Genomic DNA, 56481 nt, shown 5'->3' on the forward strand with positions numbered 1-56481 from the left:
GTTCGAACAACTCCCACAACTCATCGGGAACCAGACGCTCCACCATCGACACGGCAGGATCCTACTGATCACCCCAAATGAAACGACGTCTAAGGCGCTGATCAGGGTGCGTCCGCGGGCTTCTTCACGAAGCCGTCCGCAGAGTTGAGGCGACGCGAAGGACGGTGGACCACTCGGTTGGGGTCGGGTCGACCTGGGTGTGCGCGGTGAATAGGGGGTTGAGCGTTACTTCGGCAGATCGGCGGAGCCGGGTCGATAGTCGGCATGCCGGCCGTCGATCAATTCGAAGCCGAGCACGTCCCACTCGCCTTGCACTCGCCACAGCAGCCGGGACGACAGATGTGCGACGTAAGGGTTGATCATCGCTTCCATGTCCTGGTTCCAGCGCCGCGGGTAATCGCGGTGCAGCCCCTTCACGACGGAGCCGGACTCGGTGACCAGTATCGCGGCCACCGCAGAGTTCAGTCCCTCGGAGACAGTCTTCGCCGACCACACCGTGCCGGTGTGCTTCTCGACCGCTGCTCTCGTCTCACCAGGAAGGTCGCCCCAGTGGATGCGTTCGACCGCCATAGGTCCCCCCTTGCTGGCCGTGACGAAGGGCCGTCCCGCGGCATCGTAGAGCTGTCCTGCCTCCGGCGGTGGCCAGTACGGCTGGTCGTAAGTAGCGGTCAACACACTTATGACCAGCGGTAGGTATTACTCCTCGGTGGCGGATTCAAGTTCGCCGGCGTGGACGGCGAGGGTGGCTCGGCGTTTGCGCAGGGTGGCTACGCGTTCGTTGACCGACAAGGTCTTGTGGGGGTCGGCGTTGACGACGGGGATGCCGCGTTCGGCGGCGCTCTGCGCTAGGGTCTCGCCGACCTGGGGCATCGTGCACAGGGCGAGGCTGGAGAAGAGGCCGGCGGCGACGGTCTTCTCCTTGCGGATGCGGCTTCGGTAGACGATCTCGCAGGCCACCCGGTCCGGCAGCTCGCCCTCGGGGGCGTCCTCCATCCGGTCCTCCAGGTCCACGGACATGGCCATGACGATCTGGAGGACCTTGGTGACGGCCCACTTGCGGCCGGGGACCGGGGGGAGCCGGTTGCGCAGGTCGTCGATCGCGAAGTCCCAGATGGCGCCGCTTGCGAGTTCGGCCGCCGTGCGGGTGCGGACCTCCAGGACACGCTCCCACTCGACGTCGTCGCCGTCGAAGCCGATCTCCTTCGGCCCCACCGCGATCGCGCCGAAGCTGTCCAGTGGGGACAGCAGCTTGCCGATCAGGGCGGGTGCCTTCGGGTGCCGGGTGATGAGCGCGCCGATCGACAGGCGCCACTCCTCCGTCAGGGGAAGGACCGGCGGCGGGACGGACCTGAGCTGTTCCATCACCCAGTCGTTGCCGTCCTTGGCTGCCGCGGCGGCGGTGCCGCCGACCTGGGTCGCGCCGCGTCCGGTGGCACGGACCGCGTGTGTCCCGGTGTCGAGTGCCGCCGACGCCGTACGCCGCACGTCGCCCACGCGGTCCCTCAGGCCCATCGGATCCCTCCCGTTCCCCGTCGGTGCGGAGAGCCTACTGGGGCAAACTGCGGGCTTTCGGGCGGCCATGAGCCTCCCCGGCGTAGGCCCTACAGGTCGGCTGCGGCGCGGAGGACGGCGGACCATTCGGTCGGGGTCGGGTCGACCTGGGTGTGGGCGGTGAACAGCGGGTGGAGCTCCACGTCGGGGGCCTTGCCGGTGGCGGGGTCGAGGCGGTGCGCCAGCGCGAGCATGTCGGGCACCGGGTCCTTGCCGAGGCGCTTGGCGATGGCGGCGAGGAGGTCGTCGAGTGCGGCGGAGTCGTCGAGGGGCGGGAAGGTGACCGCTTCGCCGCAGTGGCGGGTCTGTTCCTCGTACCGGTCCGCCCAGAACTCCACCTGCCAGCCGGGCCACAGGTCCGTCAGCTTGGGCAGCAGGCCGGGGACGGGCTCGATCGACCACGCGCCGGCGGTGCGGGAGCGGACGTCGACGTGCAGGCCGCCGTCCGGGATGACGGGCAGGGTCACCTGGGCGAGGCCGTCTGCGGGGAGGCGGTCCAGCAGGCCGGGGCCCTGCCAGGCGCTGTGGTCGTCCGCCCAGTCGAACGGGTACACGAGGAGCCGGCCCGCCTCGTCCCGTACGGTCACCAGGTGCGGCGGCCAGTCCTTCGACGGGTTGGGCTGCAGGTCGTCCGGCATCTCCGGGTCACCGGCGGCTCGGACGATGGCGCGGTCGAGGCCGACGTGGGCGGCGAAGTCGCCCAGGCCGTCGTACGCCCAGCGGACGTCCCAACCCGGCCAGGTGCGCGACAGCAGGCGCGCGAAGACGCGCTTGGCCGGCAGGTCCAGCATCAGTTCGTCGCCGTAGAAGAGGAGCCGGCGGGTGCGATGGTCGACCAGGGCGCCGCCTTCGGCCCAGATGTCGTCGAGCCATTCGTCCTGCGCGGACTGGTGCTGCGCGGTGATGAAGCGGGTGGCCGCCTCGGGGCCGGCGATCAGGACGGAGCAGATCCGGCCGGCGGCCCAGTGGTCGTAGTACAGCCGCCAGCCGGTGTCGTCGACCAGGACGAAGTTCGCGCGCTGCCCCATGGCGTTTCATCCTGGCGCGCGTCGGGCGCCCACGCCACGGGATTACGTGGTCGCGGCCGCCGCGCGGATCGTACGGGGGCTTCGGCGCCTTACCGGCTCCGCCACAGGGCCGCGGTCTCGCTGGTCGACTTGATGGTGACGGGCGCGCCGTGCGGGGCGGGCCATGCCTGGATCAGGTACTCCTCGACCGGGTCGCCGTCCGTACGGGGGTCGCCGTCGTCGCGGTTGCGGCCGTGGACGCGTAGCCGGTAGTCGCCGGGGCCGGGCAGGTCCAGCCGCTCGGCGGGGTCGTCGCCGCTGCCCGTCGTACCGAAGTCCAGGAACGCGGATCGCCAGGCGACCGAGACCTCGGCGATGTCCTGCCAGTCGTCGGCGGCCGGGGGCGGGGCGTCGTCCCAGAGTTCGGCGGTGACGGCGATGTCGCCGATCTCCTGGCCGCAGATGACGCGGGCGCCGTCGCCGTCGGGGTCGGCGTCGACCAGGCCCGTCGTGGACCAGTCCGGTTCGAACTCCGTCACCAGGTCCTCGCCGACCAGGTCGACCGTGGACGCGTCCACCCACACCTCGGCGGAGGTCCGGCGAATCAGAGTCGGCATGGCACCGGGTTCCTTGCTCGTACGGGAGGGGCTCTGGGAAGACCGTTACTGGATGTTCAACCTGATCGGGTGGGAGGCGTCGACCGGGCAGGTGAAGACGCGGAGCTCGCCGAAACGGCCGACGACGATGTCCGGGTCGCCGCCGCTGTCCATGGTCAGGAACACCCGCATGCGCGCGCCGCAGGAGCAGTCGATGACATGGAGGTCGGTGAGGTGCCAGCTGGGCCAGCCACCGACCTTCCACCCGGGGAGGCAGGCCAGGACGCGGTGGAACTCGATGTCGCGCTCCTCCGCCCAGCGGTCGCCCTCGTCGTAGAGGTCTTCGGGGAGTTCGTCGCTGTCCGGGAGGTCGACGACCTCGGTCGGGGCGACGGTACAAGGGTGTGGGAGGTACGACTTGTCGGCTCGGTCCGGTCGGGGCGGGTCGAGCACCGTCTCCACCATGGACGACGACCGGTACCGCAGTTCGACCGTGGGTCCCCAGTAGTACGGCTGGCCCGGGAGGTCGCTGTGGTCGTTCGGGCACCACAGCACCTGCAGCACGTCCGCCCCGGCCGGCCAGTGGTCTCCCGGTACGTCACGGGCGTACAGCTGGAGAACGGGGACCATCGGCACGCCCGGGCCGGAGGTGTCCTGCACCGTCCGGGACCTCTCCCAGTTGGTCAGGTCGAGCATCGACGCGCCCGCCATGATCTCGTCCTGGATCCGGGCCTCCTCTTCCGTGAGCACGTAGCCCTGGCCCGGGTTCTGCCGGCTCCGTTCCTTCACGGCGCGGTCGATCCGCTGCCAGGTGTCGCGTTCCTCATCCGTCAGCTTCTCGCGCACCTCCTTCAGGTGGGGCGCGGGGCAGACCGGCCACGGCTCGTCCGCCGGCCACAGCGGCGGCCCGCCGACGGAGCTGTCACCGGCGCCGGGCGTACCCGCCGTCGGCCGCAGCAGGGTCGCCGGGCGGGCGTGGGCCGCGAACGCGGGGATGTCGGCGATCAGGGACTCGGCGGATACCGACAAGGTCGCGATCCTCTCCGTGGCGGTACGACGAGTCCCTGATCATGGCATACGGCGTGCGGGTCGTCTCCGGCGCCGACGGCCGTCCAGAACCGGTGATAAGCGGTCGCGGCCGGTTCAGAACGGACGGTGGGTGGGCTGGTAGGTGAGGCGGACGAGGCCGTCACCGACGGTGCGGGTGTCGACCAGGCGCATGGGTTTCTGGTCGCTCGTCCTGCCGAAGAGACGCTCACCGTCCCCGACCGCGATCGGGCAGATGATCAGCCGCAGCTCATCGACGAGGTCGTGCTCCATGAGCGTGGGCACGAGCCGGCCGCTGCCGTAGACGACGATGTCTCCGTTCACCTCCTGCTTCAGCCTCGACACCTCGTTCACCACGTCGCCTTCCAGGACCGTCGAGTTGGTCCAGTCGAGGTCTGCGAGGGTCGAGGACACGACGTACTTGGGCAGGCTCCTCAACCGGTCCGCCCACTCGTCGCTCCGGGACGCCCACCCCCGCGCGACGAACCACTCGTAGGTCCGTCGCCCCAGCAGCAGAGCCTCGGTGCTCAGCGCCTCCTCGAACTCGACCTTGGCCCACGCCTCGCGGTCCTTGCTGCTCAGCCGGTCGAACCAGCCGGCGAACCTGGAGCCCTCATCACCGGTCGGGTTCTGCATGACTCCGTCGAGTGAGACGCTCTCGCTGATGACGATCTTTCCCATGTCGGTCTTCCCTTCGTCGTGTCGTCGACTGCCGCTGATCTAGACGCGGCGACGTCGGGAAAAGGGGCGCTCGTCGACCGCCTCCTTCGTCCCTCGGCCGGCGTCCGTACAGGATGGAAGCGCGGCAGGACGTGGGAGAGGTGGCGAGAGTGGAGCTGGTGGGAGCCGATCTGATCAGCAGGGCGCGGGCCGGGGACGGCGAGGCGTTCCGGGCGCTGACCGAGCCGTACCGCCGCGAGCTACAGGTGCACTGCTACCGGATGCTCGGATCGTTCCAGGACGCCGAAGAGGCTCTCCAGGACACCTTGTTGTCGGCCTGGCAAGGTCTTGGCGGGTTCGACGGGCGCGCCTCGATCCGCACCTGGCTCTACCGGATCGCCACCAACAAGTGCCTCAGCGCGCTTCGCTCGGCCAGCCGACGCCCGGCCAAAGAGTGGAACATCCCCGGGGTCGAACCGCCCGAGCCGACCCGCCTCGGCGAAGTCGTCTGGCTCGAGCCGTATCCCGACGCCCTCCTCGACGGTGCGATCAATCTGCCGCTCGGCCCGGAGGCCCGCTACGAACAGACCGAGTCCGTCTCCCTGGCCTTCGTGACCGCCCTCCAAGCTCTGCCACCCCGCCAGCTCGCCGTCCTCATCCTGCGTGACGTCCTCGGATTCCGCGCGAACGAGGTGGCCGACATGCTCGACACGACCGTCGAATCGGTCAAGAGCGCCCTCAAACGGGCGCGCGCCGGCCTGCAGCGCCGGCGGTCGACGGCCGCCGACAGGGAACCGCCTCCCGCCACCGGCTCACCCGCCGAGGACGCGATCGTGGCGAACTTCGTTCACGCCTGGGAGGCCGCCGACATGGACGCGCTGGTGGCCCTTCTGACCGACGATGTCTTCATGTCCATGCCACCGCTGCCCCTCGAATACGAGGGCCGAGACGTCGTGGCCCGTTTCTGCACCGGCATGTTCGGCTCTGGCCGGAGGTTCGACCTCGTGCCGACGCGGGCCAATGGTCAGCCGGCGTTCGGCGCCTACCTGCGCGCTCCTACCGGCATCCGCCACGGAACCGGCCTGTTCGTCCTCACCCTCACCGGCGACCGGATCTGCGCCATGACCCGCTTCGAGAACAGCGTGCTCCCATCGTTCGGGCTGCCACGAACACTCCCAAGCCGATAGCCGGCCTCCGGCGGAGGAACCCGGTTGTCCACCGATCGGTGGACGGCAGGTTCGACCGGTCGATGCTGTCGGCGGCAATGGCCCCGCGACCAGCATGAACGGCATGAACAATCCCTCTGTACGTGTGGCGCGGTGGAGCGCGCGCCGCCCCTGGCTGGCGATCGCCGGGTGGCTCCTGTTCGTGGTGGTGTGCCTGGGCGCCGGGATCGCGGTGGGCGGTCGCGCCGCGACCTCCGAGGACTACCGGGTGGGCGAGGCCGGGCGGGCCGAGGCGATGGCCGCGAGCGGCGGCCTGCAGCAGAAACCGCTCGCACCTGCTGCGCATCTTCGCCAAGCTCGACGTCACCGACCGCACCCGCGCGGTGGTGATCGCGCTGGACCAGGGCCTGTTGAGGCGTCCGTGACGGGCCGGCACCGAGCTTGATCATCCGGCTTGCCGGGCGAACGGCGGTCGTCCTACAGTGAGATCACTTCTAAGAGGCGCTCTCCCGGAAGTACGCCGCAGAGCGGGAGCGTCCCACCTTCACCAGGTGCCGAAGGGGCGGCAGGTGTATTCGTCGACCCTTCCCTTCGGAGGTTCTGATCCATGAACGTCGGTATCGGCCTGCCCATCGGCGACCCGGCCACTCTGCTCGACTGGGCGCGGCGCGCGGACGCCGGACCGTTCAGCACGCTCGGCCTGCTGGACCGCCTCGTCTTCGACAACCCCGAGCCCCTGATCGCGCTGGCCGTTCTCGCCGGTGCGACATCGCGTGTTCGCGTGCAGACCGAGGTGCTGCTGGCGCCGCTGCGTGACACCGCCCTGCTCGCCAAGCAGGCCGCCACCCTCGACCGGATGACCGGGGGCCGCCTCGTCCTCGGCCTGGGCATCGGCGGTCGGGAGGACGACCACCAGGTCGCGGGCGTCCCCGTCAGCGCCCGCGGCCGCCGGCTCGACGAGCAACTGACGGTGCTGCGCCGCATCTGGGCCGGCGAGCCGTACGGCGACGAGGTCGGGCCGATCGGTCCCGCGCCCGCCCGGACCGGTGGGCCCGAGGTGCTGTTCGGCGGGTTCAAGCCGGTCGCGCTGGAACGCGTCGCGCGCTGCGGCGACGGCTTCCTCGCCGCCGCGCCGCCCTCCTGGGCGGGCGGGCTGTTCGACACCGTCCGTACGTTCTGGAAGGAGTACGGCCGCGACGGCGAACCCCGCATCGTCGCCCAGGTCAACGCCGCGCTCGGCCCGCAGGACGTGGTCGACGACGCCCGCGCCCGCATGCACGCGTACTACACCTTCACCGGCATGGCCGACCGGATGGTCGCCGGGATGCTGACCACGCCCGGCGAGATCCGCGACGCGATCGCCGCCTTCACCGACCTCGGCGCCGACGAGGTCATGCTCTACTGCTACGGGCTCGACCCGGCCCAGGTGGACCGCCTCGCCGACGTCCTCTGAAGCCGGACGCGCGACCGGTGACTCGTGTCGGCGGCTCGGCGGTCGGACCGCCGAGCCGCCGTACGGTCCGGTCAGCCGCAGAACGCGGCCTCGGTGACCTTCTTCAGGTCGGCGCGGAAGTTCGGGTCGGCCTGAAGCTTCTCGTCCGTCTGGTTGTAGGAGATGATCGCCTGCCGCTTACCGTCCTTGCTGGTGTACGCCCAGGTCCGGTAGCCGGGCCAGCCGCCGTCGTGGCCCCAGGCGCTGCCGCAGCGGAGGCGTACGCGGTAGACGCCGAGGCCGTAGTTCTCCGGGGTGCCATCGTCGATGACCGCGCGGGTCGTGGTCAGCTCGCGCTGCTGGGCGCGCGGGAGCAGCCGACCGGTGAACAGGGCCCGGTGGAACTTCGCGACGTCGTCCACGGTGGAGATCATGCCGCCGGAGGTCCAGCCGCTGGACGGGCTGATCAAGGTGCTGACGTCGCCGTACGAGCCGTAGTAGCCGTGGACGTACGGGCCGGAGAAGCCGGTGCCTTGCGGCATCGAGGTGTGCTTCAGGCCGAGCGGCCGGATGATGCGCCGGCCGATCTCGGATTCCACTCGATGCCCGGTGACCTTCTCAATGATCATCCCGGCGAGGATGTAGTTGGTGTTGGCGTAGCTCCAGCCCTTGCCCGGCTCGAACAGCGGCTTCTTCTCCAGCGCGATGTCGACCAGTTCCTGCGGCTTCCACACGCGCTCGGGCTGCGTCTGGATTCGCGGGTCCAGGGCGTACTCGTTCAGGCCGCTGGTGTGCTGCAGCAGGTTCCGTACCGTGATGTGGCGGCCGTCGTTGCCGCCCGCCCGCACGACGCCGGGCAGCCAGTGGTCCACGGTGTCGTCCAGGGAGAGCCGGTGCTCGGCCACCAGCTGCAGCAGCACGGTCGCGGTGAACGTCTTGCTGATGCTGGCGATCCTGATCTGCGAACGGGGGTCCATCGGGGTGCCGGTCTCCTGATTCGCGACACCCGCGCCGAGGTGCGCGACCTTGTTCCCCCGGCGCGTCATCACGATGACGCCGGGCTGCCCGTCGGCGACGAGGCGGTCGACGGCCGTCCGCAGCCCCTTCGGCTGCCGCCCGTCGGCCGTACCGCTCGTGGCCTTCGTGGGGGTCTGGCGGTCGGCCGCGTACGCGAGCGGTGCGCCGACGGTCGTGACGACCGCCGCCGCGAGCAGACCGGCCGTCGCACGTCGGGCCACAGTTCCAGCGCGAGCCATTACGTCTCCAGGTTCAGGGTGTGTCGGTGACGTGATCAACTCTGCTGGACGGCGGGTGGGTCGCACATTGGCCCCAACCGGCGTATCCGCAGGTGTACCTGGCAACACCCCGGGCTCGTGCGGGCCGTGGGGTGGTGCCGCCGGTCAGGCCGGGCGGGTGACCTGGTTGAGGAGCGGCTCTCCGGCGGCGAACCTGCGCAGTTGCTCGGCGATCAGGCGTTCGGCGCGCGGGTAGAACGTCGCGGAGCCGCCGCCCACGTGCGGGGTGATCAGGACGTTCGGCGTCGACCAGAGCGGGTGGCCGGGCGGGGGTGGCTCGGGGTCCATGACGTCGAGGGCGGCGCGCAGCCGGCCCGAGCCGGTCTCGGCCAGCAGGGCGGCCGTGTCGATGGTGCCGCCGCGGCCGACGTTCACGACGAGGGCGTCTTCGGGCAGGGCGGCGAGCAGGCGGGCGTCGAGGAGGCCGGTGGTCTCGGCCGTGAGCGGCACGGTGGACACGAGGATGTCGGTGTCCGGGAGCAGATCCGGGAGTTCGTCGACGCCGTGCACCGACTCGTCCGGGCGGGGACGGCTCGCCACGCGCCGTACCGTCGTCTCGAAGGGCAGCAGGCGGGCCTCGACGGCGGCGCCGATCGAGCCGTACCCGAGCAGGAGCACCCGCGAGCCGGCGAGCGAACGGGTGAAGTGCGGCCGCCAGCGTTCCCCGGCCTGGTCGCGGACCCAGCGGGGCAGCTCGCGCTGCGCGGCCAGGATCAGGCCGACCACGTGCTCGGCCACGCTCGCGTCGTGCAGGCCCCGGCCGTTGCACACCGTGACGCCCGGCGGGACGTGCGGGAGCAGCGCGTCGACGCCGGCGCTGAGGCTCTGCACGACCTCCAGCTTCGGCATCCGGCCCGCGAGCCGGACGGTCGCGGGTCCCTTCGCGTACGGCAGCACGTAGAGCCGGACTTCGGACAGGTCCGCCGGGGCCGGGCCCGTACCGGCGTAGACGCCGACGGTCAGGGAGTCCGGCCAGCCGCCCATCAGGTCGGCGACGTGCGGCCAGGGCACGAGCGTGTCGGGCGGGACGCTCAACGAGGTGACCTCCCGTACGGGCGTGGCGCGGGGCAACGACATCGGCGCCGCCGCGGTACGGGCGGCGCGGCCGTCACCGGGCGGCCGCCGCCTGCCCGCCGGTGGCGTCGTCGGGCCAGCCTACGACGGGCGGCGCGGCGAGCCGGCCCCGGGTGCCGAACGACTGCACGCGCCGAAGGCGGCCCGGGGAACCGGCCGAGAATTGCGTCCGCCCCTCCCCCCGGGCGAACACGCCGTATCCGGAAGAATCACCGAGCTCCGGCGGATTTCAGCGACTAGCCGGAGAAGTCCGTCACGTTCCAGTGCGTACCCGCGTTCCTGTTGCACATTTCAGCGACATAGCGCGGCGTGAATCCATTCTGCTGGGCGTACGCGTTGATGCCCGCGACGGATTGGCAGATACCGCCCGCCCGCCAGAGGACGCCGGCCTGCGCAGACGGACTGGACGCCCAGGCCAGACCGGTGATCGTCATTGCCGCGAGCGTCGCACCGACGCCCTTTGTCTTCGAGATACGCATGGTCACACTCCTTCGTGAATTGACTGGCACACGTCTACAGTGGCCATTTCTCTACGGTCCACTGACCTGGACATCGTCGCGCTGTTCGACAGGGGCCGGCGGCTGGAGGAGAAGTGCCGCGCAGGCGACCATCGCGGCCACGGCCAGGAACGCCGGGGCCAGCGCTCTCATCGGCCGGTGGCTGTGCCGCAGCGGGTTCTCCACCACGTGGTACGAGGCGGTCGCGACGACGGCCGTGGCGATCGCGGCCACGACGACCCGCTCCGTGGCGGGCCACTGCGGGCGTTCGGCGGCGAGGAACACCCAGATCGGCCAGTGCCAGAGGTAGAGCGAATAGCTCACCTTGCCGACGGCGACCAGCGGCCGTGAGCCCATGACCCGCGCGGGCAGCCCCTCCGGGGTGAGGACGAGTGAGCCGATGAGCGTGGCCGCCGCGGCCCCGGCGACGGCCAACTGCCAGGTGTACAGGCCGCGGTCGTTCAGGTTCGCGGTCGACCAGAGGCAGGCGAGGCAGGCGCCGGCGAGGACGCCTGCCGGAGCGGTGACGCGGGCGGGCAGCCTCCGATCGACGACCGCCGGAGAAGTGGAGAGCACGGCGAGCAGCGCGCCCAGCGCCAGCCCGCCGGCGCGGCAGTCGGTGCCGAGATAGGCGCGATCCGGCGCCCCGGGCAGGAACAGCAGGTGCATCGCCGTGTACGCGCATCCGGCGCACAGCAGGGCGGCGCAGGCCAGCACCCGGCGCGAGCCGACCGTACCCATCAGCACGACGAAGACCAGCGGCCACACCAGGTAGTACTGCTCCTCGACCGCCAGTGACCACAAGTGGTTGAGCGGTGCCCGGTCGACGGGCATGCCCCAGTAGCCGACCTCGGCGAAGATCGAGTACCAGTTGGAGCCGTACACCAGCGCGGCGAGGGTCTGGGAGTTGACGGTGTGGCGCATCGGCGTTCCGGCGCCCAGATGCATCCAGACCTGGACCGCCACCAGCACCGCCAGCACCGCCGGGAACAGGCGACGGGCCCGGCGACCCCAGAACACCGCCAGCCGGGTGGTCCCGGTCCGGGCGCGTTCCGCGAGCAGGAGCCGGGTGATCACATAGCCCGAGATGACGAAGAACAGGTCGACGCCCAGGAAGCCGCCGTGCAGCGGGAGACCGAAGTGGTAGGCGATCACGGCGAGCACCGCGAGCGCGCGCAGTCCGTCCACCGCGGGGATGTGCGACACGCGGGCGATGCGTCTCCGGCCGTCGGCGATGGGTTCCGGTTTTGTGGTCAGGCGGCCGCGGGACCGGGGGACGCCGGCACTGGGCGCCCCCGAGAGGCGGGCCGGTCGTGACGGGACCAGGTCCGGCACCGGGTTCCGGCGGCGCGGGTGGTCAGGACGCATGGGCGTGCAGATCGGCGTGGATCGAGTTGAGGATCCACGCGGCCAGCCGGTCGCGCGCGACCGGGGCGGGGTGACCGGTCTCGTCGTAGACGGGGATGCCGGAGATCACCGCTGGGCAGTCCTTGTCGTCGGCGCACATCTGGCCGTGCAGGTCGAGCAGTCGAACGCCCGGGTTCCGTTTCGCGGCGGCTCGCAGCGCGGCGTTCATCGCGTTCGACCAGCGCCCGTTGGTCTCGTTCCAGTACGGCTTCGCGTAGTCGGTGACGGTCGTCAGGAACACGCGGGCCCCGCCCGCCCCGAGTACACGGACGGCACGGTCGAGCTGTGCGTCGAACCGCGTCCGGAACACCGGATCGGTGATGGACGTCGGGTGGTCCTGCCCGGGAAGCTGCTGCGGGTTGTGGGCGTCGTAGATCCCGGATTCCAGCAGCACCGCCGTCGGGTGGACCCGGGCGACCAGGGTCCGCCAGGACTCCGGCCAGTCGTTGCACGCCGGCTTGGGGAAGAGCCGTCCCGACTCCAGGACCTTGGCGGGCTGCATGATGCCACAGCCGCCCCGGCCCGCCGGGATCACGGTGTTGTGCCGGTCCCGGTCCGCGTCGGCGACCTTCTCCATCCCGATGCCGAGGGAACGGCCCCAGGAGTCCCCGACCACGAGAACGCTCAGGTCTCGGACCTCGGGACGCAGCGCCGCGTCGCCCAGCGGCAGAACCGCCGGGCCCGCCCCCGACCGTACGGGTGGTCGCGTCGCCGCCCGGCAGCCGGTGCCGCCTCCCGGCAACAGGCCGACCGCGCAGCAGCCGGCCGCCGCCGCGCGCAGAGTCGCCCGCCTCGTGATGCCGATCACTGGCTCTCTCCTCCTCGAGTGAGCGCGTGTCATCCGGTTCGGTGGCCGACGGCCGTCCACAGGGTGCTGAGGATCCAGGTGCCGAGCCGGTCGTGGGCCGGGGCGGTCGGGTGGCCGGTCTCGTCGTAGACGTCCATGCCGTGGACGCGGGCCGGGCAGTCGTCGTGCGCGCACAGTTGGCGCCGTACGTCGAGCAGATGGACATCGCGACGGGCGTTCCGCCGGACGACGGTCTCCACCTGCCGGTTCATCTCTCGGGCCGTACGGCCCTCGGCGCCCTTGCCGATCACAGCGGTGCCCACGTAGACAGCGGCGCCCTGGGCGCGCAGCAGACCGATGGCCCGGTCCATGTTCGCCTGGTACCGCTGCCGGAACACCGGGTCGCCGAGGTCACGCGGTCGACCGCCGTCGATCACCTGGGGCGTCTGGTCCCAGTACGCGGTGTACAGCACGACGGCCTGCGGCCGGTACCGCTCGACCAGCCGAGGCCACTGTTCGGGCCAGGTCCGGCAGGCCGGCCTCGTCGCCGTGAGCCGGCCGCCCGGCGCCTCCCCCGTCGGCAGCATGATGCCGCAGCCACCCTGAGCCGCGTTGACCACCGTGTATCCGCGCGCCTTACCCGCGTCCGCCATGCCGACGCCGAGGTTGCGCGCCCACGAGTCGCCCACCACGAGGACGGTCAGCCCCTTGGCCTGCGGGGCCGGGCCCGGCAGACCCAGCGGTGGAGCGCCCGCCTCCGCCGCGTTCCTCCCGTTCGCCGACGGAGGAGCCTCTCTCGTCGGATGGCCGCAGCCGACGGCGCCGCCGAGCAGCATCGCGACCGCGCCCACACCCATCGACCGGATAATCCGCACGTCGCCCCCGCCAGGCCGCCCCGCCACAAGATCAGACAGAGACGTAACCGAACGTGATCATCCCTAATCCGAGCGCGAGCCGATCGGTTGGCAAACATCGGTTCCGCAGGACGCAACGTGCGACGGGTGCGACCTGACCGGTTGACGCAAGATCATCTTCTGCGCTTGGCTGGCTCGTCCCCCGACTGGATGAGGTGGCAGTGAAGAAGCAACTCGTTCTGGGCGCCGCCGGACTACTGGCGCTGACGGCCTGCGGCTCGGGACCGGCCGGGCGGAAGACCGCGCGGGCGGCTCCGGTCGCGCGGGGCGTCCAGGTCACGGCAGGTGATACCTACCGGAACTACGCCGACCTGGCGCGGCACGAGAAGGAGGGCCTGGACTACAAGCGTGTGCAGAGGACGCCGCGCGGCGCGAACGTGGCGCAGATCGCGATCCACGGCGGCCTGATCGAGTCGCCGACGTCACAGCTGGCCGACTACGCCGCGAGCTATGGGCACGACGCCTACTACTCGTTCATGGGCATCAAGAAGTCCGGCAACCAGACGCTGCACATCACCGCGACCCACTTCGACGAGCCCTGGGCGCTGAAGCTCGTGAAGGCCTCGAAGTACACCGTCTCCTGGCACGGGGCCAAGGGGGACCGCCCGGTGACGTACGTCGGCGGCCGGGACACCGTGCTCGTCAAGAAGATCATCAAGGCGCTGAACGCCAAGGGGTTCAAGACGGCGGCGCCGGCGTCGAAGATCGAGGGCCAGGACCCGAAGAACATCTGCAACCGGAATCAGCGTGGCAAGGGCGTGCAGTTGGAGATCAGCACGGCGCAGCGGAAGGCGTTCTTCGCGGGCGGACGGCTGGACCTGGCCTGGATCGCGAACCCCGCCCACCGCACGAAGGCCTTCTACGCCTACGTGAAGGCGGTGGACAGCGTCCTCTGAACCCGGAGAGGACGCGGCGTGGTCAGCGGCCGCTGTGGGCGGTGCGCCAGCGGCCGGGTGACAGGCCCTCCTGGCGCTGGAAGAACGTGGTGAAGTTCGCGGCGTCGTCGAAGCCGAGGCGTTCGGCGCAGCGGGCGACGGGCAGGTCGGTGTGGGCGAGGAGGCGTTTGGCCTCCAGCAGGATCCGTTGGTCGAGGAACCGCTTGGCGCCCACGCCGGCGGTCGCCCGGGTCGCCCTGGTCAGGGTACGCGGGCCGTGGCCGAGGGCGCGGGCGTAGTCGCCGACGTGGTGCCACCGGGTGAAGTGCTCCTCCACGGCGGCGCGGTAGCGGCGGAAGACGGTCTCGTCCGTGGGCGCGGCCGGGGCGGGCGGCTCGGCGGGGTGCACCCGCAGCACGAGGGCCGCGAGCAGGTGGGCGAGGACGGCGGGCGAGGCCAGGCACGGGTCGGCGACGGCCGCCGCGTGCTCCTGGGCCAGGTGGTCCGCCGCTCGTACGCTCAGCTTCCAGGTGGGCTCGTCGAGGCGCCGGCCGGCCGGCGCGAAGGCGTCCGCCGCGGCATGGGCGGCGGGGCCGGCGGGCACGAAGCCCTGCTCGAACAGGATCAGCGGGCCGTCGAGGTCGTCCACGTCGGTCCAGCGGTGGACGACGCCGGGCCGAATCCACACGACGCTGCGCTCGCGCAGGTCCTGGTCGACGAAGTCGGCCGTGTGCCGTCCGGTGCCCGACCGTACGAGGGCGAGGACGTGGAAGTCCGGCCGCTGCGGCCGGACGCGCCGGCGGCCGGGGTCCATGCGCCGCAGCCCTTCGAAGCTCAGCACCTCGACGCCGAAGCCCGCTCCGGGCGCCGGGGAGTAACGCAGTTGCCGGACACCGGGGACCTGACCGTTTTCCACAATGACGACGTACCTTTCCACCGTGTGCCCCGCCGACCGTGACCCTAGCGTTGAACTCGCACCTTCGCAGGAGGCGATGGGTGAACATCTGGTTCCGACGGTCCCGTACGGACGGCCGGACGTCAACGGAGGAGATCACGGTGCGGACGGAAACCACAAACGGTGGCGCGATCGAGGTGCGGCGGCGGAGCGGAGTCGGGCCGACGCTGGTTCTGCTGCACTACTGGGGCGGGTCCGCGCGGACCTGGGACGCGGTCGTGAACCGGCTGCCGGCCGGGCGCGACGTCGTCCGGTTCGACCAGCGCGGCTGGGGTTCGTCACGCCGGCTGCCCGGCCCGTACGACCTCGACCGGCTCGCCGACGACGCCCTCGAGGTCGTAGCCGGCCTCGGTCTGGAGCGGTACGTCCTGGTCGGGCACTCGATGGGCGGGAAGGTGAGCCAGCTCGTCGCCGGGCGGCGTCCCTCCGGGGCTGCGGGGGTCGTGCTGGTGGCTCTGGCGCCGCCGCGGCCGCCCGCCATGGTCACGCCCGAGTATCAGCGGATCCTCGCCCGGGCGTACGACTCGCCGGAGAGCGTGGAGCAGGCGCTCGACCACGTCCTGACGGCGGTTCCGCTGGACGCGGCCGTCCGGGACGCCGTCGTACGCGACAGTCTCGCGAGTGACGCCGACGCGCGGCGGGAGTGGCCGCTCAGGGGCATCGCGGCGGACGTCTCGAAGGCCGTCGACAGGATCGACGTGCCCGTTCTCGTGCTGGCGGGCGAGCGGGACCGGGTCGAACCGCCGGCCGTCCTGCGCGAGCACCTGCTGCCGGTCATCCCCCACGCCCGGCTCGAGGTCGTCCCGAAGGCCGGGCACCTGCTGCCGCTCGAGGCGCCCGACGCCGTCGCCTCGCGGCTGGAGGAGTTCGCCGCGCGCGACGTGCGGGTTTGAGGGGATTCGTACGGGGATGACCTCCACCGGGCGGTGATTTTGGAGGGATCATCGTGTTGGAGGTCATCGGGGCCGGGTTCGGGCGTACGGGGACGCTGTCGTTGAAGCTGGCGCTGGAGCGGCTCGGGTTCGGGCCCTGCCACCACATGACCGTGCTCATCGACGATCCGGAGCAGATCGACCGGTGGACGCGGGTGCTCGAGGACGGCGACCCGGACTGGGACGAGGTCTACCGTGGCTACCGCGCGACCACCGACTGGCCCGGGGTCGCGTTCTGGCGGCAGCTCGTCGAGCACTACCCCGAGGCCAGGGTGATCCTCACCGTCCGCGACCCGAGGAGCTGGTACGAGAGCGCCCACGAGAGCATCTTCCGCGCCACGGCGATCCACCCGGCCGATCCGCTCGGCGCACGACGGCGGCGGTTCGTGCAACGGCTGGTGTGGGACGGCGACTTCGGCGGCCGGTTCGAGGACCCCGAGCACGCGATGGCGGTGTTCACCGCGCACAACGACGCGGTACGCCGCGAGGTCCCGGCCGACCGGCTGCTGGAGTTCCGCGTCAGGCAGGGCTGGGGGCCGCTGTGCGACTTCCTCGGGGTGCCCGTTCCCGGTGAGGCGTTCCCGCGCACCAACGACCGTCAGGAGTTCGCCGAACGGGTCGCCCAGCGGGAAGGGCGGTGAGGCGTCCCGCGCGGAGCTGCCGGCGCGAGATCCTCTCCGACGCGGGAGTGCCGGCCGGCGCGTGACCGCGAGCAGGCCCACCGTGCGCCGGTTCGCCGCGTACGACCGAGCCGGTTGAGGTATACAGCGCAGATGAGCGACGGCGAGATCTCCCGGCTCTACCACGAGGCCACCGGCTTCGGCTCCGGACGGCCACCGCGGCCGGACTTCCCCGGGTTCGTTCCGTCGGATCCGCGGAACCGGCCGCACCCGTTCAAGCGCTATCCCGGCGCACCGGTCCGCGACCTTCCCACGGACCTTCCGCCCGGCGGGGCGCCGGCGGTCGCGGCGCTGTCCGGACGGGTGCCGCCCGGACGGACCGGCGTGGACCTGGAGTTCCTCGCCCGGCTGCTCTTCTACGCCACGGGGGTGACGCGGCGGACCGTCGTCCAGGACCGGGACATCTGGTTCCGGACCGCGCCGTCCGCCGGCAACCGGCACCCGGTGGAGATGTACGTCGCCGCCGGGGCCGTCCAGGGGCTGGAGCCCGGCCTGTACCACTTCGCGCCGGACGTGTTCGGCCTGGAGGAGCTGTCCCCGGGGGACTGCCGCCCGGCCATGGCCGGTGCCGCCGCCGCGTCCGAGGTCGCGGCCGCTCCGCTGGTCCTCGTCCTCACCGGGATCCCCTGGCGGACCGCGTGGAAGTACGGCGAGCGGGGCTGGCGGCACGTGTACTGGGACGCGGGGACAGCCCTCGCGAACCTCCTCACGGTCGCCGAGGCGTACGGGGTCCGGGCCCGCGTCCTGCTGGGCTTCGAGGACTCCGCACTCTGCCGGCGGCTCGGGATCGACGACACGGCGGAGTTCCCCGTCGCGATGGTCGTCGTCGGCGGTCCCGGCGAGGCGACCGATGCGGAGGCGGAGGCGTGTGCGCCGCCGGGACTGGCGGCGGTTCCGCTCTCCCCCGCTCCGCTGGAATTCCCGCTGATCAGCCGGGTGCAGCAGGCGGGCGAGCTGGCGACGGCCGAACAGGTGAAGGCCTGGCGGGCGACGGCTCGCCTCGGGCCGCCGACCGCGCGGGACGGGGCGGAGCCGCCCGCATCGGCGTCGGAGGAGCCGATCGAGTCGGTGATCCTGCGGCGCGGGTCGACGCGGCGGATGCGGCAGGAGGTCCTGCCGGCCGAGCTACTGGAGTGGGGGATGGCGGTGGCCACCCGTCGGCTGCCCGCCGACGCCGTCCCGGCCGGGGCGACGCCGCTCTCCCACCAGCTCGACGTCCACGCGATCCAGGACGTCGAACCCGGGCTGTACCACTGGGCCGGCGGACGGGCGGAGCCGTACCGGACCGTTCCGGAGGCCGCGGTCCGGCGGCTGAGCCGGTACCTCTGCCGGAACCAGGCGCTCGGCGGCGACTCGGCCTTCACCGCCTTCATGTGCGCCGACCTGGACCGGGTGTTCGAGGCGTACGGCGACCGCGGTTACCGCGTCGCGCAGCTCGAGGCGGGGGTGGCCGCCGGGCGCCTGCAGCTCGCGGCGTTCGCCCTCGGGTACGGCGCCACCGGCCTCACTTTCACCGATGACGACGTGTCGGCGGCGTTCGGCAGCGGCGCGGCGTGCATGCTCGCCGTCGCCGTCGGGAGCCCCGCCTACCGGAGCCGGCCGGGCGGTCCGCCCGGCCGGCCCACGCGGGTGCGGATCTGAACTACGAGATGACGCTGTTGATCCAGTTGTAGTAGGCGCCGACACCGGTGTAGGCGTCCGGGCCGCCGCCGCAGATGTCGCTGACGCCGCGGCTGTCCACGCCCTCGAGCCGCCAGCGCCCGTCGACCAGCATCAGCAGCGGCGAACCGGAGTCACCGCCGCAGGGGCCGCGGACGCCCTCCGGGTTGTCGGTGCAGACGTCGCCGGGGTAGGCGCCCCACGCGTCGCTGCCGTTCTCGTCGACGTGGCACTTCGGCGTGCTCAGCGGGAGGACCGTGGTGTCGAGCTGCTGCAGCCGGGTCGGCAGCTGGCTGGGGTCGCTCGCCTCGTTGGAGGTGTAACCCCAGCCGATCTCCCGGACCTTGATGCCCGGGTCGGGCAGCTTCCAGTCCAGGGGAACGGTCTTCTCGGGCTGCGGGGTGGTGAGGTGGACGAGGGCGATGTCCTTGCCGAGGCTCTTGTCCGGGTAGTTGATGAAGTCGGGGTGCACGACGATCTTGTCGATGTTCGAGACCGTGCCGCCCGTGGTCCGGTCGTTGGAGCCGACCCGGACGTGCAGGAGCGAGGGGTCCCAGGGCACGGACGTGCTCGAGTCCGAGCCGATCGTCGTGACGCAGTGCCCGGCGGTGACCACCCAGTCCTTACGGATCAGCGCGCCGCCGCAGCGGTGGGAGTTCGGGACCCCGTTGCGGGTGTACTGCAGCGAGATCATGAAGGGGTAGTTCTGGGTCGCCGTCCCGCCGCCCACGATCTTGGGCGAGGGGTCGCCGGTCGTGTCCGCGGTCGCGGCGGCGCCGGTGGTCGCCAGGGCGCCGGCGACCACGGCCGCCGTCGCCAGCACGCGCGCGAACGTCCGTCGCCGGTCGGTGGAGGGGGTGGCCAGAGTCGATGTCATCGTCCGCTGACTCCTCGTCACATCGTCTGTCAGGGGGGTGGATGTGAAGGGGCCGCGCGACATGTCCGCCATCGACCCCGCGCCGGACGTTACCGGCCGGGATCACGAAGTTGATCTTGAAGATTATGTGATCTTGGTCTCGTCCAGGCGACCGGCGACGGGCCGGAGCGGGGCAGACGCGCAGGTGGGACCGGTCGGGAGCCGGGTCAGGCGCGGAGGTAGGACAGTTCGGGGAAACGAGCCTCGTACCGCTCCAGGAGACGGCGGGCCACGGTCACGGAGTCGACGAGCGGGTGGGTGGCGAGGGCGCGCAGCGCGGCCGGGCGGGAGCCGGTGGTCGCGGCCTCGAGGACCGCGCGCTCGACCGCCTTGATCGTGGTGACGAGGGCGAGCTGGTGGTCGGCGAGCGGCGCGCAGGCGACCGGGCGGGCGCCGTTGGCGTCGACCAGGCACGGCACCTCGACGACGGCGTCGTCGTCCAGGCCCGGCAGGGCGCCGCGCCCCCGGACGTTGAGGATCAGGGTCGCGCGCTCGTCGTGCGCGATGGCGCGCATGAGCGCGAGCGCGACGTTCTCGTACCCGCCGGACTCCAGGTCGCAGGACTCGCGCTCGCCGGCGCCGGCCGCCTCGCGGTTCTCCGCCATGTAGGTGGTCTCGCGAGCCATCCGGGTGGTCTCCCACGCTTCGAGCGCGGAGCCGGGCGAGTCGGACGTACGGGCGTAGAAGTCGCGCTGCTGGTCCAGGACGAGCGCGCCGCGGGTGCGCTCGGCGGTACGGGCGGCGGCGACCGCCTCGCGGGCGAAGTAGTAATAGTGCAGGTACTCGTTGGGGACCGCGCCGATGGCCCGCAGCCACTCGCCGCCGAACAGCCGTCCCTCCTCGAACGACGCCAGCGCCGCGTCGTCGGCCAGCAGCTCGGGAAGGACGTCACGGCCCTCGACGCGGACGGCGCGCAGCCAGCCGAGGTGGTTCAGCCCGGCGTAGTCGAACCACGCGCTGCCCGCGTCGACGCCGAGCGCGGCGGCGACGCGGCGGCCGAGGCCCACGGGTGAGTCGCAGATGCCGATCACGCGGTCGCCGAGGTGGCGGGACATCGCCTCGGTGACGGTGCCCGCCGGGTTGGTGAAGTTGATGACCCACGCGTCCGGGGCGACCGCGGCGACGCGGCGGGCGATGTCGACGGCGACGGGGACCGTGCGCAGGCCGTACGCGATGCCGCCCGCGCCGACGGTCTCCTGGCCGAGCACGCCCTCGTCGAGGGCGAGCCGTTCGTCGGCGGCGCGGCCGTCGAGCCCGCCGACGCGGATGGCGGAGAACACGAAGTTCGCGCCGGTGAGCGCCTCGTCCAGGTCGGTCGTCGCGGTGACCACCGGGGCGTCCGGGTGGCCGGCCGCCTGCTCGGCGAGGACCTGACGGATCACGGCCGAACGTGCGGGGTCGAGATCGTACAGGACCACGTCGGTGACGCGGCCCTTGCCACGGTCGGCCAGGAGCGCGCGGTACACGAGCGGCACCCGGAACCCGCCGCCGCCGAGGATCGTCAGTCGCATGATCCCGAGGCTAACTCGCGTAAAGGTCGCGTGAGCGCCGGGTGGGGCGTTCGGCGGCCCGATAGCGTTGATAACGCTCAGGTCACGGTCGATCAGGGGCGAGGGCAGGGTGGGTGAGCGGTACCCAGACACCTCACAGCAAGCCCCCAGGGCGCGGAGAGTTTCGGGAGTTATCCCTAAGGAAAGAACGCGGCAGGGGGGTGCGATGCGTAGATTGTTGTGTTTGGTGATGTCGGCCGTGCTGCTGGCCGGCTGCACCACGGCTCACGGAAAGACGCCCCAGGTCGCGGCGGAGACCCGAACCGCCGGGACCCCCCACCCATCCCCGACGACCAGTGCTCCTCCGACGCCTCTCCCGAAGGGCACGCCGACCGCCAAGACCTTTCCCGAGGGCCGCCACGTCGGAGCGATCTTCTCCCACGACACCTCGGGCACCCACTTCTGCACGGGGAGCACGGTCGACAGCCCCAACCACAACCTGATCATCACCGCCGCGCACTGCCTGCACGGCGGCAAGGGCAGTGACTACACCAGCGACCTCGTCTTCGTCCCCGGCTACCACGACGGCAAGGCCCCGTACGGGGTCTGGAAGATCCGTACGCTGCTCGTCGACACCCGGTGGGCCCACGACTCCGACGAGGACCTGGACGTCGGCTTCGCCGTGGTCGCCCCGCTGAACGGCCAGAACGTGGGCGACGTCGTCGGCGTCAACGCGCTCGGCATCGACCCCGGCTTCCGCAACGTCGTACGGGTCACGGGCTACCCGATGCGCTCCGACAAGCCGATCACCTGCGTGAACGCCACGAGCAAAGAGGACACCTACCAACTGCGCTTCGCCTGCGACGGGTACCTCCCCGGCACCAGCGGCAGCCCCTTCCTCGCCGACTACGACGCGAACACCCATACGGGCAAGGTCGTCGGCGTGATCGGCGGCCGGGACGAGGGCGGCGACGAGGACGACGTCTCCTACAGCTCCTACTTCGACGACGACGTTAAGCACCTCTACGACGAAGCGGTACGGGAAAGCGCGCCGCAGTAACACATGATGGGGTCATGGACGTCGACGTCATCGTGATCGGGCTCGGACCGGGCGGCGAAGAGGTGGCGGGCGGTCTGGCCGCCGCCGGCCTCGCGGTGGTGGGCATCGAGGACCGCCTGGTGGGCGGCGAGTGCCCCTACTGGGGCTGCATTCCCAGCAAGATGATGATCCGCGCGGCGGACCTGCTGGCCGAGGCCCGCCGCGTCCCCGGCATGGCCGGAGAGGCGGACGTCCGGCCCTCCTGGGCCCCGGTCGCGAAGCGGCTGCGCGAGGCCACCGACAACTGGGACGACAAGGTCGCGGCCGGCCGGTTCACCGGCAAGGGCGGCACGCTCGTGCGCGGCAAGGGCCGGATCACCGGTCCGGGCGAGGTCACCGTCGAGGGCCGGGTGTTCCACGCCCGCAAGGGCATCGTCATCTCGAACGGCACCGCCCCCTCCGTACCGCCGATCGACGGCCTGCGCGACACGCCGTACTGGACGAACCGGGAGGCGATCGAGGCCACCGAGGTCCCCGAGTCGCTGATCGTGCTGGGCGGCGGGGCGATCGGCGCGGAGCTGGCCCAGGTGTTCGCCCGGTTCGGCAGCCGGGTCACGGTGGTCGAGGCCCTCCCCCGGCTGCTCTCCGTGGAGGAGCCCGAGGCGGGCGACCTGCTGCGCGAGGTCTTCGAGGCCGAGGGCATCACCGTACGGACCGGCGCGAAGGTCGAGCGGGTCCGCCACGACGGCGACGGGTTCGTCCTGAACGATGACCTGCGGGCCGAACGGCTGCTCGTCGCCACCGGCCGCCGTACCGACCTCAAGGCGCTGGGCGTCGCGGCGGTCGGCCTGGACGAGGACGCGCGGTTCGTGGACGTGGACGACCGGCTGCGCGCCGCCGACGGCGTGTGGGCGCTCGGCGACGTCACCGGGAAGGGCGCGTTCACGCACGTGTCGGTGTACCAGGCGCGGATCGTCCTACGGGAGATCCTCGGCCAGGACGGGCCGCCCGCCGACTACCGGGCGCTGCCGCGCGTGACCTTCACCGACCCGGAGATCGGCGCGGTCGGGCTGACCGAGCAGCAGGCCCGGGACCAGGGAATGGACGTGCGCGTGTACCGGACGGACCTCGCGAAGTCCGCGCGCGGCTGGATCCACGGGGCGGAGGGCTTCATCAAGCTGATCGAGCACGACGGCGTGCTGGTCGGCGCGACGTCGGCCGGGCCGGTCGGCGGCGAGGTCCTCGGCGCGCTGGCCGTCGCCGTCCACGGCGAGGTGCCGGTGGAGCGGCTCCGACACATGATCTACGCGTACCCGACGTTCCACCGCGCCATCGAGGCCGCCCTCTTGGAGGACTGAGCCGGGAACCCGGCGCGGTGGGCGCGCGTCTGAACCGATCATGGTGGACGGCACGCCGGAGGGCGAGCAGGAGCTCATCAATGGGCGGTACCGCCTGATCGAGGTGATCGGTCAGGGCGGCATGGGCACGGTCTGGCGCGGTCACGACGAGATGCTCGACCGCGAGGTCGCCATCAAGCGGGTGCGCTTCTCGTCCGACCTCGACGAGGAGGAGCGGGCCGAGCTCAGCGACCTCGCGCTGCAGGAGGCACGGGCGACGGCCCGGCTGAACCATCCCGGGATCGTCACGATCCACGACGTGATCGACGACGACGGCACCCCGATCATCGTCATGGAGCTGCTGAAGGGCCGTCCGCTCGCCGAGATCCTCCGGACGGAGGTGCGCCTGCCGTACCGGCGGGTCGCCGAGATCGGCGCCGCCGTGCTGGACGCGCTGCGGGAGGCGCACGACTCCGGGATCGTGCACCGGGATCTCAAGCCCGCCAACGTCCTGATCTCGGACCGGCGGATCGTGCTCACCGACTTCGGCGTGGCGCAGCGGGTCGGCGAACGCGCCGACGGCTTCGACGACGTCCTGGGGACTCCGGCGTTCATGGCGCCCGAGCAGGCGGAGAACGCCGCCGCCAGCCCCGCCGGCGACCTGTGGTCGCTCGGCGCCGTGCTGTTCAACGCGGTCGAGGGGGGGCCGCCGTTCCAGGGACCGGACCACGCGACCGTCCTGCTGACCCTGCTCACCCAGGAGGCGCCGGCGCTGGTGAACGGCGGTCCCCTGCGACCGCTGATCAAAGCGCTGCTGACCAAGGACCCGGCACGCCGCCCCACGGCCGAGGAGACGGCGGAACGGCTGGACGCGATCCTGCGCCGGGACGACGGCGCGCAGCCGGCCCTCCCGAGCTCGGCGAGCCCACCACCGGACGCCGCCAAGGCCACGCCGCCGCACTCCGGCACGAAGGCCACGAAGGCCGCGAAGCCGACCGCTCCCCCGCCCTCCACGGCCGCTTCCTCCGCGACCGGGCCCGGCAGCACGGCCCCATCCGCCACCGGCACGTCCGCCACCGGCACGTCGGGCACCGGCTCGAGCACCGGCACGTCGGGCACCGGCCCTTCGGGCGCTGGCACGCCCGCCAAGGCGCCCGGGGCCGCCGCGCGGCCCCGTACCGTTCCGAGCGGCTCGCGCCCCGCGCCTCAGGCACACGGGGTGCCCACGCCCCGCGCGCCGCTCACCCCCGCCCAGCGGGGGCGCCGCGCCCTGACCTCACTTTTGCTCACCCTCCCCGCGGTGGGCGTGGTGTACTCCTGCATGGCCGAGCACTCGTCCACCCTCTCGAACGGTATGAACGCGAACCCGTCGTACTCGTCGGGCGGACAGGCCGGCGCCCCGGCGGGCTCCTCGAGCGCCTCCGCCCACACGGTGGCCTTCAAGGCCACGGCGTTCACCCCGGACGGCGATCTGGTCGCGTTCGGTGATGACCACGGCGAGGTCCGGCTGTACGGGACGGCGTCGAAACGGTCACGGGGCTCCTTCCACGCCGATCCGGTGAGCCAGGTCCCCGTCGACGCCCTGGCGTTCAGCCCGGACGGCCGGAGTCTCGCGGTCGGGTTGGAAGGCGGCGGCGTGAAGATCTGGGACGTGAAAGGTCGCGAGCTACGCGAACTCGACGGTTTCAAGGGAGCGGACGACTTCTCGGAAGAGATCGACGTCGAGGCCATGGCGTTCGGCCCGGACGGCCGTACCCTCACCGCCGTCGGCGAGTCGGGGCTGGTGGGCGTCTGGACCCTGCGGACGCACAAGTACGACGCGCACCGGATGCCCTTGAAGGATTCCAGCTGCAAGTCCGGGGCGTTGAGCGCGGACACGACCGAGGCGGCGTGCATGACCCTGGACGGTGACATCACGGTCTGGGACGTCGAGAAGAAGTACGCGGTCGCCCAGTGGCCGGGGGCCGACCAGAACCTGGGCAAGGGCTTTGCCCTAAGCCCGGACGGAGCGACCATCGCCGTCGCTGAGGAGCCGAACTCGGGGCAGGCCGACGTGCGGCTCTGGGACGTCCGCAACCCCGACAAGCGGACCGACCTGGCCGGCGTGATGACGTCGCCGGGGAACGCCCTCGTCTTCGGCGCGGACGGCAGGACGCTGGCGTTCCCGGCCTACTCCGGGGCCGCCGACAGCAATGGCCAGATCGAGGTCTGGAAGGTCCCGCACGGCGGCAAGAAGACCGCCTGGAACACGACGACGCCGCAGGTCTGGGCGATGGCGATCAGCCGGGACGGCCGCCTGGTCGCCACCGCCGATGTCGACGGCGCCGTCCTGTGGGACGCGCGCTCGGGCAAGGAGGTGACGTCCTGGCACGCGTGACCTCTACGTGCCTCCTCCCCGCACGTGACCTCAGGTCCTGGCGCGTCAGTCGGAGTGCCTGGCCGGGGTCCGCGCCGGGGCGCGCTCGCCGTCGCCGGTGACGGCCACGTGCTTCTCCCTCCCGTCGTCGGTACGGATCCAGGCGGTGTCCGGTGACGGGACCACGTTCACGAACGCGTGGTTCAGCTTGATCTTCAGCCGGGCCTTGGGGTGGAGGGCCATCTTGGGCAGCACGCCGTGCTCGTCGGGCCCCGCCCCGGGCAGCACCTTCGCGGGGGGCACCCGGCGGCCGAGGACCACCGCCGCGCCCTCCTCACTGACCGGGGCCTCGACCTCGACGTACGCGCCGTTCGGCAGCCGCTTGATGATGCCGGTCTCCACGCCGTGCTCGAGCATGTGCCGTTCCCGGCGCTGCAGGCCGAGGCACATCCGCCGCGCGATGAGGAACCCGAGGATCGGCCCGACGATCACCGCGATCCGGAAGATCCACGTGGTCGTGAACAGCGGGATCTCGAAGGTCTTGGCGATGATGTCGTTGCCGCCGGCCAGCCACAGCAGGCCGTAGAAGATGACGCCCGCCATGCCGATGCCGGTACGGACGGGCACGTCGCGCGGCCGGTCGAGGAGATGGTGGATCTCGTAGTCGCCGGTGACCCAGCGTTCGAGGAAGGGGTACACCGCCAGTCCGGTGAACAGCGCGCCCGGCACGACCAGCGCCGGGACGATGACGTTCATCGCGAGCGTGTGCCCCCACGCGTTGATCTCCCAGCTCGGCATGAGCCGCAGCGAGCCCTCCAGGAAGCCCATGTACCAGTCCGGCTGGGATCCCGCGCTGATGCTCGCCGGGTCGTACGGGCCGAACAGCCAGACCGGGTTGATCTGGAAGAACGTCGCGAGCAGCGCGATGAACCCGAAGACCCACAGGAAGAACGCCGTGGTCTTGGCGAAGAAGACCGGCCACATCGGCTTGCCGATGACGTTGCGGTTGGTGCGGCCCCTCCCGGGGAACTGCGTGTGCGTCTGCCGCCAGGTGAGGATCACCCCGTGCAGCGGGATCAGCGCCATGAGGATGCCCGGGATCAGCAGGACGTGGATGGTGAAGAGCCTCGGGATGATGACGTTCCCGGGAAACTCACCGCCGAACAGCCACATCGACAGGTACGACCCGACGAGCGGAATGCTCAGCAGCACGCCCTCGAGGATCCGGATGCCGGTGCCGGACAGCAGGTCGTCCGGCAGCGAGTAGCCGAACAGCCCGTTCAGGATGGCGAGGAGGAACAGCGTCACGCCGATCAGCCAGTTGATCTCCCGGGGCTTGCGGAACGCTCCGGTGAAGAAGTTGCGCAGCATGTGGGCAACGATGGCCGCGAGGAACACGATCGTCGCCCAGTGGTGGATCTGCCGCATCAGCAGCCCGCCGCGCACGTCGAAGCTGATGTGGAGCGTGGACTCGTACGCCTCGCTCATCGTCAGGCCGCGCAGCGGCAGGTACCGGCCGTTGTAGACGACGTCGTGCATGCTCGGTTTGAAGAACAAGGTCAAAAAGATGCCGGTCGCGACGATGATGAAGAACGAGTACATCGCGACTTCGCCGAGCAGGAAGGTCCAGTGATCGGGAAAGACCTTCTTCAAGGCTTTTGAAAGGAAACGGGCGCCGCCGACGCGTTCATCGACCGCGCGGCCCGTCTTGGACAGTGGTTTCGGCACAGTCGCCATCGCCGCACTCCGCTCTGGCGGCCCCCCGACCGCCTCGGCATTCGGTCTTCCACCACTTGTAGTACTTCCCCGTTGGTAACGCAACGGAGTTGAGATGGCCACTTTTGGCACAATTAGTGCAAATAGTCACTTCCGCCCGGTAACTTGCGATCTCAGCCGGTGGGCTGGGGGAGGTTCCGTGTGACGAACGAGGGGCGGCCGTGGGCGTACATCCCGCCCGAACTCACCACCAAGGTCAGACCAGGGCTGGCCGACGAGATGATGGAGGAGATCCACCACCGGATCCCCGAATACGCCCGCCGCTGGGATGACGCCTTCGCCGCGGTCATCCGCTCGGCCATCGACCGGGTGATCGACGAGGTTTTAAGACGTGTCACCGAGGCCGGGGACGGCGAGTCCCCCGGCGCCTCGGCCGCCGAGTCTCCCGCCGAGCCCGTCGCGGACTTCTTCCGGGCGATCGGGCGGAGCGTGGCCCGCGAGGGGCGCGGACTCGACGGCCTCCATACGGCCATCCGCGTCGCCGGGCTGGCCGTATGGCGCCGGATCTCGGCCGACGCCGCGCCGCTCCGGCTGTCGGCCCAGCTCCTGTGCGTCCTCGGCGAGACGGTCATGCTGATCCAGGACGAGGTCGCCGCCGCGGCCGCCGAGGGCTACGCCCAGGCCGAGGCCGCCGTGGCGGGTGAGCTGACCCGCCGCCGCAACCAGCTCGTCAACCTGCTCCTGGCCCGGCCCCCCGCCTCTCCCGAGGACATCGCCGAACTCGCCCGCGTCGCCCGGTGGCCGGTGCCGCGTACGGTCGCCGCCGTCGCCCTCTACGAACGCCGGCAGGGCGTCGGCCGGCCCGCCCTGCCGCCCGACATCCTCGCCGACCTCAGCCGCTCCAAGCCCTGCCTCATCGTGCCCGACCCGGACGGGCCGGGCCGGAACCGCCTGCTCGACGCCGCCCTCACCGACTGGGTCGCCGTCGTCGGCCCGACCGTAGGGCTGTCGGAGGTCTCCCGGTCGATGCGCTGGGCCCGCCAGGGCCTCGACCTCGTACGCCGTGGCCTCATCGCCGACGACAGCGTCGTACGGTGCGCCGAGCACATGTCCACGCTGATCCTCTTCCAGGACGAGGAACTCCTCGCCGCCCTGTCCACCCGGCAGCTCGCGCCCCTGGCCCACCTGCGGCCCAGCCAGCAGGATCGGCTGGCCGAGACCCTGCTGGCGTGGCTGCAGGCGGGACGCAACGCCAACGAGGTCGCCGTACGGCTGCACGTCCACCCCCAGACGGTGCGGTACCGGCTGCGCCAGCTCGACGACTTGTTCGGCGATCAGCTCCAGGACCCGGACCTGCGGTTCGAGCTGGAGATCGTGCTGCGCGCCCGCGCCCTGCTGTCCGAGGACGCCCGTGCGCGGGAGCCCGCCGAAGGACAGGTGATCAGCCTCCGCCGCTGAGCCCGTCACCGGTGGCGGGGCAGCATCCGGAACGCGAGGACGACGGAGAAGACGGCCAGCGGGATCTCCAGGAGCGCCGCCATCGCCACCGCCGTCAGCTGGTCCGCGCCCGGCGCGGCGGTGGACACGTCGAACCACGCGTCCGCGACCAGCAGCGTCGCGGTGACCATCGCGGTCAGGCACGCCCGCGCGTCGCGCCGGATGACCAGCACGCCCGTCGCGACGAACGAGAGCGCCTCCAGCATGTCGAACCCGACCCAGGCGACCCGCCAGTGGGCGGCGGTCGCCGTCGCGGGCAGGCTGGTGGCCAGCACGAACAGCCAGGGCAGGAGCGCCAGGCCGGCGCCGATCAGCCCGACGCCCAGCCGGACCGGCCACCGCGACCGCGCACGAGACGAGACCTGGGGGGCCGGCGTACGGGACGCGACCCGAGGGGCCTGGGTACGGGCGGCGGGGCGGGGCCGGGAGGGCGGGGCGGCGGTGATCAGCGACATGACCAAAAGCATCGCGTCCGGCGCGGTCACCGTCAGTCACGCCGATATCCGACCTTGGGGTGGCACTGGCTTCACCCCCGATCGGGCGTCTGCTTCATGGCAGGCCGTCCACCCCCCGGATTAGGGTCTTCTCATGACTCAAGCGGTTCCCCTGCACCGCGCCTCCCCCCATTGGAGCGACTACCTTCCGTTGTCGCGCGGTGCGTGGCGGAACACGACCTTCGTCACGGCCGGCGTGCCCGCCCATCTCGTGGCGCTGTCGGTGTTCGCGCTGCCCTGGCTGGACGCGCCCGTCTCCGTGGGGGAGGTCCTGCTCGCGACCCTGGTCTCGCTCGCCCTGCCCTTCCTCCTGCTGCGGCCGTTGAACGCGATGCAGCGGAGCCGGTTCTGGGGGCTGCTCGGCGTCGACGTGCCCGCGCCGCCCCGCGGCCGCCGCGACCTCCGCGCCGCCCTCCGCTCCCGGACAACGTGGCGGTCACTGATCTACCACGGGCTGGCCGGTCCGCTCCTGGCCGGCGGGGGGCTGCTGGTCGTGGCCATGTGGGCGACCGGCTTCGGGCTGGCGCTGCTGTACACGTACGCGTGGGCGCTGCCGCCGCACAGCCCGCTCTCCCTCACCGAACACCAGAAGTTCATCAACGTCCTGACCGTGTGCGGCGTCCTGCTGCTGATCGTCACGCCCGCCGTCGCGGCGGTGGTGACGCGGCTGGACACCCGGGCCGCCCTGGCCCTGCTGGGACCGAGCCGTACCGAGGAGCTCGAACGCCGCGTCGAGGACCTCGCCGAGAAACGGGCCGGCGTCGTCGACGCCGCGGACGCCGAACGCCGCCGCATCGAACGCGACCTGCACGACGGCGTGCAGCAGCGGCTCGTCTCGCTCGCGATGAACCTCGGCCTCGCGCGGGAGACGCTCACGGACGTGCCGGAGGACGCCATGCGGGTGATCACCGAAGCGCACGCCGAGGCCAAGGAGGCCCTGACCGACCTGCGGAACGTCGTCCGGGGCCTGCACCCGGCCGTCCTCGACGACCGGGGCCTGGACGCCGCGCTGTCGGGCATCGCCGCCCGCACGCCCCTGCCCGTCAAGCTCCGGGTCGACGTTCCCGCACGCCCCGCGCCGACCGTCGAGGCCGTCGCGTACTTCGTCGCCTCCGAGGCCCTCACCAACGTCACCAAGCACGCGCGCGCCTCGCGGGTGGAGATGGAGCTGGTCCGCGTGGCGGACGTGCTGCGGATGACCATCACCGACGACGGCGTCGGAGGCGCCGAGCCCACGCGCGGGACGGGCCTGACGGGCCTGCGGCAACGCGTCGCGTCGGTGGACGGTACCTTCCGGATCACCAGTCCGGCCGGGGGGCCGACCGTCATCACCGTGGAGTTGCCGTGCGCGTTGTGATCGCCGAGGATTCCGTCCTGCTGCGAGCCGGGTTGATCAAGCTGCTCGAGACGTCGGGGTTCGAGGTGCTCGCCGCGGCCGACGACGCCGAGGGCCTGCTCGCAGCGGTCGAGGAGCACCGGCCCGACCTGGTGATCGCGGACGTGCGGATGCCCCCCGGCTACTCCGACGAAGGGGTACGGGCGGCGCTCGTCATCCGCCGCCAGTGGCCGGAGATCTCCGTGCTGCTGCTGTCGCAGTACGTCGAGGAGCGGTACGCCGCCGACCTCCTCGCCACGAACACCAGCGGCATCGGTTACCTGCTGAAGGACCGGGTCGCCGACGTCTCGTCCTTCCTGGACGCGCTGCGCCGGGTCGCGTCCGGCGGCACCGCCCTCGACCCCGAGGTCGTCGCCCAGCTGCTCGTACGCCGGCAGAACGACCCCCTCCAGGCCCTGACCCCGCGCGAACGGGACGTGCTCGCGCTCATGGCCGAGGGCCGCTCGAACAGCGGCATCGCGCAGGCCCTGGTGGTCAGCGAGAGCGCCGTCGCCAAGCACATCAACAACATCTTCGCCAAGCTCGGCCTGATCGACGGCGCGGCCGCGGATCACCGTCGCGTGCTCGCCGTCCTCCGCTTCCTGGAAGGAGGGTCGTGATCGAATCCCCCGATGTACCGCGGACCGCTGGGGAGCCGGTGGCCGAGGCGACCCCGCAGCGCCCGCGCCGCCGGGTGCTGTGGAGCTTCGTGGCCGCCGTGACCGCGTTCGTCCTCGTCGTGCCGAACGGCGTGCTGATCTGGGGCGAGCTGATCAGCCAGAAACAGCGGAGTCGCCTCATGGCCGACACCCACCCGATCACGGCACTGGAAGTGGACATCGGCGCCGGTGACCTGTCGGTCACCGCCGGCGACGCCGGCGGGGTCACGGTGGACCAGACGCTGAAGTGGGTGACGCGCAAGCCGCGCGTCAAGGCGACCTGGGAGGGCACGACGCTGCGGCTCACGGGCGCGTGCACGGCGTGGGTGCCATTGTCCGGCTCCTCGTGCAGCGTCGGCCTGCAGGTCCGCGTCCCCGCCGGCGTAGCGCTGCGCGCGACGTCCACCTCGGGCGCGGTCGCCGCCACGGGACTCACCGGCCCCGTGCGGCTGTCGACCACCTCCGGCGTCGTCTCCATGCGGAACCTGACGGGGCCGGTCTGGACGCGTGCCAGCTCCGGCGTCATCGAGGGGATCGGTCTGCGGTCCGGCCGGGTGGACGCCGCGTTGACGTCCGGAACCCTCGATCTGGCCTTCGCAGCGGCGCCGCAGGAGGTCACGGCGCAGGCCAGGTCCGGCGCACTGTCCGTCTTCGTGCCGCCGGGACAGCGCTACCGCGTGACCACGAAGTCGTCGCTCGGCGACCCGTCCATCGACCGCGGGCTGGCCGACGACACCGCGACCCGCCGCATCGACGCCCAGACCTCCTCCGGCTCGATAGAGATCAGGTACCTCCGCCCCTGACCGATCCGTCCGACACGGCACCGCCCACCCACCGTCGACCGGCGCCGCAGGGCCGCTGATCGCGTCCGTCCGGCACGGCGACCGTCCCGCCACCGGCCGGCGCCACCGGGCCCGGGCCGTACGAAAGGCTCGGTGATCGCGGGGTCGTAGGGCGCGGAAGCCCCGAATCACCGCCCGCGCTCGTCGTTGCCCGAGCCTTTCGTACGGCCCCGCCGATCAGTGGCGGGCGAGCCTGGCGAACACCGGCGACGGAGCGGGCAGCCGGCCGTCGACCACCGCGCACTGCCGGGCGACGCGCTCCGCGGCGTCCGGCAGGAACGGCGACAGCTCCACGCCGACCGTCCGGCACGCGTCCAGCGCCACCGCCAGGGCCGCGTCGAGGCGGCGACCGGCGTCACCGTCACCGGCCCGTTCGGCGCGCACGAGCTCCCACGGACGGACCCGGTTGACGAACCGGTTGGCCGCGTCGACGATCGCCCGGACGGCCTCCGTCGCCGCCCGGAAGTCGAACGAGCCGAGCGCGGCGTCGACCAGCGCGGGCGCCCGTTCGCACGCCGCGACCACCTCGTCGCCCGAGCAGTCGCCGGGGCCGGACGGCACGGGCGGGCGGCCGTCGGGGGCGGGCAGCACAGACGGGCATCCGCCGGGACCGGGCGGCACGGGCGAGCGGTCGCCGGAGCCGGGCGGCACGGGCGGGCGACCGCCGGGCACGGGCGGGCGGCCGTCGCGGTACCGGTGGATCATTGAGATCACCCGGTTGACGAGGTTGCCGACGCCGTTGGCGAGTTCGTCGTCGGCGCGCGCGATGAGCCGGTCGTGGGTGAAGTCCGCGTCGCCGGCGCGGGGCACCTCCCGCAGCAGCCACCAGCGGACCGCGTCGGTCCCGTACGCGTCGACCAGCGCCGTCGGATCGACGGTGTTGTCGCTGGACTTGCTGATCTTGCGGCCGTCGGCGGTGAGGTAGCCGTGCACCAGGATCTCCGTCGGCAGCGGCAGGCCGGCCGACAGGAGCATGGCCGGCCAGTACACCGCGTGGAACCGGACCACGCCCTTGCCCACGAGGTGGACCCGGCGGTCGGCCGCCGACCACCAGCGCCGCAGCTCCGCGTCGTCGGTGCCGTATCCGAGCGCGGTCAGGTAGTTGCCGAGGGCGTCCCACCACACGTAGATGACCTGGCCGGGATCGCCCGGCACCGGGATGCCCCAGCCGCGGGCGCGGGCGACCGAACGCGAGATGGAGAAGTCCTCCAGCCCGCCCGCGATGAAGCTCAGCACCTCGTTGCGGCGTTCGGCCGGCTCGATGCGCAGGCGGCCGCTCTCGATGAGGTCGTGGAGCCGGCCGGCGTAGCGGGACAGCCGGAAGAACCAGTTCTCCTCGGCGACCCGCTGCGGCGTGGTGCCGTGCTCGGGACAGCGGCCGTCGTCGAGGTCGGCGGGGGCGTAGAACTGTTCGCAGCCGACGCAGTACAGGCCCTCGTAGTGCTTGCGGTACAGGTCGCCCGAGGCCTCGCAGGCCCGCCAGAACCGCTCGACGCCGGCCCGGTGGCGCGGGTCGCGACCGGTATGGATGACGTCGTCGATCGAGAGCGTCAGCGGCCGGTGCAGCGCCACGAACGCCGCCGCGTTCCGGTCGACGAACTCCTGGACCGGGACGCCGGCCCGCTCGGCGGCCTGCACGTTCTTCAGCGCGTTGTCGTCGGTGCCGGCCTGGAGCCTGACGTGGTCACCGCGGCGGCGGTGATGTCGGGCCAGTACGTCGGCCTGCACCAGTTCCAGTGCGAACCCGACGTGCGGGCGGGCGTTGACGTAGGGGATGGTGGTGGTGATGTAGACGTGGTGTCGGGTCATCGGAACCTCCCGGAGAGCCGGGGCTCCGATGCGCGAACACGAATCGAGGCCCCGTGCCAGGGCCTCGGATTCGGTACGTCCGTCAGTGCTAGCGGCCCCGTGCGGGGCGCATCATCACCTGACCTGCGGACGTGTTCATGCCTCCACCATACGGCCCGGGGCCCCGTACGGCACGGCGATTTCCGCGGCTACCCCTTGTCGGTCCCGGTGGCCAGCAGGTCACGGACGGCGGCGTCGATGAAGGCGGCGTCGGCGGGGTTGGCGCCACCGCCGGTCAGATGGCCCCAGATCCCCGGGATCACCCGGACCCGGCCGCCGGGGATGTGCCGCACGGCGCGGAGCTCGTCCTCGGGCGGGAAGTACAGGTCCTTCTCCGCGGGGAGGGCGAGGGTCTCGGCCGTGATGGAGCCGAGCGCGCGCTCGAGGTCGCCGTCCATCCCGGGCGTCGCCGACACGTCGGCGTGCCGCCAGGTCCACAGCATCGCCAGCAGGTCGTTCGCGTCCTGGTCGATGAAGTTGGCCTCCCAGAAGCCGGGCAGGAAGTCCTCCAGTGTCGTGAAGCCGAGCTGCCGGTAGGTCTCCTCCCGGTAGAAGGCCTGGGAGAACCCCCAGCCGGCGTAGACCCGGGAGAACGCCCTGATGCCCGCGAGGGGCGGCGTCTCATAGCGTCCGTCGCGGTAGGAGGCGTCCAGGGTGAGGGTCGCCCGCAGGCTCTCGATGAACACCACGTTGTGCGGCGAGGTCTTCGGCGCCCCGCAGAACGGCAGGGCGCGCGCGACCATCTCGGGATGGCTCACCGCCCACTGATAGGTCTGCAGGGCGCCCATCGAACAGCCGAGGACGAGGGCGAGCCGTTCGATGCCGAGGTGCTCGGTGACCAGGACGTGCTGGGCCCGGACATTGTCGCGGATGGTGACGTCGGGGAAGTCGGCGGCGGCGTGCGGCGGCGGGGTGTTGGAGGGCGACGAGGACACGCCGTTGCCGAACAGGTTCGGCACGATGACGAAGTACTCCCGTGGGTCCAGCGCCCGGTCCTCGCCGATCAGCCACTCGTTGGAACGGTGATCCCCGGCGAACCAGGTGGGGAACAGGACGGCGTTGGACCGGTCGGCGTTCAGCCGGCCGTACGTCCGGTAGGCGAGCCGGGCCGGCCGCAGGGTGTCCCCGTTCTCCAGCGCGAAGTCGGGAAGCTCCAGGATCTCGTGGTCAGTGGACAAGTGACTCTCCAATGAGGGGATCTTCGTGATCGGGTCGGGGAACGGCGCGGGCGGCGGTCTCGAAGAGCCGGTCCTCCTCACCGGTCCGGCAGATGAGCTGCAGCCCGGTGGGCAGGCCGTCGACCGTCCCGGCCGGGACGGTGAGCGCGGGCAGGCCGAGAACGTTCCATGGACTGGTCAGCGCGAGCAGGGCGTCCCGTACGCGCACCCGCGCGCCGTCCAGGTCGACCTCCCGCCGGTCGACGGGCGGCGCGGTGATCGGCACGGTCGGCAGCGCGAGGACGTCGTGGTCCTCGAAGAGCGCGGCGACGGCGTCGGCGAGCCGCGGGCGTGCCCGCAGCCCCCGCACGTACCGCCAGGCGGGCACGGTGGCGGCCGTCCGGAGGCGTTCGAGGACCTCCGGATCGAACAGGCCGGGCCGCTCGGCCAGGCGTTCGGCGTGGACGGCCGCCGCCTCGCCGCTCTGGACGGCGACGAACGCCTCACGGAGGTCCTCGACGACCCGCTGCGGGAGGCGGAGTTCGTCGAGCGGGCCCTCCAGCGCGGAGCGCGCCGAGTGCTGGACGCGGGCGTCGGCGGGGAAGAACGCGCGGGGGTCGAGCCAGCCGACTCGGGACGTGCCCTCCGCCGACGGCCCGCGGCCCGGGACGAGTGCGCGGTAGGCGATCCGGCAGTCGTCCGCGCTCGCGGCGAGCAGGCCGACGTGGTCCAGCGTCTCGGACAGAGGGAAGACGCCGTCGGTCGAGATCACGCCGTACGCGGGCTTGAACCCCGATACCCCGCACAGCGCCGCCGGGATGCGGACGGAACCGCCGGTGTCGGTGCCGATGGCGAGGGGGACCATGCCCGCCGCCACCGCCGCGGCGCTTCCGCCGCTGGAACCGCCGGACATCCGCGCCGGATCACGCGGGTTGCGGCAGGGGCCGGTCGCGGAGCGGTCCCCCGTGGGGCCGTAGGCGAACTCGTGGGTCGTCGTCTGACCGACCAGGACCGCGCCCGCCTCCTTCAGCCGCCGGACGCAGTCGGCGTCGGTGGAGGGCACGTGGCCGGCGAAGTGCCGTGAGCCCATGGTCACGGGCCGGCCCGCGACCATGATGACGTCCTTGACCGCCACCGGTATGCCGTGCAGGGGGCCCCGGTCGAGGCCGTCGGCGAGTTCGCGGTCCGCCTGCCGGGCCGCGGCCAGCGCCTGGTCGGCGGCCGTGGTCGTGAACGCGTTGACGAGGGAGTCGAGCCGGGCGACGGCGTCGAGCGAGTGCCGCGCGAGGTCGGTGGCCGTGATCCGGCGCCGCCGCAGGTCCGCGGCGAGGTCGCGGAGCGACCGGCCGGCGAAGTAGCCGCCGGTCGCGGCGCTCGTACGGGAAGAGGTCACGGTATGTCCTTGGAAGTCGGCGGCCGTCGTCACACGTGCCGGAAGCCGGGAAGCAGATCGAGCAGGGGGATGATCGTCGCCGTGCACAGCGCCATGGTGGCGGTGTAGGCGACCATCGGCGGCAGGTGCGGCGGCAGCCGCCGGGCCAGCGCCGCCGCGAGCGGAGGCGCGATCATCGCGCCGAGCAGGGCACCGAAAATGATCGCCTGGAGCGTTCCACCGAAGGTCAGCACGGTGGCCGGGGCGACCGACACGACGGGGACGAAGGTCGGGTACCAGCCGTGGGCCGCATGGCGCCCGCGCCAGAACATCACGCCGCAGGCCGCCGTCAGGATCTGGGCGGCGAGCAGGTGCGGCAGCAGGCCGCTGCCGTACGCGGGCGCGGCGGGGTTCAGGAGGAAGTGCAGCACGCAGCCCAGCAGCAGCCCGGCTCCGGCCCACTCATTGCCGTAGAAGTGGGCCTCGGTGAGGTCCGCGAGGATCCGGCGCGGCACCCACGAGGGGCCGTGGCGGACCTGGGCCGGCGGCATCGGCTCGGCAGGGGCGAGGCTCGCCCGGAGCGGCGGCATCCAGGGCAGCCTGGCGCAGATCGAGCAGGCGATGAGGCCGCCGAGGGACATGGCCAGCACGCTGCCCACCACCGGTGACAGGCCCAGCGGGACGCAGACCTCGTTCACGGCGAGCACGGCGATGGGCGTGACGAGGGTGGCGCCCAGCGCCGCCCCGGTCACGGCGACGAGCCAGCCCTCGCCGTACAGGATCACCACGGCGGGCGGGACGGAGACGAACGGTGCGAACGTCGGCTGCCAGCCGCCCGGCGTCGACAGCGTCCACCCCCACAGCAGGTTGCTCGCCACCACTCCCAGGCCACCGCTCACGGCGACCCACGGCCACATCCCCGTGCCGCAGGCCTGCGTGAACCCCTGGTAGCGGGCTCCCCGCCGCCGGGCGGCATGGGCGAACGCCGCACCGATGATCATGAGCAGGCCGCCGAGCGCGGACTTGGCCAGCGTCGCCTCGGTGGTGTCGCCGAGGATCCAGTACACGTACCAGGCCGGATGGGCGTAGCCGAGTCTCCAGGAGGCGTACCCGGGGACGACGGCGGGGAGCGCGGGCCGCAGGAGATCGAGCGCCATCGCCAGCGACGACGCCAGGGCGACGACCGTGATGGCGGTGGCCCAGAGCCGGAGGGCGTGCGCGCGTTCGGGCGCGCGGAGTGTCGTCGTGGTCATCGCGACCGGTCCTCAGCGCGGGGCCGCGGGGTTCAGGGTGTAGCCGAGCATCGGATCGTACAGATCGGTGCGCCGGTCGCGGATCAGGTCGTTCAACGGGGTCCAGATCGGGGCGCTGCGCGCGGAGACGACGTCGATGTCGGCCGTCAGGATGGTCTCCTCCTCGGCGCCCGCGACCCGGCCGATCGGCCAGCCGTTGGTCCCGGCGATGAGCGAACAGCCGAGGAAACGGGCGTCCCGGTCGGTCCCGACCCGGTTGGCGGCGGCGATGAACACGTTGTTGACGTGCGCGGCGGTCATGGTCAGGTACGAGGCCATGCACCTGCCGCTCTCGTCGAAGATCGGCGGTGGCGTCCACACCCAGTTGTTGACGCTGCAGATGATGTCCGCGCCCTGCTGGGCCAGCAGCCGGGGCACCTCGGGGAACCAGATGTCCCAGCAGACCAGCAGGCCGATCCGCCCGATCCGCGTCTCGAACACCGGGAAGCCCAGGTCACCGGGGGTGAACCACAGCTTCTCCCGGTTCCACAGGTGGGCCTTGCGATAACGGCCCACGTAGCCGTCCGGTCCGACGAGGACGGCCGTGTCGTACAGGCGCACGCCGTCGCGTTCGGCCAGGCCGCCGACCAGGTACACCCCACGCTGCCGGGCGAAGGACTCCCAGGCCCGGACCGTCTCCCCGTCCGGGACGCTCTCCGCGTGGTCGTACGCCTCGGCGCGGTCGCGGAAGCTGTAGCCCGTCGTCGCCAGCTCCGGCAGGACGATCAGGGTGGCGCCGTCGTCGGCGGCCCGAGCCGCCAGGGCGAGCGCCCGTTCGGAGTTGGCGGCGCGATTCTCCAGGCCGACCTGGGGGTCGAACTGGATCACGGCGACCCGCGCCGGGCTGACGGACGAGTCGGGCGCCGATGATCCGTACGGAGGGGTGGTCGTCATCGCGGGGTCCTTTCCCGTTGCCCAAACGTTTGGGCCAAACGTTTGGGTTAGCATGGACGCCAGCCCCGAAGCCCGTCAAGAGGCACGGCGCGATCCGTTTCACCAGTTGTACGTGGTGGGCGGCTCGCCGGTCTCTCGCGGGGTACGGGTGGGCGACTCACCGGTTGCCCCGGGACGCGGCCACCGGCATAGGGTGAGCCGGTGCCGAAGGAGGTGAGGGATTCGTGGCGGATCCGAAGGCTCGCCCGGTGACTCTGCGGTCCATCGCCGATCAGCTCGGGCTGCACGTCTCCACCGTCTCCCGCGTGCTGAACGGCCCCGCCGAGGACGGTGCGCGCGCGGCCTCCGGCGACACCGCCGAGCGCATCCGCCGCCTGGCCGCCGAACTCGGCTATCAGCCCGACCCCCACGGCAGCGGTCTGCGTACCGGACGCAGCAGGCTCATCGGGGTCCTGGTCCCCCGGCTGTCCGACCTCGTGCTCTCGACGATCTACGAGGGCATCGACGAGGCGGCCGGCGAACGCGGGCTCACCACCATCGCCGCCAACACCCTCGATGACGACGAGACCCGGCGAACGCGGACGAAGATGCTGCTCGCCCGCCGCGTCGACGGCCTGATCTTCGGCGACGCCCGGCTCGACGACGCCTTCCTCGACCGGCTGGCCACGGACGGAGTGCGGTTCGTCCTGGTCAACCGCAGGGCGGGGAACCATCCGTCGGTGACGCCCGACGACCGGCTCGGCGGCCGGCTGGCCGCCGAACACCTCCTGAGCCTGGGCCACACCGACGTCGCCGTCATCGCGGGCCCGCCGTTCGCCAGCACCGGCGCCGACCGCACCGCCGGCTTCGTCGAGCACTACCGGGACCACGGCATCCGCGTCCCGGAGGCTCGGGTGCTGCACACCCCGTTCGACACCGCCGGCGGACGAGCCGCCGCGGACGAACTGCTCCGATCGCCGGACCGGCCCACCGCGATCTTCGCCGTCAACGACTTCGCGGCGATCGGCGCCCTAGGCGCGGCCCGCGACCACGGCCTCCGGGTCGGTACGGACGTCGCGATCATGGGCTACAACGACACCCCGCTGGCCGCCGAGCTGCCGATCCCGCTCACCAGCGTCGCCGTGCCGATGCGCGACATCGGCCGCCGCGCCCTCGAACTCCTGACCCGCCTGCTGGCGGGCGAGGACGTCGAATCGGAGCTCCTACCTCCGGCACTGACCCCCCGCGCCTCATCCGGCGCCGCCCGCGCATAGGACCACCCACCGCATCGACGGGCGTCGATGCGGCCGGACGGGCCCCTGACCGATCCACCCGGTACGGCGCGGCGAGATGCCCGACGGCTGCTCGGGTGAGCGCACAAGCTCGACGAAGACGCCGCCATAAGCCGAAGTCGAAGGATCGCCGCCCGCGACCCGTCTATGCCGAGGATTTCCGTCGCTCCAGCGACGGAAATCCTCGGCATAGACCCGCAGCTTCAGGACGGTGCGAGAGGTGCCCCGCCTGGGTGTCGGTTCTCGAAGATGTGAGCAACGGAAGCCCACCCAGGCGAGGAGCTCAAGGACCGAACCGAGCCCAGACGACCTTTCCCCGGTGCGGGGACGGCTGCCAGCCGAGTCGTCCGTTCGTCAGCTCCCGGATCAGGAACAACCCGCGGCCGCTCTCGTCGGCCTCCTCCGGATCGACGATTCGCGGCATCGTCGCGCTGTCGGGATCCCACACCCCGACCTCGATCACCGGATGCGCCGGACGGGCGACCCATACGTTGATCAGGGCGCCGGGGTACTGCCGGGTCGCGTTGGTGGCCAACTCGGTCAGGATCAGCCGCCCGAGGTCCCGGAGTTCGGCCAGGCCCCACGATGCGACGGCCTGGTCAACCAGATTGCGCGCCAAGTAGACATTTTCCGGACAGGCATGCATTTCAAGACTGAATCGGCCCGGGACTGTCCAGTCGTTCACCGGTAGAGCCGTCATGACCATGCCTCGCCTTTCGCCGAAGACCTCACCGTCCGCCGCGTATTCGATCTGGCTACATGGTGCACAAGCATGGATACTTACGGTGACAACTGGTGACTCCGTGGGAGCGCAATGGAGTGCTGGGGATTCGGCCAGTGGTCATGCAGTGGTCGCCAGTGGTCAGCCGGCAACATCGACAGCGCATGGAGTGGTCGTGGCAGTAAGAAGGCACCACCGACCGCACCCTCTTCGGGCCTTCGGGAATGAGGTCCGGCGATACCGGGAGCGAGTCGGCATATCTCAGGCACAACTGGCGGACAAGATCCCCATCAGCAGCTCGCACGTCGGCAAGATCGAGCGCGGAGAAACGCGCTGTGACCGGTCGCTGGCCGTGGCGATGGACAAGATCCTGGACACCAGAGAGGCTCTGCCGTCACTCTGGGATGAGTTGGTGAAGGACGCAGCCTTCCCGACGTGGTTCGACTGGCCGGAGGTCGAGGCCAACCCGGACACGATCGTCCTGGAGTCCTACGAGAACTGCGTCGTCTACGGTCTGCTGCAGACACCTGACTACGCCGAAGCCCTTCTTCGCGGGAACGAGGCGGCCGTCTCCACTCGCCTGGGCCGACAAGAGATCCTCCGCAGAGAGGACCCGCCTCCACCGCGCCTATGTGCGCTCCTCACCGAGAACGTCCTGATGAATGAGGTCGGGAATAAAAAGATCATGCGTGAGCAGTTGGAACACCTGCTCACCATGTCCTCGGACCGGATTCACATCCACGTCGTACCGCACCCGATACCCACGACCGGGACAGATGGCTCCTTCTGCATCGCCACTCTGGCCGATCGCAGCGAGCTCGGATTCGTTGAGACCGCCGCGCGCGGGTTCACCCTCAGCGAGCGGGACGATATACAGACACTGTCGGAGAAATTCGCGGACATCAGGGCGCGCGCCCTACCGCTGGACTTGTCGAAAGACTTCATCCGCAGGGTCATGGAGGAACGATGGACCTGAACGACCTCGGCTGGCGCAAGAGCTCCCGCAGCGGCGGGGGCGGCGGTAACTGTATCGAGCTGGCGGTCGTCGAAAAGGGCTCCGGCCGGGAGTAGTCCGGCCACGGCCGGCGGAGTCCTCTCACCAACGTGTGGAGGGCTTCGTCATATCGCTCAGCCCTGCCGCTGTAGTTGTCGAGGGACGCTGTTGCCACCTTGCCGCCGGCCGAGACGACCGTTGCCGGAGCGTGCGAAAGGCTCGGCGATGGCGCAGTCATAGCGGGACGAAGTCGGCGAATCGCCGCCTGTGACCGCGTTGACCGAGCGTTTCGCGCGCTCCACCGTTCAGGAGCCGTGTGCGACACGCTTCGTCGCGCCGGCGGGCGACTGAAATCCGCGAATCGTGGGCGTGCCGGGCGAGTTTCTGTAACATCCTTTGTTACAGGAGGTGGTGATGGCGGCGAACAGTCGGCTTACGGTCGCGGTGCACGCTCTCGCCTGGCTGGCGCTGGCGCAGCGGCAGGGGCGGGATCAGCTCACGTCGGACCAGGTCGCCGCCAGCGTCAACACCAACCCGGTGATCATCCGCCGCAGCCTCGGCGACCTTCGCCGGGCGGGCCTCGTCAGCGTCCGTCACGGACCGGGGGCCGGTTGGAGCCTCGCCCGGCCGGCCGAGGAGATCTCTCTCGTTGAGGTCTATGACGCGGTCGAGCGGGATTCGTTGTTCGGGATGCACCACAGCGAGCCGAACCTCGAATGCCCGGTCGGCAAGGGTATTCGCCCGGCGCTCGGGTCGATCTACGACGGGGCCGAGCAGGCCCTGCGACGGGAGCTCGGCCACACGTCGATCGCCGACGTGCTCCGTCAGACCCTGCGGGTGAGCTGAGCGACCACGCCTGCCGCGCCGTTAGAGCAAAAGTGTAACAACTTTGATTACAGAAAGGACTGCCCGATGAGCGGAGCCCGGTCGCAGGTCTTGGAGCTACGGCAGTACACGTTGCGCAGCGGCACGCGCGACGTGCTGATCGATCTCTTCGAGCGGGAGTTCGTCGAGTCGCAGGAGGCGACGGGCATGGAGGTGATCGGCCAGTTCCGCGACGTGGACGCCGCCGACCGGTTCGTCTGGCTGCGCGGCTTCCCGGACATGCGGAGCCGGGAGGCCGCGCTCCGCACCTTCTACGGCGGTCCTGTCTGGGCGGCCCACCGGGACGCGGCGAGGGCCACGATGGTCGACACCGACGACGTGCTGCTGCTGCGGCCCGTGGACGAGGGCTCCGGCTTCCCGGCGCCGAGCGAACCGCGGCCCCCGGTCGGCCGGGCGGAGTCGCCGTCCTCGCTGGTCGTCGCGACGCTTTACCGCCGCGACCGGCCCTTCGACGAGGAGTTCGCCGAGTTCTTCCGTCGCCGGGTGCGGCCGGTGCTGGCCGAAGCGGGCGCCGCGCCGCTGGCGTACCTGCAGACCGAGCACGCCGAGAACACCTACCCCGCGCTGCCCGTACGGACCGGCGAGAACTTCTTCGTGTGGTTCACCCGGTTCGCCGGTCACGCCGACGCCACCGCGCACCTACGGCGGCTGGAGGATTCGCGCGCGTGGCGCGAGGACGTGCTGCCGCGGCTGTCGGCGGTCCTCGCGAGCGCGCCTCAGCGGCTGGTGCTGGCCCCGACCGCGCGGTCCCTCCTGCGCTGAGCCCCCGGCGGCCCGGGCGGCCGGGGGCGTACCGCCTACCAGTGGTTCCAGTGCAGGACCTCGTCGCGTGGGATGCGGCGGGCGGGCTTGAAGTCGGTTCCGATGGTGTAGGCCAGTGGGATGAACGCGGCGAGCATGACCTCGTCGGACGGCACGCCGAGCGCCTTGGCGAGTTCGCGTTCGCGAGGGCCTTGGGCGGTCGTCCAGACGGTGCCGAGGCCGCGGGCGCGGGCGGCGAGCATGAAGCTCCACACCGCGGGCAGGATCGATCCCCAGGTCATGGACTGGTCGAGCACCGACGCCCGGTCGGTGCGTCCCTCCACGGCCGGAATGACGAACGCGGGCACGCGGTGGATGTTGTCGTACAGATGCCGGAGCCCGTCGTAGATGCGTTCCATGCTGCCGGGGTGGGCGTTCATGCGGCGCAGGTCGCGGTCGTTGACCGGTTGTCCGCCGCCGGTGGCCAGGGCGCGGCGGAAGATGTCGGCGACGATCCGTCGCTGGTCGCGGTCGGTGATGATGAGGAAGTGCCAGCGCTGGCGGTTGCGGCCGGTGGGCGCCTGGGTGGCCAGGTCCACGCATTCCTCGATCAGTTGGCGGGGGACGGGGCGGGACAGGTCGAGGCGCTTACGCACCGCGCGGGTGGTGGACAGCAGTTCGTCGGGGGTCAGATTCAGGGTCATGGCGTGCTTCTCCTCGGTTGCCGCGACAGGGATCAGGAGTCGGCTGGGGCCGGTACCGGCTCGGCCGCGGGCGCCGGGGCGCGCAGGCCGAGGGCGGCGATGAGGACGCCGAGCAGGGAGAAGGCTCCGGCGGTCAGGAATGCCAGCCGGTAGCCGGAGAGGGCGGAGTGGCCGAGCGGCATGACGGCCGCCAGGACGGCGATGCCGACTCCCGCGCCGATCTGGACGGATGAGGTGACCAGTCCGGAGGCCAGGCCCTGCTGGTCGTCGGGCAGGCCGCCGACGGCGGCGATGTTGAGGCTGGGGAAGGACAGCCCGTTGCCGATGCCGTGGATGAGCAGGGCGGGCAACAGGACGGCGACGTAGTCGCCGGTGGCCCCGGCTCGCAGGAACAGCAGGATGCCGGTGGCCTGGATCAGCATTCCGAGTGCGGCCACGCGTCCCAGGCCCCAGCGGTTGATCAGCTTTCCGGCCAGGTTGGCGGTCACCACGATGGCCAGGCCCATGGGGACGATGCCAAGGCCGGTCGCCAGGGCGGTGTAGTGAAGTTCCCGCTGCAGGTACAGGACTGCGACGAACTGCCAGCCGATGGTCGCGCACGCCCAGGTCAGGGCGGCGAGGTTGGCGGCGGTCAGCCTGCCCGACCGGAACACCCCCAGCGGGATCAGCGGGAGGCGTTGGCGGCGTTCGATGGCGACGAAGGCGGCCAGCAGGACCACGGCCGCGATACCGGCCGGCCAGCTCTTCTCGGTCAGGGCGTAGACGAGCAGGAGTACGCCGCCGGTGACGGCGGTGGCGCCCGCGCCGTCGAAGCCGCCGGCCGCCGCGCTCGGTCGTTCGCCGCGTGGCAGCGCGAGCGGCGCGGCGACCAGGACGGCCAGGGCGATCGGCACCGGCAGGAAGAACACCAGTCGCCAGCCGACCTGGGTGAGCAGGCCGGAGAAGATCAGGCCGGCGCTGTATCCGGTCGCACCGGCCAGGGAGTAGATCCCGAGCGCGCGGTTGCGCCGCGGCCCCTCGGTGAAGGTGGTCGTGATCAGCGAAAGCGCGGCGGGGGCGGTCAGGGCGGCGGCCACCCCCTTCACCACGCGGGTGAGGACGAGAAGCCAGCCGATCGACAGCAGGCCACCGGCCAGGCTCGCCGCCGCGAAGGCGCCCAGCGAGATCAGGAACATCCGGCGGCGGCCGAACAGGTCGGCGATGCGCCCGCCCAGCAGCAGGAAGCCACCGTAGGCGACCGCGTACCCGGACATCAGCCACTGCAGGGTGCTCTCCGGCAGGGACAGGTCACGTCCGATCGAGGGCAGCGCGACGCCCATGAGAGACAGGTCCATCGAGTCCAGGAACACGGCTGCGCACAGCAGGACCAGGGCCGTCTGTCGCCGGCCGTCGGAAACGGTCATGACAACTCCATCTGCTCGCCAACAATCTGTGGACAGATGATTCAGACCGTAGGGCGACAAATCATCTACTGTCAAACAATTGGCGATCAGACGGTTGTTGGTAGGATCGATCCGATCGAACAGGTGAGAGGATCAGCGCCGACCATGACAGCGGATCGTTCGAAGCCGACCTACTTCCCGCAGTTGGCGGCGGAACGCCTGGACATCGCCTTGTGCCGGGCCTCGGCCGCGGTCGCACGGGCGGCCGACGCGCACGCCGGCGAGCACGGCCTGGGCGTGGGCCAGCATCTGGTGCTGAAGATGCTCGAGGCCGTCGGCCCCTGCTCGCAGCAGACGCTGAGCGAAGAACTGCGCATCGACCGCACGGTCATGGTGAGCGTCTGCGACGACCTGGAGAAGGCGGGTCACGTACGCCGGGAACGCAACCCTCGTGACCGGCGCTCGTACGCCGTCACCATCACCGACGCGGGGCGCCGGCGCCTCGCCGAGGCCGAGGCGTCGATCCCGGAGTTCCTCGAGGACACCTTCAACGGCCTGACCCCCGCAGAGCGGGACCAGCTAAGCGTCCTCCTGGGAAAGCTCCTGCGTCTCCCGGACTGAGCTCGTCCGCGCCGTACCCGGATGGTCGGTCCAGGTTGGATCAGAGTTGTCATTCAACTGATTGATTGAATATCGTTCCGGCATGCCGACACGGAGGACGTCACCGTCCGGGGATCGCGGCACGGCGGCATCGCGGACGCGGGAGCGGATTCTCGAGGCCGCCGTGGCCGAGTTCGGGGCCAAGGGGTACGCGGGCGCGCGCACCGCCGGGATCGCCGAGCGCGCGGGCGTGAACCAGCAACTGATCTCGTACTACTTCGGCGGCAAGCAGGGCCTGCTGGAGGAGTTGCGCCGGCGCTGGCAGCGGACCGAGGCGTCGATCGCCGCCCGGGACGGGTCGTTCGACGAGTCGGTCGCCGCCTATCTGAACGCGATGTTCGATCGGCCCGACTGGGCGCGACTGGTGATCTGGCAGGCACTGGGCGACTGCCCCTTCACCGACGCCGAAGAGGGCGAACGCCACCTGGAGGCCCAGCGGGCCCGGCTGACCGAGTCGGTGGCGAGGATTCGCGAACGTCAGCGGGCCGGCGAGGTCACCGACGCGGTCGAACCGGAGTTCGCGCTGCTCATCGCCTACGCGGTGGCCTTCGCACCGATCGCGATGCCGCAGTTCGTACAAGAGCTGTTGGGCGGTGATCCGCTGTCGCCGCCGGTCCGGGATCGGCTGCACGACCAATTGATCAAGCTTCTCGGCGCAGCCGGCGATTAGGGAGTTCACGGAATGGTCGCGGTCGTCTTCGGAGCCCGGGGAAACGTGGGCCGTCATGTCGCCGCAGGTCTGCTCGCGGCGGGTAAGGAGGTCCGGGCGACGAGCCGGACCCCCGATACGGCGGGCCTTCCGCCGCGGATGCAGGTGGTGGCGGCCGATCTCGAACGGCCTGAGACCCTGCCCGCCGCCCTGGACGGCGCGGAGCAGGTCTTCCTCTACGCCAAACCGGACGGCGTCCACGGTTTCGTCGCGGCCGCCAGAGCCGCGGGCGTACGGCAGGTGGTGCTGCTGTCATCGGCGGCGATCGTGGCCCCCGACGCCGAGCAGAACCCCATCGCCCGGCAGCACCGGGCCGTCGAACTCGCGATCGAGCGGTCCGGCATCGACTGGACGTTCATCCGCCCGGGGATGTTCGCCACCAACACGCTGTGGTGGTGGCAGCGGTCGATCCAGGCCGACGGAGTCGTCCGCAACCCGTATCCGGACGCGCAGACCGCGCCCGTACACGAGAAGGACATGGCGGCGCTGGCGGTGACCGCGTTGACCGAGCCGGGACACCGGGGGCAGGCGTACACCGTCTACGGCGCGGAGTCGCTCACCCTTCGGCAGCAGGTCGAGCACATCGGTGACGCGCTCGGCCGGAAGATCCCCTTCGAGGTGATCTCCGTGGAAGAGGCCCGGATGGAGATGGGCAGGACCCTCCCCGCGATCGGCGTCGAGACCTTCCTGCGCCAGTGGGCCGCCCGCGACGGCACGCCCGCTCAGACCTCAACGATCGTCGAGGAGATCACCGGCCGCCCCGCGCACACCTTCGCGGAGTGGGCCGAAGCCCACGCCGACGACTTCCGCTGACCGGCGGCGATGCCGAGGTCCTCCTTCTCGGCGGCGACGAGCGGGCCGAGATTCTGACACCTGTGCGGACGGTGGCACGTACGTGGTGCAGCACCAGGTCCGGGTGCCGGGAAGCGTCACTGCGGAGGTACGAACATAGTGCCTGTCCGATAAGGCGAAGGCGGGGCCGCGTGCCGGAGCCCCCGGACGGGCTCCGGCACGCGGAGTTCTTCACATCGCGGGAACCTTGTCGAGGAAGCCGTGTACGTTGCGGATCCGGCCGTCTGCGGCCAAGACCACGACGTCGAAGCCGACGATGACGGCCTCGCCCTCCTTGGGGCCGAGTTCCCAGGTGAAGCGCGCCAGGTCGTGGTGGGCGTCGGCCAGCTGACCGGGGCGGAAGACGAAGTCGGGGAACTGGTTCTGGACCGCCGCGATGACGGCGTCGACCCCGTCGTGGCCGGCGACGTCCGCGAGCGGGTCGGTGTAGGTGCCGTCCTCGGTCCACAGCTTCTCGACCGCCGCCCTGCGGGCGGCCGGGTCCTTCTCGTTCCAGGTGTCGATGTAGCGGCCGACCAGCTCATTGATGTCGCTCATGATGTCTTCTCCTCGGTTGCGATGGCTCAACTCTGCCGCGGGACGCGAGGAAGATCGATTACGCGGGAGGTAATGAGCCTGGCTCGAAGGCGCGCGGCCGCCGGAGTTCACCGCGTCCCGCGGCTCCCCCGGCCGACGGCGCCCACCGGAGCCGAGGCCACGCCGACCGCCACGAGGGCGCCGGCGGCCAGCGCGCCACCGGCCCACATCACCCAGTTGATGCCCGGCCCATCCGCGATGCGCCCGCCGCCGAACGCTCCGAGCGCGATCGAAGCGTTGAACACACCGGCGAACAGCGCGGACATCGCCTCGCGGGCGTGGGGCGCAACGGACATCAGCCAGGCCTGAGTCGTCACCGAGACGCCTCCGTACGCCAGGCCCCACAGCACCAGCAGCACCGCACCCGACACCGGCGATCGGCCGAGCACCGGGACGAGCAGCACCACGGCGGCGAGCATCCCGCTGATCAGCAGCAGCGTCGTCCGCGGCGACCGCGCCGCTCCGGCTCCGCCCGTGAAGTTCCCGGCGACACCCGCGACACCGTAGACGAGCAGCAGCACGCCGATCAGCCCGGCGTCCGCGCCGGAGATCTCCTCAAGGGCAGGCCGCACGTACGTGTACGCCGCGAAGTGCCCGGTGGCCAGCAGCGCGACGGCCGCCAGCGCGAGCCGGACACTCCGCTCACCGGACAGCCGGGCCATACCGCCCAGCTTCACCGCGCGCCACCGGCAGCCGCGGCAACAGCAGCGACAACGCGCCCGCGACGGCGACGCTCAACAATCCGCCCGCCACGAACGCCGCACGCCAGCCCGCGGCCGTGCCGAGGAACGTTCCGGCAGGCACGCCGAGGACCGACGCGACCGCGACACCACTGAAGATCACTGAGGTGGCGGCACCCACCGACCGCTCCGGCACCAGCCGGGGCGCGAGCGAGGCGGCGACCGCCCACACTCCGCCCATTCCCGTACCGACCAGGACGCGCCCGGCCAACAACACCCCGAAGTGCGGCGCCCACGCGGCCAGCAAGTTGCCCGCCGCCAGCACCAGCATCAGCACCAGCAGCGCCACGCGCCGGTCCAGCCGGCCCAGGGCGGGCATGAGCAGCGGCGCGGACACGGCCGCGACCAGCCCGGTGGCCGTCAGCGTCAGCCCGACGGTCCCCTCGCTCACCCGCAGCGTCCGGCCGATCGGCGTGAGCAGCCCCACCGGCAGCATCTCCGAGGTCACGATCGTGAAAGTGGCCGCAGCGACGGCGCCGACCGCCGTCCAGCCGCGCCGCGTACTCGCCGACGGCTCCTCCCCGGGAGCGCGGACGTGCGTTCGCCCTCTCTGTGTCATGCGTCCAGGCAAGCGGGCACGCCGCACCGGGAACGGCCACAAAGGCCTGGCCTACGTCCCGGTCACCGGTCTCCCGGATTCCACGCTGGGGCTCATCTGGCGCCGCGACAACGAGACCGCCCGGGTACGCGCCTTCGCGAAGGCCCTGGCGGACGTGGACGACTCCAGCCAGCCGGGGGCACCGGCTCCGGCGTGCACCAGGCTCAGGCCGCCGCCCTCACTCCGACAGACCGCCAGATGACCCGAATGCGTGGTGGGGGCCGGAGCGCCGAACGAGTGCGAGATCCCTTGCGAGCACTGCGAATAGAGCGCGGTACTCGCACGGGATCAAGCGCTCGGACGGGGGCGACGCGAGTCAGCGCCGGTAGAGGGTGAGGTTGTGCTCGCCGACGCGGTCGCGGAGGGCCGGGTTCTCGACGCCGAGGCCCTCCTTCTCGGCGGCGACGAGCAGGCCGACCTTGCCGACGTGCTGGTTCGTCTGGACCGCGCGGGTCGCCTCGCCGGCCTCCTCCAGCGGGTAGACCGTGGACAGGGTCGGGTGGATCATGCCCAGGCCGATCAGGCGGTTCGTCTCCACGGCCTCGAGGTAGTTGAAGCCGTGGCTGCCGACGATGCTCTTGATGTTCATCCACAGGAACCGGTTGTCGTACTCGTGCCGGTAGCCCGTCGACGAACCGCAGGTGACGATCTTGCCGCCGCGCCGGGCGACGTACACCGACGCGCCGAACGTCTCCGCGCCGAGATACTCGAACACGATGTGCGGGTCCTCGCCGGTGAGGCTGCGGATCCGCTCGCCGAGCCGCCGCCACGCCTTCGGGTGGCGCAGGCCCTCGTCGCCGAGTTCCAGTTCGCTGCGGTTGATGACGTGCTCGCAGCCCTGCCGCCGGACGAGGTCGGCCTTCTCCTCGGAGCTGACGACCGCGACCGGAACGCCACCGCCGTTCTTGACGAGCTGCACGGCGTACGAGCCGAGGCCGCCCGTGCCGCCCCAGACGAGCACGACGTCGCCCTGCTTCATCCGGGCGCCGTGCGCGCCGACCAGCATCCGGTACGCCGTCCCGGCGCACAGCGTGTTGGACGCCGCCTCCTCCCACGTCAGGTGCGCGGGCTTGCGGATCAGCTGGTTGGCCTTGACGACCGTGAACTCCCCGAACGCGCCGAAGTTGTTCTCGTACCCCCAGGCGAGGGCGTGGCTCGACACGCCGTCCTCCTGGCTCGCGGGCTCCTGGTCGTCGATCACGCCGGCGTGAATGACGACCCGGTCGCCGACCGCATAGTTGCGCACGCCGCTGCCGACGCGCACGACGACGCCGGCGGCGTCGGAGCCGAGGACGTGCCACGGCTGGTCGTGCCGGGCGCCCCACGGACCGGTGCGGCCGAGCTTCTCCAGGAACGCGAACGTCGGGATCGGCTCGAAGATCGCCGACCAGATCGTGTTGAAGTTGATGGCCGCGGCCATCACCGCGACGACGGCCTCGTCCGGGGCCGGCTCGGGCATCTCGACCTCGCCGACGTGGATCGAGCGCCGGACGTCCTTGTCCGTCTCGCCGTCGAAGATGCCCACCTCGTCCTTGAGCGTGTGCGCGGCACGGAACCGCGTCGGCAGCTCGCAGGCGAGCAGGTCGGCGGGCCCGGCACCCGCGCGGACCGCTTCGAGCAGATCGGACATGGAACCTCCTACTAGGTGAGCAGTGCCCCCAGATGTCCGGCGAGGGCGTGCACGGCGGGCGGGTCGAGCAGGTTCAGGTGGTGCGCCCCCCGGATCGGGACGACCTCCAGGCGCGGGCAGAGGTCGCCGAGACCGTTCGTCTCGTCGAGCTCGTAGCGGGCGTCCCGCACCGTCCAGGGCGTCGGCTCGGTCGCCCGGTACAGGACCACACGCCCGTCGTACGGCTCGGGCCGGTACGCCTCCAGGGACCGCGTGTCCTCGTGCGACGTGAGCTGGTGCTGCAGGATCGCGGGCGGCAGTTTCTCCATGAGCGACGCGGCGCGCTCCATCACGAGGGCGAGCTGCGCGTCCTCCTCGAGCGGGCGCAGCTCCTCGACGTCGAGCACGACGCCGAGGTCGTAGGTCTGGTTGAGGTAGGCCGCGAAGTCGGCGTACCGGCGGGCCGCGGCCTCCGCCGGGTCATCGGCGCGGCGCGGGATCCCCGCGTCGATCAGCGCGAGCAGCTCGACGTCGCCGAGGAGCCGGGCCGTCTCGTACGCCACCACGCCGCCGAACGACCAGCCGCCCAGCCGGTACGGGCCCTCGGGCTGCGTCTCCCGGATCAGCTCGGCGTACCGCGCGGCGCGCTCCTCGACGCTCGGCGCGTCCGCGAACCGCTCCAGCCCGAAGAACGGGCCGCCGACGAGCGTGGCGAGCTGCCGGTACACGCCCGTCGTCCCGCCGGCCGGATGGACGCAGAAGAACGGCCGTCCCCGGGTCGACGAGGTGAGCGTCCGTACGACGCGCCGCGCGGCCTCCTCCTCGCCCGCGCGGATCACCGAGGCGAGGTGCTCGACCGTCGGGTGCGCGAACAGCTCGGCGTGGTCGATCGGGCGGCCCACCTCGAGCTCGAGGATCTCCAGGACCGTACGGGCCTGGTCCTCGCGCCCGCCGAGGGCGAAGAAGTCGTCGGTCGCCGAGACGCGGTCGGCGTCGAGAACGCGCTCGAAGACCCGCACGACGAGACGTTCGGCGGCGTCGCGGGCGTCGACGAACCCATGGCGCGTCTCCGCCGGGGCGGCCGACGATTCCGCGTCGGCCAGGCCCAGCTCGGTCAGCGCCCAGGTCGTCAGCACGTGCACGCTGCCGCCCTGCAGCAGGACCGTAACGGGCACGGTCAGCCCGAGGTCGTGTTCGAGCGCGCTCTTGATGCGGACCGCCACGAGCGAGTCCAGCCCCAGGTCGGTCAGCGACTGCGCCGGGTCGGGGCTGAACCCCAGGACGGTGGCGACCCGGTCGGCGACCCGGTCCCGGACCAGCGCGCGGGCGGCGGACGGCTCAGCCGCGCGCAGCGCCTCCGCGCCCGGCCAGTCGTCCGCGGCCTGCGGAAGCGCCGCGACCAGCGCGGAGAAGTACGGCATCCGGCCGAGCTCGGGGAACGCCGCGACCGCCTGCCGCGGGTCGAAGCGGAGCACGCCGGTGGCGGCCCGGCCGTGGGCGAGCAGCGCCTCGAACGCCTCCGCTCCCTCCTCGGGCGTGATCGGGTCGATGCCGCTCGCGGGGCCGCCGCTCAGGTTCGCCGCGCCGCCGACCCGCGACCAGGTGCCCCAGTTGATCGTGTAGGCGGGCACGCCCCGCTCCCGGAGCGACCCGGTGAAGGCGTCGACCGCGGCGTTCGCGGCGGCGTACGCGCCCTGGCCGGGCGAGCCGAGCAGCGCGGCGGCCGAGGAGTACACGACCCACCAGTCGAGCTCGCGCCCGCGCGTCGCCGCGTACAGCCGGTGCGCCCCGTCGACCTTCGGCGCCCAGACCCGCCGCAGGTCGGCCGGGTCGATGTCGGTGAAGATCCGGTCGGCCAGCCCGCCCGCCGCGTGTACGACACCGCGCAGCCGGTCCCCGGCGGCGGCGACCATCCGCTCCGCGACGCCGATCGCGGCCACGTCGCCGAGGACGACCTCGACCTCGACGCCGCTCTCGCGCAGTTCGCTGATGATCTTCTCCGCGTCGGGCGGTGGGCCGCTCCGCCCGGACAGCACGATCCGGCCCGCGCCGCGCTCGGCCAGCAACCGGGCGGTGACGAGCCCGAGGCCGCCGTACCCACCGCTGATCACGTACGCGGCCCCACGCCGTACCACCGACCGCGCCCGACCGCCGCCGAGGCGGGCGGCGCCGGAGGGAGGGTCGTCGAGGCGGGCGGCGCTCAGCCGGGCGACGTAGCGGGCGCCGCCGCGTCGGGCGATCTCGGTGTCGGCGGGGCGGGCGCGCAGTTCGGCGGCGATCGCCTCGGCGGCCGCGTCCGCCGGTCCGTCCGGGTCGAGGTCGAGATAGGTTGCGCGCAGGCCCGGCGTCTCGAACCCGAGCACCCGGACCATCGCGCCCGCGAACGCCTGCCCCGGATCGCCCTTGCCGGTTCCGGTCGGGCGGAGCGCGCCCCGCGTGACCAGCCACAGCCGTGGCGGCACTGACCCGCTGGTCAGGCCGCGGACCAGGCCGGACACCGCGAGGACGAGGCGTTCGTCGGTCAGGTCGCCGGGTGGCACGGTGACGACGTGGGCGGGGACGACCGCCGCCGTCACCAGGTCGCGGGCCCATCGCTCGGTGGCGGCCCAGTCGTCGACCTCGCGGACGACGCCTTCGGGCAGCGCCCCGGCGATCGGGTCACCGGGTGCGGCCAGCACGACGACGTCCGCGAACGCGCCCCCGTCGGCCGGGGACGCCTCAGCCGAAGACGCCGCGCCCCCAGGAGCCTCGGTCGCGGCGGCTCCGGCGGTCGGGGCTTCGGCCGGGGAAACCTCGGCCGGTTCCCAGACGACCTCGGCGAGCTTCGCGCTCAGCGGCACGGGCAGGTCCGTGCGCCCGTACGAGCGCATCCGGACGTCGGTGGCCTCGACCAGGGTCCGTCCCGTCTCCCCGACCAGGCGGAGGCTGACCAGGTGGCCGTCGTCGGCGGGGATGTGGCGGATCAGGCAGCGACCGCCGTGCCGCGTCGGCCCGTGCACTCGCAGGCCGCCGATCGACTCCGGCAGCCAGACGCCTTCGCCCAGGAGGTCGGCGGCCGCGGCCAGGCAGCGGCCGAACACGTCCGGATGCAGTCGGAAGTGCCGGTTGCCCTCCTCGGCCGGCCCGATCTCGACCTCGGCGGCCACGCCGGTGTCGTCGACCGGCGGGCCGTCCCCGGACGGGATGGTGACGGACGCGTTGTCGTCGACGGCCGAAACCGTGGCGGGCGTGACCGGGTCGCCGCTGCTGTCGGCCGGGCGGCCCGCGTTGGCCGAGGCCGGGGCGAGCGCACCGGTTTCGGTGGCCGGGTGGGTGGGGGTCGGGGTGACGGTGGCGGAGGCGGCCGGGGTCCAGGTGCCGGCGGGAGTTCGCGTATGGACCTCGACGGTCGCGCCGTCGTCGCCCAGGGTCACGGACGTGGTGACCGTCGTGTGGTGCTCCAGGGGCACGGACCGGTGCAGGTGCAGGCCGGAGACGGTGACGTCCGGGCCGAGCAGTTCCGCGCCCGCGGCCAGCGCGATCTCGGCGTACGCGGCGGCGGGTAGCAGGGGGTGGTCGAACGGGCGGTCCGCCCACGGTGCCGCCGCCGTACCCACGTCGGCGCTCCAGACGTGGCGGTCCTCGCCGGGCAGTTCGACGTGCGCGCCGAGCAGTGGATGCAGGTCGGCCGCGCCGCGCGGCGGCGCGTCGATCCAGTGGTGGCGGTGCTCCCAGGCCGGGGCGGGGACGTCGACGACGCGGCCGTCCGGCGTCTGCGCGGGCAGGCGGCCGTGGACGGTGAGGGTGGCCAGGGCCTCGTGGAAGGTCACGGTGTCGTCGGCCTCGGGCGGCCGTTCCCGCCCCCGCCGGGGCGGGCGGCGCAGCGTCGGGACGACGAGCGCGCCGTCGGCGGTCTCGGTGATCGCCTGGGCGAGCAGCGGGTGGGCGTTGACCTCGAGGAACGCTGTGAACCCGTCCTCGGCCGCGGCGGCGACCGCGTCGGCGAGGCGTACGGTGCGGCGGGTGTTGGCGGCCCAGTAGTCGCCGTCGAAGGCCGGGAGTTCGCGCGGGTCGTCCAGCACGGTGGAGTAGAACGGCACCTCGGCGAGGCCGCCGCGGACGCCGGCGAGCTGGACGCGCAGCGGGTCGAGGACGGGGTCGACGGCGGGCGAGTGGCCGGCGCCTTCGGCCTGGACGAGGCGGGCGAGCAGGCCGTCGTCGGTGGCGCGGGCCGCGGCCCGTTCCAGCTCCTCGGCGTCGCCGGTGAGGACGGTCTGCCGGGGCGAGGACCGGACCGCCACGTGCACGTCGGCGCCGGTCCGTACGTATCCGAGGGCGTCGTCGGCGCCGCAGCCCAGGACGAGCATCGCGCCGCCGCCCGTCTCGGCGACGCCGTCGAGCAGCCGGGCCCGGCAGGTCATGACCTTGAGGCCGTCCTCCGGGGACAGCGCGCCGGCGACGACGGCGGCGGCGATCTCCCCCATCGAGTGGCCGATCACCGCGCCGGGCTCGGCGCCGTACGACCGCAGCAGCGCGGCGAGGCCGAGCTGCAGGCCGAACAGCGTGGTCATCGTGCGGTACACGCCGGTGACCCGTTCGCCGCTCTCGAGGGTGTCCCAGAGCGAGAAGCCCGCCTGCGCGGCGAACGGCCCGTCGAGCGTGTCGACGGCGGCGGCGAACGCCGGTTCGTCGGCGAGGAGGCGGCGGCCCATGCCGGGCCGCTGCGCGCCGTACCCGGAGAAGACCCAGACCGGCGGGGCGTCGCGGGCGATGGTGACGCCGGTGATGCGCGGTTCGCGCAGGGCCGCGGCGAGCGCCGCGCGGTCCCGGCCGACGACGGCGGCGGCCGCGCGGCCGCGCCCGAAGCGGCGGCTCAACGTGCGGGCGACGTCGGGCAGTGCCGCGTCCCCGGCCTCGAGCCAGTCGGCGAGGCCGGCGGCGTACGGGCCGATCCGGCCGGCTTCGACGTCGGAGAGCAGGAGGGTGTGCACGGCCGGCGCCCGCCGTCGCGGCCGTACGTCCTCGGCGGGGGCCGCCTCGAGAACGACATGCGCGTTGGTACCGCCGAACCCGAAGCCCGAGACCCCGGCCAGGGCGGGTCGATCATGGGTCTCGGGCCAGGGCGTCTCTTCGGCGGCGACGGCGAGGCCGAGCCCGCCGAAGTCGATGTGCGGGTTCGGCTCGCGGTAGTGCGGGCTCGGCGGGATCCGCCGGCCGGCGAGGGCGAGGACGACCTTGATCA

Annotated in this window: 52 protein-coding genes (1 of these 52 only partly in view); 22 read left to right on the forward strand and 30 right to left on the reverse strand. The window is 72.0% G+C overall.

Annotated features, from left to right (window positions below; all coding sequences use genetic code 11):
• Positions 1 to 225: 225 nt before the first annotated feature.
• The 6 genes from AB0L00_RS41445 to AB0L00_RS41470 form a co-directional block, all read right to left on the reverse strand.
• On the reverse strand, positions 226 to 570 hold the full coding sequence (locus tag AB0L00_RS41445) for a hypothetical protein (protein WP_364443176.1): 345 nt from the start codon (positions 568 to 570) through the stop codon (positions 226 to 228).
• A gap of 126 nt (positions 571 to 696) precedes the next feature.
• The gene (locus AB0L00_RS41450; RefSeq protein ID WP_364443177.1) at positions 697 to 1512 is read right to left on the reverse strand and encodes a hypothetical protein; all 816 of its coding nucleotides are present in this window, start codon (positions 1510 to 1512) and stop codon (positions 697 to 699) included.
• A gap of 89 nt (positions 1513 to 1601) precedes the next feature.
• Complete coding sequence (locus tag AB0L00_RS41455) at positions 1602 to 2579, reverse strand: hypothetical protein (RefSeq protein ID WP_364443178.1); 978 nt, start codon at positions 2577 to 2579, stop codon at positions 1602 to 1604.
• Positions 2580 to 2668: 89 nt separating this feature from the next.
• On the reverse strand, positions 2669 to 3175 hold the full coding sequence (locus AB0L00_RS41460) for a hypothetical protein (RefSeq protein WP_364443179.1): 507 nt from the start codon (positions 3173 to 3175) through the stop codon (positions 2669 to 2671).
• 45 nt (positions 3176 to 3220) lie between these two features.
• Positions 3221 to 4183, reverse strand: coding sequence for a hypothetical protein (locus AB0L00_RS41465; RefSeq protein ID WP_364443181.1), 963 nt, complete (start codon positions 4181 to 4183; stop codon positions 3221 to 3223).
• 114 nt (positions 4184 to 4297) lie between these two features.
• Positions 4298 to 4882, reverse strand: a complete 585-nt coding sequence (locus AB0L00_RS41470; protein WP_364443182.1) for a dihydrofolate reductase family protein — start codon at positions 4880 to 4882, stop codon at positions 4298 to 4300.
• A gap of 149 nt (positions 4883 to 5031) precedes the next feature.
• Between AB0L00_RS41470 and AB0L00_RS41475 the strand changes: the two genes are divergently transcribed.
• Together AB0L00_RS41475 and AB0L00_RS41480 are read left to right on the forward strand one after the other, a co-directional pair.
• Complete coding sequence (locus AB0L00_RS41475) at positions 5032 to 6048, forward strand: sigma-70 family RNA polymerase sigma factor (protein WP_364443184.1); 1017 nt, start codon at positions 5032 to 5034, stop codon at positions 6046 to 6048.
• A gap of 586 nt (positions 6049 to 6634) precedes the next feature.
• The gene (locus AB0L00_RS41480; protein ID WP_364443185.1) at positions 6635 to 7480 is read left to right on the forward strand and encodes an LLM class flavin-dependent oxidoreductase; all 846 of its coding nucleotides are present in this window, start codon (positions 6635 to 6637) and stop codon (positions 7478 to 7480) included.
• Between the two features lie 71 nt (positions 7481 to 7551).
• Here the strand turns inward: AB0L00_RS41480 and AB0L00_RS41485 are convergent, their stop codons facing one another.
• The 6 genes from AB0L00_RS41485 to AB0L00_RS41510 form a co-directional block, all read right to left on the reverse strand.
• The gene (locus tag AB0L00_RS41485) at positions 7552 to 8697 is read right to left on the reverse strand and encodes a serine hydrolase domain-containing protein (RefSeq protein ID WP_364443187.1); all 1146 of its coding nucleotides are present in this window, start codon (positions 8695 to 8697) and stop codon (positions 7552 to 7554) included.
• 162 nt (positions 8698 to 8859) lie between these two features.
• Positions 8860 to 9738, reverse strand: a complete 879-nt coding sequence (locus AB0L00_RS41490) for a 2-hydroxyacid dehydrogenase (RefSeq protein WP_364443249.1) — start codon at positions 9736 to 9738, stop codon at positions 8860 to 8862.
• 326 nt (positions 9739 to 10064) lie between these two features.
• On the reverse strand, positions 10065 to 10307 hold the full coding sequence (locus tag AB0L00_RS41495) for a hypothetical protein (protein ID WP_364443188.1): 243 nt from the start codon (positions 10305 to 10307) through the stop codon (positions 10065 to 10067).
• Between the two features lie 51 nt (positions 10308 to 10358).
• Positions 10359 to 11693, reverse strand: coding sequence for an acyltransferase (locus AB0L00_RS41500; RefSeq protein ID WP_364443189.1), 1335 nt, complete (start codon positions 11691 to 11693; stop codon positions 10359 to 10361).
• Positions 11683 to 12540 (reverse strand): SGNH hydrolase domain-containing protein, encoded by an 858-nt coding sequence (locus AB0L00_RS41505; RefSeq protein ID WP_364443191.1) that lies wholly within the window; start codon positions 12538 to 12540, stop codon positions 11683 to 11685. The genes AB0L00_RS41500 and AB0L00_RS41505 overlap by 11 nt, the downstream gene beginning before the upstream one ends.
• A gap of 29 nt (positions 12541 to 12569) precedes the next feature.
• The gene (locus AB0L00_RS41510) at positions 12570 to 13376 is read right to left on the reverse strand and encodes an SGNH hydrolase domain-containing protein (RefSeq protein ID WP_364443193.1); all 807 of its coding nucleotides are present in this window, start codon (positions 13374 to 13376) and stop codon (positions 12570 to 12572) included.
• A 218-nt stretch (positions 13377 to 13594) separates the two neighbouring features.
• On the opposite strand from AB0L00_RS41510, the gene AB0L00_RS41515 reads away from it, so the two are divergent.
• Positions 13595 to 14329: a poly-gamma-glutamate hydrolase family protein gene (locus AB0L00_RS41515; protein ID WP_364443194.1), complete on the forward strand. Its 735-nt coding sequence runs from the start codon at positions 13595 to 13597 to the stop codon at positions 14327 to 14329.
• A gap of 22 nt (positions 14330 to 14351) precedes the next feature.
• Here AB0L00_RS41515 and AB0L00_RS41520 read toward each other — a convergent pair whose 3' ends face one another.
• Positions 14352 to 15224: an AraC family transcriptional regulator gene (locus AB0L00_RS41520; protein ID WP_364443195.1), complete on the reverse strand. Its 873-nt coding sequence runs from the start codon at positions 15222 to 15224 to the stop codon at positions 14352 to 14354.
• A gap of 140 nt (positions 15225 to 15364) precedes the next feature.
• On the opposite strand from AB0L00_RS41520, the gene AB0L00_RS41525 reads away from it, so the two are divergent.
• From AB0L00_RS41525 to AB0L00_RS41535, 3 genes are all read left to right on the forward strand, one after another.
• Positions 15365 to 16156, forward strand: a complete 792-nt coding sequence (locus AB0L00_RS41525) for an alpha/beta hydrolase (protein WP_364443196.1) — start codon at positions 15365 to 15367, stop codon at positions 16154 to 16156.
• 53 nt (positions 16157 to 16209) lie between these two features.
• Positions 16210 to 16836: a sulfotransferase family protein gene (locus tag AB0L00_RS41530; protein WP_364443197.1), complete on the forward strand. Its 627-nt coding sequence runs from the start codon at positions 16210 to 16212 to the stop codon at positions 16834 to 16836.
• A 132-nt stretch (positions 16837 to 16968) separates the two neighbouring features.
• Positions 16969 to 18516, forward strand: coding sequence for a SagB/ThcOx family dehydrogenase (locus AB0L00_RS41535; RefSeq protein ID WP_364443198.1), 1548 nt, complete (start codon positions 16969 to 16971; stop codon positions 18514 to 18516).
• A 1-nt stretch (position 18517) separates the two neighbouring features.
• Here AB0L00_RS41535 and AB0L00_RS41540 read toward each other — a convergent pair whose 3' ends face one another.
• Positions 18518 to 19411 (reverse strand): serine protease, encoded by an 894-nt coding sequence (locus AB0L00_RS41540; RefSeq protein ID WP_364443200.1) that lies wholly within the window; start codon positions 19409 to 19411, stop codon positions 18518 to 18520.
• 206 nt (positions 19412 to 19617) lie between these two features.
• A complete protein-coding gene (locus AB0L00_RS41545) occupies positions 19618 to 20961 on the reverse strand; it encodes a 6-phospho-beta-glucosidase (protein WP_364443202.1) in 1344 nt (447 codons plus the stop codon).
• A gap of 223 nt (positions 20962 to 21184) precedes the next feature.
• Between AB0L00_RS41545 and AB0L00_RS41550 the strand changes: the two genes are divergently transcribed.
• Genes AB0L00_RS41550 through AB0L00_RS41560 form a run of 3 tightly spaced genes read left to right on the forward strand, consistent with a single transcriptional unit; the run spans position 21185 to position 25693 of the window.
• Complete coding sequence (locus tag AB0L00_RS41550) at positions 21185 to 22000, forward strand: serine protease (RefSeq protein ID WP_364443203.1); 816 nt, start codon at positions 21185 to 21187, stop codon at positions 21998 to 22000.
• A 14-nt stretch (positions 22001 to 22014) separates the two neighbouring features.
• Positions 22015 to 23337 (forward strand): NAD(P)/FAD-dependent oxidoreductase, encoded by a 1323-nt coding sequence (locus AB0L00_RS41555; RefSeq protein ID WP_364443205.1) that lies wholly within the window; start codon positions 22015 to 22017, stop codon positions 23335 to 23337.
• Positions 23338 to 23377: 40 nt separating this feature from the next.
• Positions 23378 to 25693, forward strand: a complete 2316-nt coding sequence (locus tag AB0L00_RS41560; RefSeq protein ID WP_364443206.1) for a protein kinase — start codon at positions 23378 to 23380, stop codon at positions 25691 to 25693.
• A 45-nt stretch (positions 25694 to 25738) separates the two neighbouring features.
• Here AB0L00_RS41560 and AB0L00_RS41565 read toward each other — a convergent pair whose 3' ends face one another.
• Positions 25739 to 27409, reverse strand: coding sequence for a ubiquinol-cytochrome c reductase cytochrome b subunit (locus tag AB0L00_RS41565; protein WP_364443207.1), 1671 nt, complete (start codon positions 27407 to 27409; stop codon positions 25739 to 25741).
• Between the two features lie 180 nt (positions 27410 to 27589).
• On the opposite strand from AB0L00_RS41565, the gene AB0L00_RS41570 reads away from it, so the two are divergent.
• Positions 27590 to 28846, forward strand: coding sequence for a helix-turn-helix domain-containing protein (locus AB0L00_RS41570; RefSeq protein WP_364443208.1), 1257 nt, complete (start codon positions 27590 to 27592; stop codon positions 28844 to 28846).
• A gap of 5 nt (positions 28847 to 28851) precedes the next feature.
• On the opposite strand, the gene AB0L00_RS41575 is transcribed toward AB0L00_RS41570, so the two are convergent.
• Positions 28852 to 29340: a hypothetical protein gene (locus AB0L00_RS41575; protein ID WP_364443209.1), complete on the reverse strand. Its 489-nt coding sequence runs from the start codon at positions 29338 to 29340 to the stop codon at positions 28852 to 28854.
• A 133-nt stretch (positions 29341 to 29473) separates the two neighbouring features.
• Between AB0L00_RS41575 and AB0L00_RS41580 the strand changes: the two genes are divergently transcribed.
• Genes AB0L00_RS41580 through AB0L00_RS41590 form a run of 3 tightly spaced genes read left to right on the forward strand, consistent with a single transcriptional unit; the run spans position 29474 to position 32216 of the window.
• Positions 29474 to 30736: a sensor histidine kinase gene (locus AB0L00_RS41580; RefSeq protein WP_364443210.1), complete on the forward strand. Its 1263-nt coding sequence runs from the start codon at positions 29474 to 29476 to the stop codon at positions 30734 to 30736.
• A complete protein-coding gene (locus tag AB0L00_RS41585; RefSeq protein WP_364443211.1) occupies positions 30724 to 31374 on the forward strand; it encodes a response regulator transcription factor in 651 nt (216 codons plus the stop codon). The genes AB0L00_RS41580 and AB0L00_RS41585 overlap by 13 nt, the downstream gene beginning before the upstream one ends.
• Complete coding sequence (locus tag AB0L00_RS41590) at positions 31371 to 32216, forward strand: DUF4097 family beta strand repeat-containing protein (RefSeq protein WP_364443212.1); 846 nt, start codon at positions 31371 to 31373, stop codon at positions 32214 to 32216. Before AB0L00_RS41585 ends, AB0L00_RS41590 begins: the two co-directional genes overlap by 4 nt.
• Positions 32217 to 32432: 216 nt before the next feature.
• Here AB0L00_RS41590 and AB0L00_RS41595 read toward each other — a convergent pair whose 3' ends face one another.
• From AB0L00_RS41595 to AB0L00_RS41615, 5 genes are all read right to left on the reverse strand, one after another.
• Positions 32433 to 34064 (reverse strand): methionine--tRNA ligase, encoded by a 1632-nt coding sequence (locus tag AB0L00_RS41595; RefSeq protein ID WP_364443213.1) that lies wholly within the window; start codon positions 34062 to 34064, stop codon positions 32433 to 32435.
• Positions 34065 to 34252: 188 nt separating this feature from the next.
• The gene (locus tag AB0L00_RS41600; RefSeq protein ID WP_364443214.1) at positions 34253 to 35281 is read right to left on the reverse strand and encodes an alpha/beta fold hydrolase; all 1029 of its coding nucleotides are present in this window, start codon (positions 35279 to 35281) and stop codon (positions 34253 to 34255) included.
• Positions 35271 to 36653 (reverse strand): amidase, encoded by a 1383-nt coding sequence (locus AB0L00_RS41605; RefSeq protein ID WP_364443215.1) that lies wholly within the window; start codon positions 36651 to 36653, stop codon positions 35271 to 35273. The genes AB0L00_RS41600 and AB0L00_RS41605 overlap by 11 nt, the downstream gene beginning before the upstream one ends.
• A gap of 29 nt (positions 36654 to 36682) precedes the next feature.
• The gene (locus AB0L00_RS41610) at positions 36683 to 37885 is read right to left on the reverse strand and encodes a hypothetical protein (RefSeq protein WP_364443217.1); all 1203 of its coding nucleotides are present in this window, start codon (positions 37883 to 37885) and stop codon (positions 36683 to 36685) included.
• 12 nt (positions 37886 to 37897) lie between these two features.
• The gene (locus AB0L00_RS41615; protein ID WP_364443218.1) at positions 37898 to 38818 is read right to left on the reverse strand and encodes a nitrilase family protein; all 921 of its coding nucleotides are present in this window, start codon (positions 38816 to 38818) and stop codon (positions 37898 to 37900) included.
• Positions 38819 to 39042: 224 nt separating this feature from the next.
• Between AB0L00_RS41615 and AB0L00_RS41620 the strand changes: the two genes are divergently transcribed.
• A complete protein-coding gene (locus AB0L00_RS41620; protein WP_364443219.1) occupies positions 39043 to 40071 on the forward strand; it encodes a LacI family DNA-binding transcriptional regulator in 1029 nt (342 codons plus the stop codon).
• Between the two features lie 301 nt (positions 40072 to 40372).
• Here AB0L00_RS41620 and AB0L00_RS41625 read toward each other — a convergent pair whose 3' ends face one another.
• Positions 40373 to 40795 (reverse strand): ATP-binding protein, encoded by a 423-nt coding sequence (locus AB0L00_RS41625; RefSeq protein ID WP_364443220.1) that lies wholly within the window; start codon positions 40793 to 40795, stop codon positions 40373 to 40375.
• Positions 40796 to 40985: 190 nt separating this feature from the next.
• Between AB0L00_RS41625 and AB0L00_RS41630 the strand changes: the two genes are divergently transcribed.
• The 4 genes from AB0L00_RS41630 to AB0L00_RS41645 all read left to right on the forward strand — a co-directional run bounded on the left by AB0L00_RS41630 (position 40986) and on the right by AB0L00_RS41645 (position 43451).
• A complete protein-coding gene (locus tag AB0L00_RS41630) occupies positions 40986 to 41786 on the forward strand; it encodes a helix-turn-helix transcriptional regulator (RefSeq protein WP_364443221.1) in 801 nt (266 codons plus the stop codon).
• Positions 41777 to 41881, forward strand: coding sequence for a DUF397 domain-containing protein (locus tag AB0L00_RS41635; protein ID WP_364443222.1), 105 nt, complete (start codon positions 41777 to 41779; stop codon positions 41879 to 41881). The genes AB0L00_RS41630 and AB0L00_RS41635 overlap by 10 nt, the downstream gene beginning before the upstream one ends.
• A 337-nt stretch (positions 41882 to 42218) precedes the next feature.
• A complete protein-coding gene (locus tag AB0L00_RS41640) occupies positions 42219 to 42650 on the forward strand; it encodes an Rrf2 family transcriptional regulator (protein WP_364443223.1) in 432 nt (143 codons plus the stop codon).
• Positions 42651 to 42716: 66 nt separating this feature from the next.
• Complete coding sequence (locus AB0L00_RS41645; RefSeq protein ID WP_364443225.1) at positions 42717 to 43451, forward strand: NIPSNAP family protein; 735 nt, start codon at positions 42717 to 42719, stop codon at positions 43449 to 43451.
• A 35-nt stretch (positions 43452 to 43486) separates the two neighbouring features.
• On the opposite strand, the gene AB0L00_RS41650 is transcribed toward AB0L00_RS41645, so the two are convergent.
• Together AB0L00_RS41650 and AB0L00_RS41655 are read right to left on the reverse strand one after the other, a co-directional pair.
• Positions 43487 to 44134, reverse strand: a complete 648-nt coding sequence (locus tag AB0L00_RS41650) for a nitroreductase family protein (RefSeq protein WP_364443226.1) — start codon at positions 44132 to 44134, stop codon at positions 43487 to 43489.
• Between the two features lie 32 nt (positions 44135 to 44166).
• Positions 44167 to 45537 carry an MFS transporter gene (locus AB0L00_RS41655; protein ID WP_364443227.1) on the reverse strand — a complete coding sequence of 457 codons (1371 nt, stop codon included), beginning with the start codon at positions 45535 to 45537 and terminating at the stop codon, positions 44167 to 44169.
• 144 nt (positions 45538 to 45681) lie between these two features.
• Here AB0L00_RS41655 and AB0L00_RS41660 point away from each other — a divergent pair, with 144 nt between their 5' ends.
• The 3 genes from AB0L00_RS41660 to AB0L00_RS41670 all read left to right on the forward strand — a co-directional run bounded on the left by AB0L00_RS41660 (position 45682) and on the right by AB0L00_RS41670 (position 47698).
• Complete coding sequence (locus AB0L00_RS41660; RefSeq protein WP_364443229.1) at positions 45682 to 46137, forward strand: MarR family winged helix-turn-helix transcriptional regulator; 456 nt, start codon at positions 45682 to 45684, stop codon at positions 46135 to 46137.
• Positions 46138 to 46219: 82 nt separating this feature from the next.
• The gene (locus AB0L00_RS41665; RefSeq protein WP_364443231.1) at positions 46220 to 46846 is read left to right on the forward strand and encodes a TetR family transcriptional regulator; all 627 of its coding nucleotides are present in this window, start codon (positions 46220 to 46222) and stop codon (positions 46844 to 46846) included.
• A 12-nt stretch (positions 46847 to 46858) separates the two neighbouring features.
• Entirely contained in the window at positions 46859 to 47698 is an 840-nt protein-coding gene (locus AB0L00_RS41670; protein ID WP_364443233.1) for an NAD(P)H-binding protein, read from the forward strand.
• 210 nt (positions 47699 to 47908) lie between these two features.
• On the opposite strand, the gene AB0L00_RS41675 is transcribed toward AB0L00_RS41670, so the two are convergent.
• From AB0L00_RS41675 to AB0L00_RS41685, 3 genes are all read right to left on the reverse strand, one after another.
• Entirely contained in the window at positions 47909 to 48274 is a 366-nt protein-coding gene (locus AB0L00_RS41675; protein WP_364443234.1) for a nuclear transport factor 2 family protein, read from the reverse strand.
• Positions 48275 to 48381: 107 nt separating this feature from the next.
• A complete protein-coding gene (locus AB0L00_RS41680; protein WP_364443236.1) occupies positions 48382 to 48975 on the reverse strand; it encodes an MFS transporter in 594 nt (197 codons plus the stop codon).
• Positions 48956 to 49612 (reverse strand): MFS transporter, encoded by a 657-nt coding sequence (locus tag AB0L00_RS41685; protein ID WP_364443237.1) that lies wholly within the window; start codon positions 49610 to 49612, stop codon positions 48956 to 48958. The genes AB0L00_RS41680 and AB0L00_RS41685 overlap by 20 nt, the downstream gene beginning before the upstream one ends.
• Here AB0L00_RS41685 and AB0L00_RS41690 point away from each other — a divergent pair.
• Positions 49611 to 49853, forward strand: a complete 243-nt coding sequence (locus AB0L00_RS41690) for a hypothetical protein (protein ID WP_364443238.1) — start codon at positions 49611 to 49613, stop codon at positions 49851 to 49853. The genes AB0L00_RS41685 and AB0L00_RS41690 overlap by 2 nt on opposite strands.
• Positions 49854 to 49967: 114 nt before the next feature.
• Here AB0L00_RS41690 and ccrA read toward each other — a convergent pair whose 3' ends face one another.
• A complete protein-coding gene (gene ccrA, locus AB0L00_RS41695) occupies positions 49968 to 51281 on the reverse strand; it encodes a crotonyl-CoA carboxylase/reductase (protein WP_364443239.1) in 1314 nt (437 codons plus the stop codon).
• An 11-nt stretch (positions 51282 to 51292) separates the two neighbouring features.
• Positions 51293 to 56481, reverse strand: partial view of an SDR family NAD(P)-dependent oxidoreductase gene (locus tag AB0L00_RS41700; protein ID WP_364443240.1) — the 3' portion only. It continues 1381 nt past the right edge of the window; the window shows 5189 of its 6570 coding nt (coding positions 1382-6570); the start codon falls outside the window, past its right edge — the gene reads right to left on this strand; its stop codon occupies positions 51293 to 51295.

The sequence above is a fragment of the Actinoallomurus sp. NPDC052308 genome, from assembly GCF_040679195.1.
Classification (GTDB): domain Bacteria; phylum Actinomycetota; class Actinomycetes; order Streptosporangiales; family Streptosporangiaceae; genus Actinoallomurus; species Actinoallomurus liliacearum.

Bases quoted from the DNA above. Each gene is read 5' to 3' on its own strand.
- AB0L00_RS41460 (WP_364443179.1), bottom strand. From the start codon at position 3,175: ATGCCGACTCTGATTCGCCGGACCTCCGCCGAGGTGTGGGTGGACGCG.
- AB0L00_RS41480 (WP_364443185.1), top strand. From the start codon at position 6,635: ATGAACGTCGGTATCGGCCTGCCCATCGGCGACCCGGCCACTCTGCTC.
- AB0L00_RS41500 (WP_364443189.1), bottom strand. From the start codon at position 11,693: ATGCGTCCTGACCACCCGCGCCGCCGGAACCCGGTGCCGGACCTGGTC.
- AB0L00_RS41445 (WP_364443176.1), bottom strand. From the start codon at position 570: ATGGCGGTCGAACGCATCCACTGGGGCGACCTTCCTGGTGAGACGAGA.
- AB0L00_RS41635 (WP_364443222.1), top strand. From the start codon at position 41,777: ATGGACCTGAACGACCTCGGCTGGCGCAAGAGCTCCCGCAGCGGCGGG.
- AB0L00_RS41545 (WP_364443202.1), bottom strand. From the start codon at position 20,961: ATGCGACTGACGATCCTCGGCGGCGGCGGGTTCCGGGTGCCGCTCGTG.
- AB0L00_RS41470 (WP_364443182.1), bottom strand. From the start codon at position 4,882: ATGGGAAAGATCGTCATCAGCGAGAGCGTCTCACTCGACGGAGTCATG.
- AB0L00_RS41575 (WP_364443209.1), bottom strand. From the start codon at position 29,340: ATGTCGCTGATCACCGCCGCCCCGCCCTCCCGGCCCCGCCCCGCCGCC.
- AB0L00_RS41610 (WP_364443217.1), bottom strand. From the start codon at position 37,885: ATGACCACGACGACACTCCGCGCGCCCGAACGCGCGCACGCCCTCCGG.
- AB0L00_RS41665 (WP_364443231.1), top strand. From the start codon at position 46,220: ATGCCGACACGGAGGACGTCACCGTCCGGGGATCGCGGCACGGCGGCA.
- AB0L00_RS41450 (WP_364443177.1), bottom strand. From the start codon at position 1,512: ATGGGCCTGAGGGACCGCGTGGGCGACGTGCGGCGTACGGCGTCGGCG.
- AB0L00_RS41615 (WP_364443218.1), bottom strand. From the start codon at position 38,818: ATGACGACCACCCCTCCGTACGGATCATCGGCGCCCGACTCGTCCGTC.
- AB0L00_RS41455 (WP_364443178.1), bottom strand. From the start codon at position 2,579: ATGGGGCAGCGCGCGAACTTCGTCCTGGTCGACGACACCGGCTGGCGG.
- AB0L00_RS41495 (WP_364443188.1), bottom strand. From the start codon at position 10,307: ATGCGTATCTCGAAGACAAAGGGCGTCGGTGCGACGCTCGCGGCAATG.
- AB0L00_RS41510 (WP_364443193.1), bottom strand. From the start codon at position 13,376: ATGGGTGTGGGCGCGGTCGCGATGCTGCTCGGCGGCGCCGTCGGCTGC.
- AB0L00_RS41565 (WP_364443207.1), bottom strand. From the start codon at position 27,409: ATGGCGACTGTGCCGAAACCACTGTCCAAGACGGGCCGCGCGGTCGAT.
- AB0L00_RS41660 (WP_364443229.1), top strand. From the start codon at position 45,682: ATGACAGCGGATCGTTCGAAGCCGACCTACTTCCCGCAGTTGGCGGCG.
- AB0L00_RS41595 (WP_364443213.1), bottom strand. From the start codon at position 34,064: ATGACCCGACACCACGTCTACATCACCACCACCATCCCCTACGTCAAC.
- AB0L00_RS41655 (WP_364443227.1), bottom strand. From the start codon at position 45,537: ATGACCGTTTCCGACGGCCGGCGACAGACGGCCCTGGTCCTGCTGTGC.
- AB0L00_RS41535 (WP_364443198.1), top strand. From the start codon at position 16,969: ATGAGCGACGGCGAGATCTCCCGGCTCTACCACGAGGCCACCGGCTTC.
- AB0L00_RS41675 (WP_364443234.1), bottom strand. From the start codon at position 48,274: ATGAGCGACATCAATGAGCTGGTCGGCCGCTACATCGACACCTGGAAC.
- AB0L00_RS41560 (WP_364443206.1), top strand. From the start codon at position 23,378: ATGGTGGACGGCACGCCGGAGGGCGAGCAGGAGCTCATCAATGGGCGG.
- AB0L00_RS41670 (WP_364443233.1), top strand. From the start codon at position 46,859: ATGGTCGCGGTCGTCTTCGGAGCCCGGGGAAACGTGGGCCGTCATGTC.
- AB0L00_RS41645 (WP_364443225.1), top strand. From the start codon at position 42,717: ATGAGCGGAGCCCGGTCGCAGGTCTTGGAGCTACGGCAGTACACGTTG.
- AB0L00_RS41685 (WP_364443237.1), bottom strand. From the start codon at position 49,612: ATGACACAGAGAGGGCGAACGCACGTCCGCGCTCCCGGGGAGGAGCCG.
- AB0L00_RS41690 (WP_364443238.1), top strand. From the start codon at position 49,611: ATGCGTCCAGGCAAGCGGGCACGCCGCACCGGGAACGGCCACAAAGGC.
- AB0L00_RS41625 (WP_364443220.1), bottom strand. From the start codon at position 40,795: ATGGTCATGACGGCTCTACCGGTGAACGACTGGACAGTCCCGGGCCGA.
- AB0L00_RS41640 (WP_364443223.1), top strand. From the start codon at position 42,219: ATGGCGGCGAACAGTCGGCTTACGGTCGCGGTGCACGCTCTCGCCTGG.
- ccrA (WP_364443239.1), bottom strand. From the start codon at position 51,281: ATGTCCGATCTGCTCGAAGCGGTCCGCGCGGGTGCCGGGCCCGCCGAC.
- AB0L00_RS41540 (WP_364443200.1), bottom strand. From the start codon at position 19,411: ATGACATCGACTCTGGCCACCCCCTCCACCGACCGGCGACGGACGTTC.
- AB0L00_RS41680 (WP_364443236.1), bottom strand. From the start codon at position 48,975: ATGGCCCGGCTGTCCGGTGAGCGGAGTGTCCGGCTCGCGCTGGCGGCC.
- AB0L00_RS41650 (WP_364443226.1), bottom strand. From the start codon at position 44,134: ATGACCCTGAATCTGACCCCCGACGAACTGCTGTCCACCACCCGCGCG.
- AB0L00_RS41490 (WP_364443249.1), bottom strand. From the start codon at position 9,738: ATGGGCGGCTGGCCGGACTCCCTGACCGTCGGCGTCTACGCCGGTACG.
- AB0L00_RS41580 (WP_364443210.1), top strand. From the start codon at position 29,474: ATGACTCAAGCGGTTCCCCTGCACCGCGCCTCCCCCCATTGGAGCGAC.
- AB0L00_RS41555 (WP_364443205.1), top strand. From the start codon at position 22,015: ATGGACGTCGACGTCATCGTGATCGGGCTCGGACCGGGCGGCGAAGAG.